Genomic DNA, 56,929 nt, shown 5'->3' with positions numbered 1-56,929 from the left:
TTATACCCGCTTGTGCGCTTTGACGCATTTATGCGCCGAGACTGATAATTGTGCAACCAAAAAATTTCGGTCGTCTTACCAAGGAGACGGCCAAAGAGCGGCCAGCGGCTATCGTCATGCTGGGCGAAGGCCCGGCGTCCACGCCTTGCGGTGCCGCTACCAGAAAAGGCGTGGATGGCGGCCTGGAGCCTGTGCCCGGGCTTGTCCCGGGTAGCCACCATGACGACGGGGCTGTTTGCCACGCCCGGCCATCACCGAGGGGCAACGGAGCTTGCGCCGAACCTGACGGCGATGGAGAGCGGAACGGCATGGCCTGCCACAGGCGGTCGCGGTAGCCCTGCTCATGATGCCGCCCCGCATCATGCCGCCCCACATCATGCCGCCCTGGCCCGCGCCTGCGCGGCCTGGACCAGGGCGATGAACGCGTCCTCCAGCGTCGGTTCCGGCAGCGCCGCGGTGCGCACCCGGGCGCGCAGCCCGGCGGGGGTGCCGGTGGCGATCAGCCGGCCGTCGCTGATGATGCCCAGGCGGTCGCAGTATTCCGCCTCGTCCATGAAGTGGCTGGTCACCAGCACCGCCACGCCGGAATCCGCCAAAGCCCCGATCCGCGCCCAGAAGGCCCGCCGCGTCACCGGATCGACGCCGGATGTCGGCTCGTCCAGGAACAGGATATCCGGCCCGTGCAGCAGGGCCGCCGCCAGCGCCAGGCGCTGCTTGACCCCGAGCGGCAGCGCGCCGGCGACGCTGTCGGCCATCGCCTGCAGCTCGAACCGCTCCAGCGCCTGGGCGATCGCCGCGGCGCATGCCTGGCGGTCCAGGCCATAGACGCGGGCGAAGAAGCGCAGATTCTCCCGCACCGAGAGTTCCGCATACAGCGAGAAGCGTTGCGCCATGTAGCCGATGCGGGACCGCGCGGCGGCGGAGGCCTTCAGCAGATCCTGCCCGGCCACCCGGGCGCTGCCGGCGCTCGGGCGCAACAGCCCGCACAGCATGCGGAAGGTGGTGGACTTGCCGGCGCCGTTGGGGCCCAGCAGGCCGAAGATCTCGCCCTGGGCCACCTCGAAGTTGACCTGGTCGACCGCGACGAAATCGCCGAAGCGGCGCACCAGGGCGCCCACCTCGATCGCCGGGCCGGTCATGGTCCGCGGACGGGTCGCGAGTGCCGGCGGCGCAGGCCGGGGCGGCACGTCCAGGCGCGCGACGAACCCATCCTCGAAACGCGGCGGCAACGGCGACAGCGCCAGGCCGCCCAGGCGCGCCGGGTCGGGTGGTGGCGTGTCCGGCCGCATCACCAGGCGGACGGCGTCGCCCTCGACCACCGCATCCAGCACGCCGGCGTCGGCGGCCGCTTTCGTGGCAACCGCCCGGCGCGTGCCGTCCGGCACCGTCAGGCGGAACACGCGTCCCTGCAACGGCGCGGTCAGGCCGTCCGGCGGCCCGTCGGCCAGCAGCCGGCCCTCGTGCAGCAGCAGCACCCGCCCGCAGCGGGCCGCCTCGTCCAGGTAGGCGGTGGCCCAGACCACGCCCATCCCGTCGGCGCGGCCTTCCGCCAGCATCGCCGTGACGATGGACCAAAGCTCGCGGCGCGAGGCCGGATCGACGCCCACCGACGGTTCGTCCAGCAGCAGCAGGCGGGGCCGCGCCAGCAGCGCGCAGGCCAGGCCGAGCTTCTGCTTCATCCCGCCCGACAACTGCCCGGCCAGCCGCGGCTTGAACCGGGCGAGGCCGGTGAAATGCAGCAGCCGCTCGGTGCGCTCATCGCGCAGCGCCGGCGGCAGCCCGTGCAAGTCGGCGAACAGGTCCAGGTTCTCGGCGACGCTCAGATCTTCGTACAGGCCGAAGCGCTGCGGCATGTAGCCGATGGCGGCATGCGCGCGCGCCGCCTCCGTCGCCATGTCGTGGCCGAGGACGACGATCCGTCCGTCCTGTATCCGCAGCAGGCCGGCCAGCAGGCGCAGCAGCGTGGTCTTGCCGGCGGCGTCGGGGCCGATCAGCCCGGTGACGATTCCTGGCTCGATCGTCGCGGTGATGTCGCGCAGGGCGGGGCGGCCGGCGAAGCCGTGGCTCAGGCCCTCGATCCGCGCCAGGGGCTCGGGCATCAGCCGGGCAGCCGGATGGTGACGGGCTGGCCCTGGCGGATTCCGCTGTCGGGGTCGATGATGCGCACCCGGATGCGGTACACCAGCTGGGTGCGCAGTTCCGGCGTTTCCACCGTCTTCGGGGTGAACTCCGCGGCCGGCGAGACGTAGCCGATGCGGCCGTGATAGGGCTGGTTCGGGCGGCCGTCGGTGAACACCAGCACCGTGGTGCCGGGCGCCACCCGGGAAAGCATCGGCTCGGGGACGAAGGCGCGGACCCAGACCTCGCCGGTGATGGCGACGGAATAGACGGTCGAGCCGGGCAGGACCACGGTGCCCGGCTCGATGACGCGCGTCATGACGATGCCGTCCGAGGGCGCCTTCAGCACCGTACGATCCAGCTGGGTCCGCGCCAGGTCGAGCGCGGCTTCCGATTCCCTCAGTTGGGCGCGGGCGGCGGCGATGTCCTCGACGCGCGGGCCGTTGACCGCCTCGTCCAGTTGCGCCTGGGTCAGCGCCACCTGGGCTTGCGCTGTGTCGAAGGTTCGCCTGGCGTCATCCACCAGTTGCCGGGTGGTGGCGTTCCTGGCGGCAAGCCCCGTCTGGCGGTTGTAGCTTATCTGGGCGTTCACCAGGATCGCCTTGGCGTTGGCGAGGTTGGCGCGGGCCTGGGCGATGTCCTCGGGCCGGGTGCCGTTTCACCAGCTTGTCCAGTTGCGCCTTCGCGCTGTCGCGCCGCGCCGCGGCCACGGCCACGGCGCTGCGGTAGGTCGCGTCGTCGAGCCTGGCGATCGCCTCGCCGGCCTTGACCGGATCCCCCTCCTGCCGGGGCATGGAGGTCACGGTGCCTTCGCTGTTGAAGGCGAGGTCCACCTGGCGGATCTCGACGTTGCCGTACAGGATGCCCGGGGGCGTGCCCGGGAACAGACGCTGAAAGCTGAACCAGCCGCCGGCCAGAACCGCAAGCGCCGCAATGGCGATGGCGAAACGCTTCATGCTGGTAGCCTTTACTCGACCGGAGCGATACGGTCATGGGTTTTTCGATGCCTGGGCGGATGGATGCCAGCAGCCGGGGCAATCCGCCCCATCAGTCGCGTGAACCGCACGCGGTGTTCAACCGTCGAGGCCAGTTGAACCACCCTGTTCGACACCGGGGGAAGCGCACGTCACCACACGGGACAGGTGCCCGAACGGCCTATCATATCATACCGGTATCTATAATATTATGGGCATGGCATGGTTTCTGTTCATCGACGAAAGCGGTCATGATCGCAAAGCGTCCCCGTACGAGGTCCTGGCCGGCGTTGCCATCCAGGATCGGTTCTTGTGGAGCCTGGTGAAAGAGCTCCATACCACTGAACTCGCACTGTTCGGCCGGCGGTACAGCGCCGGAAACGATGAGCTCAAAGGAACCAAGATCCTCAAGAAGAAGGTCTTCCAGCATGCCGGCCTGAACGTTCCGGTGAACGACGACGACATTCCGTTGCTTGCCAGATCGGCGCTCGATGACGGGGCCAACGCAGGGGTCAAGGAACTGAAGGGCCTTGCCTTCGCCAAGCTGCGCTACGTGGAGGCGCTGTTCAGCCTGTGCGAAAAGTACTTTTGCCGGATTTTCGCGAGCGTCGTCGAAATAGATGCGCCTTCAACCGCGAGCGGCGGCCCGCGCAAGGATTACGCCTATCTGTTCGAACGGTTCTTCTACTTCCTGGAGGATTACAACTCTCCCCAGCCATCGGCCGGCCACGCTCCGGCCGAACATGGGATCATTGTCTTCGACGAGCTTGAGAAGACGAAAAGCCATCTGCTGATCGACCAGACACATCGCTATTTCAAGGACACGGCCACCGGACGCCGAAGGGCCAGCCTGGTCGTGCCAGAACCGTTTTTTGTGCACAGCGACCTTACAACCGGCGTGCAGATCGCGGATCTGGCGGCCTACTGCATATCGTGGGGGTTTCGGACGAGCCGCATGATCAAACCGGCCCGCCCGGAGCTAGCCGGATATGCGAAACAGATCGCCCGGCTGCGATACCGTGCCGATCGGCGGGCGCCTGACAAGGAGGGTGCGTTCGCGGTATGGAGCATTGCTCACATTACCGATCTGCGCACCGGCGTCGAGAAGCTCGAGGACATTGATCCGCAATAAAAAAAGGCAATGCAAAGCATTCGCTCCACAAAGCCTCCAACGGCCATGTAGCGTGACCTGAGCCGGAAATCAATGTGAGACGCGCAGAATCGATGATCTGATGCCAGGCGCCAGAATTTCTGGCATCTCGGCACGGTGGCCCACCCGTCATGGCCGACGCAAGCCGGCATGACGATGGAAGGCCGGTGCCAACGTGTCGGAATTTCCGGCGCCTGGTATGAGTGGGCGCCGTTCGCATGGCCCGGCGTCTGGCGTCGCCGCCGGACTTCGATCAATGGTTAAGATCCGAAACCTGTAGAATGGACAGCCAACCATGACCATACGCATCGGCATCGCCGGCATCACCGGCCGGATGGGCCAGCTTCTGGCCGAGGAGGCGCGCGCCGCCGGCGCCGATCTGATCGGCGGGATCGCCCTCGATGCGCCGGAAGGGCTCGGCGTTCCCCTGTTTCCCGACATCGCCGCCATGGCCGCCGCCGCCGACGTGGTGATTGACTTCACCCATGCCTCGACAGCACAGGCGCATGCCGCCGCCATGGCCGCCTGCGGCAAGGCCTGGGTCGTGGGCACCACGGGCCTGTCCGCCGCCGACGAGGCCGCCGTCGCAGCCGCCGCGGCGCGCATCCCGGTGGTCTATGCCTCGAACTTCTCGGCCGGCGTGAACCTGGTGCTGGCGCTGGCCGAGCGCATGGGCGCCACTCTGCCGGCCGAGACCTATGACGCGGAAATCATCGAGATGCACCACCGGCAGAAGGTGGACGCGCCGTCCGGCACGGCCGTGGCCATGGGCCGGGCAGTGGCGAAGGGCCGCGGGGTGCTGCTGGACGACGTCATGGAAAGCGGCCGCCACGGCCATACCGGCGCCCGCAGGACCGGCGCCATCGGCTTCGCCGCGTTACGCGGCGGCCAGGTAGTGGGCGAGCACAGCCTGATCTTCGCATCGGGGACCGAGCACATCGTGCTGACCCATCGCGCCTTCGACCGGCGGACATTTGCCACCGGCGCGGTGCGGGCGGCGCACTGGGTCGTGTCGCAACCGCCTCGTCTTTATACAATGATGGACGTTCTCGGCATGGCATGACGCCGCGCCTTGACCCCAACGGCGGTTTCCGCCACACAGCCTCGGATTATCATTCCATCTGGCATCCTGCCGAAGGCGGCCTTTTGGCTGGCCCCCAACCATCGCGACGCGAGATAGTACCCAATGCGCGACACGGGCGAGTTCCTCTTTACCTCGGAGTCGGTCTCCGAAGGCCATCCGGACAAGGTCGCCGACCGGATCAGCGACACGGTGCTGGACACCTTCCTGGCGGCGGACCCGTATTCCCGAGTCGCCTGCGAAACGCTCGTCACCACCAACCGCGTCGTGCTGGCCGGTGAGACCCGCGGCCCGGGAACGATCACGCCGGAACTGCTGGCGCATAACGCCCGGCTGGCGATCCGCGACATCGGCTATGAGCAGGACGGCTTCCACTGGGCCAACGCCGACATCGCCGTGCACCTGCACTCCCAGTCCGCCGACATCGCCCAGGGCGTGGACAGCGCCGGCAACAAGGACGAAGGCGCCGGCGACCAGGGCATCATGTTCGGCTATGCCTGCCGCGAGACCGAGACGCTGATGCCGGCGCCGCTGTACTACGCGCACGAGATCCTGCGGACGATCCGCGACCTGCGCAAGGCGGCCGACCGCTCGGTGGCCGGGCTGCTGCCGGACGCCAAGAGCCAGGTGACGCTGCGCTATGTCGACGGCAAGCCGATCGGCGCGACCTCGGTGGTGGTCTCCACCCAGCACGAGGCGGGTATGGAGCAGTCGGACATCAAGCGCCTGCTGTGGCCGCTGGTCGAGGCGACCCTGCCGAAGGGCTGGATGTGCCCGGAGGCGGAGTTCCATGTGAACCCCACCGGCAATTTCGTCATCGGCGGACCGGACGGCGACTGCGGCCTGACCGGGCGCAAGATCATCGTCGACACCTACGGCGGCGCGGCCCCGCATGGCGGCGGCGCGTTCAGCGGCAAGGACCCGACGAAGGTTGACCGCTCGGCCGCCTATGCCTGCCGCTACCTGGCGAAGAACGTGGTGGCCGCGGGCCTGGCGGACCGTTGCACGCTGCAGATCAGCTATGCCATTGGCGTGTCGCGTCCGCTGTCGGTCTATGTGGACCTGCAAGGCACCGGCAAGGACGTCGACGAGACGAAGCTGGAGAAGGTGCTGCGCGACGTGATGAATCTGTCGCCACGCGGCATCCGCGAGCATCTGCACCTCAACCGGCCGATCTACGTGCCCACCTCCGCCTATGGCCATTTCGGGCGGGAGCCGGACGAAGAGAAGGGCACGTTCACGTGGGAAAAGACGGACCTGGTGCCGGTGCTGAAGGCCTCGTTCGGCCGGTAACGCCGCGGGTAAAGCCCCTGGCCGAACGGCTTTACGGGCGCAGTCGCGGGCATAAGCTGCGGCTGCGCCAGGAAGTCCTGCTGGCTGTCACCCTGCCCCGGATGCTGTTCCGCGAAGCGGACGCGGCAGAGCCGGGGCGGGCTTTTTCGGGCACCTACGATCAGCTTTGGCTGGAAGTCGGCTTCGGCGGCGGCGAGCACGCGATCGCACAGGCGCGCGCGCACCTGGAAGCGGCGCTGATCGCCTGCGAGGTATTCGAGAACGGCATCTGCTCATTGCTGTCGGCGCTGGTGCCCGAGGGAGAGGAGGCGACGGCGCCGCTGCCGCCGAACCTGCGCCTCTACACCGACGATGCGCGGATCCTGCTGCGGGCGCTGCCGGATGCCAGCCTCGATCGGCTGTTCCTGATGTTTCCCGATCCCTGGCCGAAGGCGCGCCATGCCAAGCGCCGCTTCGTGCATCCCGGCATGCTGCCGCTGCTGGCGCGGGTGCTGAAGCCCGGGGCGGAATGGCGGGTGGCGAGCGATGACCCGACCTACCAGGCCTGGGTGCGCGACGTGATGGCCGCGCAGACGCTGTTCGAGGGCGACGAGCCGGTGGCGACGCGGCTGGAGGGATGGCCGCCGACACGGTATGAGGCGAAGGCGCTGCGGGCGGGGCGGCAGCCGCTGTACTGGACGTTCGTGCGGCGCTGAGCGCCGGCATCCTCGGAACCGCTCTGGCCTGAGGCACGGGCTTTGGGGGTTTGTCCTTGCTCGGCATGGTCCGGCTCGTCCGCGCAGGCGCCGACATGGCGGGTTGACGGCCTGGCCGTTGCCATTGCGCCATGGTCCGGCTTGTGCGGGCCGCCTGTCGCGGCACACGTGCATGAACGGATGGTCCGGATGCGTGCCCGGTCCAAGGGCCTGATGCGGTGTAATACGGTTTCCGAGAAATTTCGGTCGTTTTCCCGCGACTGTCGGTACGGCCCGCGTTGGCCTGCGGAGCGACGGATCCGGCAATCTTCCCCGCGAACCGTATCCATGCCCTCGATCGCGGCAGGCGGCGGCCTGCGAGCCATGAACTTGGCGTCTTGGCGTCTTGGCGTTTTAGCAGTGCAACCAACCCCGCCGGCCACCGGTGTTGCGTACCTATCATCGCCGGGTGCGGCGGCGCCGTTCCCGTTCAACGCCAAGACGCCAAGACGCCAAGATACCGGGGCACCCGTCGCCGTTCAGCCGGGTGGCGGCCTGTCATACGGTTCTCAGGAAATTTGGCCGCTTTCCCGCGACTCCTGGTGCGGCCTGCGTTGGCCTAGGGAGCGACGAAACCGGCAATGCTTCCCGGAAACCGCATAACCGCTCCACTTGTCGCACGGACGGCTCAACCGTTATGGCGGCGGCAGGGCCCGCCATGCACGCCTTTACCGAGACCAGCACCGCAAGGCGTGGATAGTGGACCTGCGCCCACCATGGCGTGGAGCTACGGGATGCACACATCTCGGAAACGGTCCGCCGCTGCGTTTCTCTTTCGTCATGGCCCGGCTTGTCCGGGCCACCTGTCGCGGCACAAGTGCTGGAATAGGTGGCCCGGACAAGCCGGGCCATGACGATGGTGGAACGCTCTTGGCGCCCAGGCAAGCACTTGATTTTACGGTCATTTCCGACTCGTTTCCAGGATGTGTGCATTGCGTAGGGCGTGGAAGGGCCATGCCGACGAGAACGACCGCAAGCCGCGCGTTTCCTGCCGGGATCGACGCGTATCCTCGGGTAGCATCCGGGCCCGCGTGGTTTTCTGCGTGGATTGCGTGCGATTTTCGAATTTTGGCCCTTGATCCGGTCAGGCGGGGTGGGTATACCGCGCGCCTCACCGGTCGGGGCCGTAGCTCAGTTGGGAGAGCGCCTGAATGGCATTCAGGAGGTCAGGGGTTCGATTCCCCTCGGCTCCACCAGCGGTGAGATCCGGCAGTCATGCCTGGCAATCCATCCAGCCTTGATCATATGCCCTGCCAGCCGGGGCCATTCGCGCATCTGCTGATCCCGGCGCTCGACCCCGATTGCCGGCCCTGATCGGGGACACGGGCAAAAATATCCCATTAATCGTTGCTTTTGGTTTCGCACCGGGCCGTGCTGCCGGCGGACACCCGCCTCGGTCGCGGTTCACCGTGTGGCCGCGCGGGCTCGCCTCGGGCGCGGTCGATGCCTGGAGACGCATGCCGAATGCCTGGTGCCCTGATCTGGCGGCTGCCAACATGTCCAATGCTGGGCTTCTAATTTTCTGTGTGGCCAGCAGACATTCAGACTGCAGGCCAAAGGAAATGCGTATATCGAGACGATCGCCCTGAAATATACAGAAAAATAAGCATTTTCGTGGACATTCTGATAATTTCTGACGTAATTTGAGCCGTCAGATATCCAGAACGGATTCGTTACTTAGTACCCGCGTGCCCCGGGCATGTGGGCAAGGATATTCGACGTGCTTCTCCCGCATCCTTGCGAGCCTTTGGCTCCATCGACGACACCGCCGGCGGTCCACGGCCTGTCGCACGGGGTCAGGCATACGCTGCCGCAGATCCATCGGCACGCCCTGCATGACGTTCACCACGGGGTCCGCACAGCGCTCAGGCATCCCAGGCTCATCGTGGGCGCAGCCTGCCGGGCCGCGCCGCTGCTGATCGCCGCCAGCATTCCCGCCGCCCCCCTGCCGCCCTCCCCACCGTTGGCAACGATCCCCCAGCCCGAACTCGCGACGCAACCGGTGCAGACGGATCCTGGCCTTCCGCTGCTGCTGCTTCCGCCGGGTTTCGCCGCGGCTTTCGCGCCGGGGTCCGCCTATGACCCGGTCCAGGACCCGCTGCCGCCGCCTGAGGTCGCCGGACTGACCCTGGCAGCCCCGCTTCCCGACGTTCCGGTTGCCTTCGCCGACCCGGCGGCCCCGACCGTCGTGCAGACGCCCAGCGACCCCGCGCCGGTTCCCGCGCCGTCGCAAAGCGGCCGGAAGCCGGTTCCGGAGCCGTCATCGCTGGCTGTTTTCATGGGTGCCCTGGCGGCTCTCCGGCTCCTGCGCCGACGCCGCCCGGCGCGGTGCTGATACCGGCGGCATAGCCCACTGACGGGTTCCTGCGGCAAATCTCCACCCGTGGAACGGGTGACGTGGCACGACGGCTGCCTGTTCCCACGGCCATCATCTGTGTGCATCCGTGTGCATCTGTGTTTCCCCATCCACGCTCTCTCGGCACGGCATGGAACAACCGCGGGCGCTCGGGCCGGGATGCGGCGCGGTTTGTCCATTCTACGAAATAAGGGGAAACACAGATGCACACAGATGGTCTGTGGTTCCGGCGGCTCGGTCCGGTCACGCCGACCGTGCCGCATGAACCGATCGTGGCGGCGCGAGGCGAGAGGGGTCACCGGTCCAGGCCGCTGGCACAACAGGCTGACAGCGCCCGACAGCTTCCACGCTCGCCGGAAACGCCATGGTTCGCAGGCCGCGAGCGATGCCGGGTTGGATCGCGGCCGAGGCTGGTGTTGCCCTATGTGCCGCAGAAGGTCTGCTGCACACGCTCCTCCTCCCGCGGGGCACGGGCGTAGGCCGCCAGGGCCGGGTCGTCGTGCCAGGGGCGCGACAGCACGCTCAGCAGCGTTTCGAACGGTCCGTAGTCCTGATGCTCCACGGCGGCTGCCAGGGCGGCCTCCACCAGATGGTTGCGGGGGATGAACGCCGGGTTTGCCGCCTGCATCAAGGCCCGTGCCGTCTCTGGCGCCCCGGGCTCTGCGGCCAGCCGTGACCGCCATCGCGCGAGCCAGGCGTCGAGCGCGGCCCTGTCGGCGAACAGTGCCACCAATGCGGCATCGTCCTGCATGGCGTCGGCCAGGGCGCGGAACGCCAGGGTGAAATCGACGCCGTCCTCGGCCAGGCGGGTCAGGAAATCCTGCACCAGCGCCTCGTCGCCCTCCCGCGCCGTGGCCAGGCCGATCTTCCGGCGCAGGCCGGCGAGGTAGGCGTCCTGGAAGCGCGGGGCGAACGCCGTCAGGGAGTCCTTCGCCGCCTCCAGCGCCGCGGCCTCGCCATCGCCCAGCAGCGGCAACAGGGTCTCGGCCAGGCGTGCCAGGTTCCACTGCGCGATGCGCGGCTGGTTGCCGTAGGCGTAGCGCCCGGCATGGTCGATCGAGCTGAACACCGTCGCCGGGTCATAAGCGTCCATGAAGGCGCACGGGCCGTAGTCGATCGTCTCGCCGGTGATCGAGCAGTTGTCGGTGTTCATCACCCCATGGATGAACCCCACCGCCAGCCAGCGCGCCACCAGATCGGCCTGGGCCGCGACGACGGCATCGAGGAACGCCAGATACCGGTTGTCCGCCCGGGCGGCATCCGGGTAGTGCCGGGCGATGGCGTAGTCGGCCAGCATCCGCACCGCCTCGGCGTCGCCGCGCGCGGCGAAATACTGGAAGGTGCCGACGCGGATGTGGCTGGCGGCGACGCGGGTCAGCACCGCGCCGGGCAGCCGTGTCTCCCGCCACACAGACTCCCCCGTCGTCACCGCGGCCAGCGTGCGGGTGGTCCTGATGCCCAGTGCCGCCATGGCCTCGCTGATCAGGTATTCACGCAGCACCGGCCCCAGCGCCGCCCGTCCGTCTCCGGCGCGGGAAAACGGCGTCTGCCCGGAGCCCTTGAGCTGGATGTCGCGGCGGATGCCGTCGCGCCCGACGACCTCGCCCAGCAGGCAGGCGCGGCCATCGCCGAGCTGCGGCACGAAATAGCCGAACTGGTGCCCGGCATAGGCCAGCGCCATCGGCTCGGCGCCCGGCGGCACCTGGCTGCCGGCCAGGACAGCGACGCCATCCGGGCTGGCCAGCTCGTCCGGATCGATGCCCAGTTCCGCGGCGAGGCCGGCGTTCAGCTTCACCAGGCGCGGCGCCTCGACCGGCGTTGGGTCGAGGCGGGCGTAGAAGCGATCCGGCAGGCGGGCGTAGCTGTTGTCGAACGGGATGCGGACGGACATGCGGAAACCTTCGTGCTGGGCGGGTCCTGCCCTATATGGTGCGCATGGTCCCTTTGTCCGTCCTCGATCTTTCGCCCGTTCCCGAAGGCAGCAGCACCGGCCAGGCGTTGCGCAACTCGGTGGACCTTGCCCGTCATGCCGAGGCGCTGGGCTATGCCCGGTTCTGGATGGCCGAGCACCACAACATGCCCGGCATCGCCAGCGCGGCGACGGCGGTGGCGCTGGCGCACGTGGCGGTGGCGACCGAGACGATCCGCATCGGCGCCGGCGGCATCATGCTGCCGAACCATGCGCCGCTGATCATCGCCGAGCAGTTCGGCACGCTGGCGGCGCTGCATCCCGGGCGGATCGACCTCGGCCTGGGCCGCGCCCCCGGCACCGACCAGATCGCCGCCCACGCGATGCGGCGCAACCTGGCGGCGGACGAGAACCAGTTCCCGCGCGATGTGGTGGAACTGATCGAGTATTTCCGGCCCACGGTGGCCGGCCAGCGGCTGCAGGCAGTGCCTGGCGCCGGGGAGGAGGTGGAGATCTGGATCCTCGGCTCCAGCACCTTCGGGGCGCAGCTGGCGGCGATCCTGGGGCTGCCGTATGCGTTCGCCTCGCATTTCGCGCCGGGGATGATGCGGGAGGCAATGGCGCTCTACCGCGAGCGGTTCCGGCCGTCGGAGCGCCTGGCGAAGCCGCATGTCATGCTGGGGGTGAACGTGTTCGCGGCGGACACCGACGCCGAGGCGCGGCGGTTGTTCTCGTCATTGCAGCAGGCGTTCCTGAACCTGCGCCGCGGCCGCCCGGGCAAGCTGCCGGCGCCGGTGGAGGATATGGAGAGCCGGATCGATACCTACGGGCGGGCGCTGCTGGACGATGCGCTGGCGTGCTCGGTGGTGGGATCGCCGGAGACGGTGCGGCCGGGGCTGGCGGCGTTCGCGGCGTCAACCGGGGCGGATGAGCTGATGGTGACGGCGCAGATCTTCGACCACGAGGCGCGGAAGCGGTCGTTCGAGATATTGGCCGAGGTGGCGGGGTTGAGCGCCGGGGCGGCGCCGGCGCCGCGATGACCGGAAGCGGGCGCGGCCCGTTCTCTCACCGTCATGGCCGGGCGTGTCCCGGCCATCTGCGCTTCGACGGCGAGGGGTGGATGGCCGGGACACGCCCGGCCATGACGGTGAGGGAGAAGACCTTGCTCCATCCTGAAAGCCAGGGGATACGCCCGGCCATGACGATAGAGAGACGTCCTCGTTCCGCGCACCCGCGCGCCGATCGGATCAGCGAGCGGAGCGGCGCCCCGGTCCGGTAGGGTAGAGTTTTTCGCCCAATGCTCGCTCTCGTTGAAGCCAGCAATTGCTGCTGTATCTCATTTGAGATACAAGATGCGCGGCGGTTTCACAGGAGGCCCTCATGGCCACGGAGATGCTCCACGTACGGGTGGATGAGGAGATCAAGGCGCGGGCGTCCGCGGCTCTGGAACTGATGGGCCTGTCCGTTTCCGAGGCCGTGCGCCTGTTCCTGCACCGGGTGGCGATCGAGCAGGCGATCCCGTTCGCCATCAAGGTTCCGAACGCGGCGACACGGGCCGCGATGGAGGAGGCCCGCACGCTGGGCCAGGCGCGCTACGAAACCCCGGAGGCGCTGTTCGATGCGCTCTCCAAAGGAGAGTGACGGCAAGCGGGCAAGTCCCCCGCGCGCCTCGGATTACACCGCGGCATTCCTGAAGGACTGGAAGCGGCTGACACATTCGGGCCGATACAACATGCGGCAGCTCAAGGAAGCCATGATGCTGCTGATCGCCAATGATGGCCCACTACCACCCGCATGGCGCGACCACGCACCGACCGGCAACTGGGCGGACCACCGGGAGTGCCACATCGGGCGGCGACTTCCTGTTGATCTACCGGCTCACCGGCGCCGCGATGGTCGTGTTCGTCCGGGCCGGGACACACGCCGATCTGTTCGAGTGATCCGGCGGGGGCAGAGACGACGTCCGGGACACGCCCTGTTCGCCGCCGGTGACGTCGAACAGGGCGTGATCGAGGGAAGCGGTCCTACCCCGCCACCTCCGCCACATGCTCGGCGGTGAAGCCGAAGTACTTCATCAGCGTGCCGCCGGGGGCCGACTCGCCGAAGCGGTCCATGCCGACCACCGCGCCGTCCAGGCCGACGTACTTGTACCAGGACATCGTGCTGCCCGCTTCCACCGCCACCCGGCGGACGCCCGGCGGCAGCACCGAGTCGCGCCACGCCGCATCCTGGCGATCGAACACGGTGGTCGAGGGCATCGACACCACCCGCGCCTTCACGCCCTTCGCCGCCAGCAGGTCGCGCGCCGCGACGGTGATCCCGACCTCGGAGCCGGTGGCGATCAGCACGACATCCGGCTTGCCGTCGCAATCGGCCAGGACGTAGCCGCCCTTCGCGATCTGCGCCGCGCGCTCCAGCCCGCCGCCATACTGCGGCAGATTCTGCCGCGACAGCAGGAATGCGCTGGGGCCGTCCGCGCGCTCGATGGCAACCCGCCAGGCGACCGCGGTCTCCAGGTTGTCGCACGGCCGCCAGACATCCAGGTTCGGGATCAGCCGCAGAGACGCCGCGTGCTCGACCGGCTGGTGCGTCGGCCCGTCCTCGCCCAGGCCGATGCTGTCGTGCGTCAGCACGAAGATCGTCCGCAGGTGCATCAGCGCCGACAGCCGGATGGCGTTGCGGGCGTAGTCGGCGAACACCAGGAAGGTGCCGCCGAACGGCACGAACCCGCCATGCAGCGCGATGCCGTTCATCACCGCCGACATGCCGAACTCGCGCACGCCGTAGTGCAGGTAGTTGCCGGGCTTGCCGTACTCGATGCTGACGCAGCCCTTCCAGTTGGTCAGGTTCGACCCGGTCAGGTCGGCCGAGCCGCCGAGGAATTCCGGCATGAACGGCGCGAACGCGTTGATCGCGTTCTGCGAGGATTTCCGCGTCGCCACCGGATCGGTCACCGCCGCCGCCGCGACCATCGCCGCGTCCGCCCTGGCGGCGAAATCCGCCGGCAGCGTGCCGGCGACGCGACGGCGGAACTCCGCCGCCTCGGCCGGGAACGCCTTGGCATAGGCGGAGAATTCCTCTTCCCACTCGGCTTGGCGCTGGGCGCCGATGGCGCGGGCGTCCCAGGCGGCGCGGACGTCGGACGGAACCTCGAACGGTGGGTTGTTCCAGCCGAGCGCTTCGCGGGTCGCGGCGACTTCGGCCGCGCCGAGCGGGGCGCCGTGCGAGTCGTGCGTGCCGGCCAGCTTGGGCGCGCCCCAGCCGATGACGGTCTTGCACATGATCAGCGTCGGCTTGCCGACGGGGTTCTTCGCCTCGGCCACCGCGGCGGCGACCGCTTCGCTGTCATGGCCGTCGACGCCGGTGATCACCCGCCAGCCGTACGCCTCGAACCGCTTCGCGGTGTCGTCGCGGAACCAGCCCTCGACGTGGCCATCGATGGAAATGCCGTTGTCGTCATAGAAGGCGACCAGCTTCTCCAGCCCCTGCGTGCCGGCGAAGGAGCAGGCCTCGTGCGAGATGCCTTCCATCATGCAGCCGTCGCCCATGAACACATAGGTCCAGTGATCGACGATGGTGTGCCCCGGCCGGTTGAAGGCGTGGGCAAGCTGCTGCTCGGCCAGCGCCATGCCGACGGCGGTGGCGATACCCTGGCCCAGCGGGCCGGTGGTCGTCTCCACGCCCGGCGTCATGCCGTATTCGGGATGGCCCGGCGTCTTCGAATGAAGCTGGCGGAACTGCTTCAACTGGTCCAGCGGCAGGTCGTAGCCGGTGAGGTGCAGCAGCGCATACAGCAGCATGGAGCCGTGGCCGTTCGACAGCACGAACCGGTCGCGGTTCGGCCAGGCCGGATCCGCCGGATTGTGCCGCATATGGCGGCGCCACAGCACCTCGGCGATGTCCGCCATGCCCATCGGCGCGCCGGGGTGTCCCGACTTCGCCTGTTCCACGGCGTCGATCGCCAGAAACCGTAAAGCGTTCGCGAGCAGCCGCGGCGCCGGCAAAACTGACCCTGTGGTCGCATCCATGACCATTTCCCTTCCCGTTCGTAGTGGTTGCGTTGGTGTAACCGGAGATGCAGCCGGTCGCGGTGGAAGATGGGCTTTTAGCACGCGCCGCGGCACACGGAAGAGTCAATGCGCAGGCAACGACGCGTTTGCCGATCGGGCTTCATTAATCAGTACCTTCGCGGTTATAGTTCATGCTCTGTTGCAAGACTCGCAGATATAGGTGCACCGCATTCATGGCCGCGCGATCCCCCACGATGGAACCCCGACGCATCGCCTCCCCCGCCATGAAAGCGTTGATGAGCCAGCGCGCGGCGGAGTTCGGCGGGCTGCTGCTGGGCCTGCTGGGGCTGGCGGTGCTGGTCGCCCTGGCGACCTATGACCCGCGCGACCCGTCGCTGAACACCGCGACCTCGCGCCATGTCCACAACCTGGCCGGACCGGGCGGGGCGATCCTGGCGGACTTCCTGCTGCAGGGGTTCGGCATCGTCGGCGTCCTGCCGGGGCTGGCGATGCTGACCTGGTGCTGGCGCCTCGCCTCCCGGCGGGGCCTGAGCAGCTTCACCCTGCGGCTGATCGCCCTGCTGATCGGCATGCCGCTGCTGGCGGCCGTGCTGGCCACGATCCCGATGCCGCATGGAACCCACTGGCCGGTGATGGCGGGGCTCGGCGGCTCCATCGGGCAGATCGTCGGCGCCGCCGGGCTTCACGCCGGCGACTCGCTGTTCGGTCTGGTCGGCCAAGCCTGTATCTGGCTGCTCGGCACGGCGCTCGCGGTCCTGCTGGGGCTGATGTCGCTGGGGCTGTCCTGGTCGGACTGGCGCGGCGCCGGGCGGGTCATCGGAGTCGCGGCGCGCTATTCGGTCTCCGGCGGGCGCGGCGCGGTGGATGGCATGAGCAGCGCGTCGGGCTGGCTGGTCCATCTGGTCAACCGTGGCCCGGGCCTGGAACCGGAGGACGAACCGGAGGAACCCGAGGAGCCACCCGCGCGGCCGCGCCCCGTGGTGCGCCAGCCCGAGCGCAGCGTCGAACCGCCGCCGCAGCCCCGGGTGGCGCCGCCGGCCGAGCCCGTCCAGATCACCGAATTCGCCATTCCGCCGGTCCGCAGCGTCAAACCGCCGGCGCCGCCGCCGCGCAAGGCGCTGCAGTCCAGCCTGCCGCTGGGCGAGGGCACCTGGCAATTTCCGCCCCTGAGCCTGCTGAAGGAGCCGCCGGCCCGCGCCACCAGCGGTCCGAGCGAGGAGGCGCTGCAGGCCAACGCCCGGCTGCTGGAAACCGTGCTGTCCGACTACGGCGTGCAGGGCGAGATCGTCGAGATCCGCCCCGGCCCGGTGGTCACGCTGTATGAGCTGGTGCCCGCCCCCGGCATCCGCAGCGCCCGCGTCATCGGCCTGGCGGACGACGTGGCGCGCAGCCTGTCGGTCACCGCGGTGCGCATCGCCACCGTCCCGGGCCGCAACGTCATCGGCATCGAGGTGCCGAACAGCAAGCGCGAGACGGTGTTCCTGAGCGAGATCCTCGGCAGCGAGGACTACCAGCGCAACCAGAGCCGCCTGTCCCTGGCGCTGGGCAAGGACATCAGCGGCCGGGCGATCTTCGCCGATCTGGCCCGCATGCCGCACCTGATGATCGCCGGCACCACCGGCTCGGGCAAGTCGGTGGGCGTCAACGCGATGATCCTGTCGCTGCTGTACCGCATGTCGCCCGACCAGTGCCGGCTGATCCTGATCGATCCGAAGATGCTGGAACTGTCCACCTATGAAGGCATCCCGCACTTGATGGCGCCGGTCGTGACCGAGCCGGCCAAGGCGGTAATGGCGCTGAAGTGGGTGGTGCGGGAGATGGAGCGCCGCTACCGCGCCATGAGCCAACTGGGCGTGCGCAACATCGGCGGCTTCAACGAACGGGTCGCCGACGCCCACGCCCGAGGCGAGGTGCTGACCCGCAAGGTGCAGACCGGCTTCGACCCCGACACCGGCCGTCCGACTCACGAGGAGCAGCCGCTGGCGCTGGAGCCGCTGCCGTTCATCGTCGTGGTGGTGGACGAGATGGCCGACCTGATGATGGTCGCCGGCAAGGAGATCGAGCAGGCGGTGCAGCGCCTGGCGCAGATGGCGCGCGCCGCCGGCATCCACGTGATCATGGCGACGCAGCGGCCGTCGGTGGACGTGATCACCGGCACCATCAAGGCCAACTTCCCGACCCGCATCAGCTTCCAGGTGATCAGCAAGTTCGACAGCCGCACTATCCTGGGCGAGCAGGGGGCGGAGCAGCTGCTGGGCATGGGCGACATGCTGTACATGCAGGGCGGTGGCCGCATCACCCGCGTGCACGGGCCGTTCGTCTCGGATGGCGAGGTCGAGAAGGTGGTGGCGTTCCTGCGCGAGCAGGGCGAGCCGGTCTACCTGGACGAGGTGACCGAGGCGCTGGATGGGTCCGGCGACTCCGAGTCGGGCGTGGGCGGCATTTCCGGCGGCGGCGACAGCGACAAGAGCCTGTTCGACCAGGCGGTGGACGTGGTGGCGCGGGAGGGCAAGGCATCGACCTCGTTCATCCAGCGGCACCTGAACATCGGCTACAACAAAGCGGCGAAGCTGATCGAGCAGATGGAGAAGGAAGGCATCGTCGGGCCGGCGAACCATGTCGGCAAGCGGGAGATCCTGGTGCGGCGGGTTCAGGACGAGACGGATTGACGTATCCTCTGCCCCGGCGGCACGGCGAACCGGTGCCCGGCGGCAACAACGGGCGCCGGAGGTGGAACTTTCCTGCCCGGCACGGCGTTGAACGTCTCGCTGCGCGCGGCGGGATGCCAGACCTGGGCGCGGGGGGAGATGGAAAGGAGTCTTGCATGCGGCTCGCGGGCACTGGCCTGATGGCGGTTGCGTTGCTTGGGCTGACCGGCTGCGTCGTCGTGGACTATCATCGGCACCCGCCGCCGCCTCCGCCGCCCGGCTACGATCGCGGACAGCCACCGCCCCCGCCGCCGCAGGGCTACGACTACAGGCCGCCGCCGGGTTACGACAGCGGCTATCATTAGGCGGGGTGGAGGCCGCGGACGCCTGCCCTTATGTGCCTTCTGGAGACGCCGGAGCCGTTCCGCTCGCTGAGATTCGCGATGCTGGCAGTTGGAAGGGCGCCGGCATGCCTGCCGACGCCCCGAGGCTATGCTCTCACCACGGCACGGGATCGGGGTTCACAGGCGCGTCCCGTGACGCCTGAAAAGACTCCTCCCGGAGGCCGGGAGGCAGCGGCTGCGGGTTCAGGCCGCCTGACACTGCGTCCAGTTCAGCCTCGGTCAGCCTGACTCCAGGCTGCACGTCCTTTGATGAGCGAGCGTTCATTTTGCCTCCACGGTTGGTTGCGGCCGGCTGTGGCCGCAGTCGCGTATCCTGAGGCCATGCCCGTGGCGGCGATGTGAATCGGTGCACAGTGGTGGGCGGGCATCCGAAGCGGCGGGGTTTGGATTGGCTACCGCTTTCAACACGGAAACCGCGAAGGACCACTAAAGGGTGTGAACGAGCCAGGCGATGAAACGCCGCCCCGAAAGCAAGGGGAACAGCCCTGCCCTTATGCGTCCCCCGCCCCCTGTCTCGTGCTGAAACGGGCTCCCGCCTTGTGCCTGCCTATGCCAGCGGCCTGATCCATTGACCGGTTCCGGCCGACCAATCGGCGTCAGTGGATCATGCCGCCGGCGACACATCGGCGATCAATGCCTCGCTCCGGCGGCGCCGGCCTGGTGGCACGCCGGGTGTAGTCGCACCGACCTCATCTGTGTGCATCCGTGCTCATCTGTGTTTCCAGAATCCGGCACTCTCAGCGCGGCACGAACCGGGCGCCGGCGTGCCGACCGGGATGCAGCGCGGTTGTCTGTTCTCCGGGATAAGGGGGAAACACAGATGAACACTAATGTTCCTTCTGCGGTTCCGGCAGTTCTGTCCGGTCACGCAGGCTATCCGGTTTGAACCGATCGTGGCCGCACACGGCGGGGGTGGATGGCCGGGACACGCCCCATACGTATCAGGATAAGCTGGCGACTGGAGAAAGGTTCGGCGGCGCGTGCCGTTTCTCCCTCGTCATGGCCCGGCTTGTCCGGGCCACCTGTCGCGGCACACGTGCTGGAATAGGTGGTCCGGACAAGCCGGGCCATGACGATCAGGGAAAGGCCGTTCTCCAGCCACCGCCTTATCCTGATACGCATTGGGACACGCCCGGCCGTTTCAGAAGCCTGGCGACGGGATCTCTCCCGGCCCCGGCGGCGACGCCGGCGGAATGTCAGGCCCTGGCCCGGGCAAAGGCGTGTCCGGCGCCGGCGGCGGGATGTCGGGACCCGGCGGTGTCGTCGGTTCGGGCAGGTCCGGGCCAGGACCACCGGGGATGGTCTGGGCGGCGAACGTTCTCGTGACGCGCACAGTGGCTCTCCGTTACGCTGGCTGCCTGAACTTCGGCAGGACGTGGGAGGCATAGAATTCAATCACCTTCCTCTGGTCCGGTTGGCCGGAGTGGATGTTGACGATGGTGGCACCGCTGTCGAACAGCTCCTTGACGGCGTTGATGTGCACCTCGGGATCGGTGCCGACGGCCCAGGATTTCAGTACCTGTTCGATCGGAACCTGCTGCTCGGCCTGCTGCTGGATCGCGGCCGGGCTGGGCACGTCGAACAGCGAATGCCACGCCTTCGGCCCAAAGCGCCATAGCTCGGCGGCCTGTTTCGCCGCTTCCTGGCCGCCGACGACGGCGTAGTGCTCGATCAGCACCGGCATGTCCGCCGGGTTCTTGCCGGCCTCGCGGGCGCCCGCTTCCCATTCGGACTTCCATTTCTTCCAGCTGACCGGATCGCTGATCAGGCCGTCGCCGTGCTGGCCGGCCAGGCGCATGGACTTCTTCCCGTTCGCCGCCGTCAGCAGCGGAATCGGCTTCGCCGGGGCATCGTACAGCTTCGCGTCGACCGTATAATACTTGCCCTTGAACGAGACGTGCTCGCCGGTCCAGAGCTGCCGGATGACGGCGATCGCCTCGATCAGCCGCTCCCACCGCTCCGGCCATTTCGGCCAGGCGCCGGTCGCAGCCTCTTCGTTCAGCGCCTCGCCGGAGCCGACGCCCAGGAAGATGCGGCCCGGATAGAGCTGGTCGAGCGTGGCGAACGCCTCGGCCACGACGGCGGGATTATAGCGCAGGGTCGGGCAGGTCACGGTCGTGCCCATCCAGCTGTGCGACTGCCCGCCCAGCGCGCCCAGCGTGACCCAGGCCTGGCCGACATGGCCCTCGTTCGCCTGCCACGGTTGGAAATGATCGCTGGTGGACAGCACCTGGAAGCCCGACTTCGAGGCCAGGGCGCCAAGCTGCACCAGTTCCGTGACCGGGAACTGCTCATGCGCCAACATGAAGCTGAACATGCCCTTGCGCAGGCCGCCGATCTCCTGCGGCCCGGAATGCCCGTCCGGCTGCGCCCGTGCCGGGGATGCCCCAAGGCTCGCCGCGCCGGCCATCATCGTCGTCCAGAACAACAGGCTGCGCCGGTCCGGGGATAATGCGGGTTCCGATGACATGGCGTTCTCCAGAAAGGTTCCGCCAGCAACGGGCGAGCCTTGCCCGGGTTCCCATGCCCGGCCCTGTCATCACGAGTTGCAACACACGGTGAACCGACGCTTGTCGCCACGCTTATCCCTTCCGGACACAGCGGGGGATACGTCATGCCTCAACGCGGCCATGATGCCGGGTCGTTCAGCGGATGGCAGGACCAGACCGTTCGCCAGGTGGAGGCCGACGGCACGCCGGTGCTCCTGGTTCGCGAGGGGGACACGGTTCATGCCGTTGCCGCCACCTGCCCGCACGCCGGCGGGCCCCTGGCGCAGGGGGTCTACCATGCCGGCCGGATCATCTGCCCGTGGCACAAGGCCACGTTCTGCGTCCGCACCGGCGCGCTGCTGGAGCCGCCGGCGGTTGACGGCCTGCAGCGCTTCGCCGCGCGGGTCGAAAACGACCGTATTCTGTTGAGTGCTCCCGCACAGGCGCCGGAAGCGCCGGCCGCGGCCGATTCGCGCTGCTTCGCCATCATCGGCGGCGGCGGCGCCGGCGCGCTGGCGGCGCAGACCCTGCGGGAGGAGGGATTTGCCGGCCGGATCGTCATCCTGGACCGCGAGAACCGGGTGCCGTACGACCGCACCCTGCTGAGCAAGTACGTCCTCTCGGGCCAGCAGGGAGGGGAAAAATCGCCGCTGCAGGCGCAGTCGTTCTATCGCCGGCTCGGGATCGAGCGGCTGACGGCCGAGGTCACCCGGCTCGATGCCGCCGAGCGCCGCATCACCTGCGCCGACGGGCGCGTGCTGCGCTACGATGCCGCGTTTGTCGCCACCGGCGGCGCGCCGAAGCGGCCTTCCCTGCCCGGCGCCGACGGGCCGGACGTGTTCCTGCTGCGGAACCGCGCCGACGCCGAGGCGATCCTGGCGCGAGCCGAGCGCAGCGAACGCGCGGTGGTGCTGGGCGCCAGCTTCATCGGCATGGAGGTGGCGGCCAGCCTGCGGGAACGCGGCCTGGACATCACCGTGGTGGCGCAGCAGCAGGCGCCGTTCGAAAAGCAACTGGGCGCGCGCATCGGCGGCGTCTTCACCAGGCTGCACGAGAGGCACGGCGTCGCGTTCCGGTTCGGACAGGAAGCGGCGGCGATCGAGGACGGCGGGACCGTCGTCCTGGCCTCCGGCGAACGGCTGGAGGCGGATTTCGTCGTCATCGGCTTCGGCATACGGCCGGTGACGGATTTCCTGCACGGGGTCGATCGCAACCAGGACGGCAGCCTGACCGTCGACGCCTCCCTGCGCGTCGCCGACGGGCTGTTCGCCGGGGGTGACGTTGCCCGCTTCCCGCTGCGCGGCGACGGCCCGCCGATACGCGTCGAACACTGGCGCGTCGCCGAGCAGCACGGCCGCGTGGCGGCACTCGCCATGCTGGGCCGCGCCGTGCGGTACGAGGCCGTGCCGGTGTTCTGGACGATCCAGTACCTGAAGCGGCTGGACACCATTGGCCATGCCGAGGACTGGGACGACGTCGTCGTGCACGGCGACCTGGAGAAGCCGGAATTCATCGCCTACTACGTCAAGGACGGGCACGTCGCCGCGGCCGTCGCGCTGGACCGCGACCAGGATGCGGCCGCGCTGGTCGCGCTGTTCACGATGCGCCAAGCCTGGACGCCGGAGGCGCTGGGGTCTCGTCCGGCATCGGTGCTGGGCGCAATCCGGGACTACAGCAGGCCGCAGGTCGCTTGAGACAGGGCGACGGCGCTCCCTCATCGTCATGGCCCGGCTCGTCCGGGCCACCTGTTCCAGCACATGTGCCGCGATAGGTGGCCCGGACGAGCCGGGCCATGACGATGAGGACAGGGGGCCTCAGTGTCCCAACCGACCTGCGGTCTGCTGTAGGCGCGGAGTCTGACAGCCCTGGGCCCCACTCTATTAATGTGTGCGGGACGTGGCCAGGCGGCCGCCAAGGTAGACGCGGCGTGCCAGCCGCTGGACATCCGCCAATGTCGGCCAGATCGATCCATCCAGGTCGTCCAGCTTCATGTCGGTAGCGATGAAGCGATAGCCCTTGTCCAGCCGTACGGCGGCGCCGACGAAAGCGCCATCAACGTCGATGACATGAGACTGCAGCATGAGCTGATTCTTTCGGATTTGAAGGTCAGGAAAACCGGTGTGGGCGTGATAAGAGGATATTTTTGCCCAAATGCGCAATAGCTGAATTGAAATAAGAATAACTTTCTTCACACGGCATCTGGTATAAACTTGTTTTCTGTTTTCCAAGCCGCCCCGGCAACCCCGGCTCCCACCGGCTTGCCGATTCGCGCGTCCGCTGCTCCTATCGGCACAGCAGAAAACGGGAGCGGAGCGTTGAGCCAGGACAGCCGACATGTCGTCATCGCCGGGGCGGGACACGCTGGCGGGTCCGCCGCCGCCATGCTGCGCCAGCTTGGCTGGCAGGGCGCGATCACCCTGGTCGGGGAGGAGCCGATCCCGCCCTACCAGCGGCCGCCGCTGTCGAAGGCGTGGCTGAAAGGCGAGGCCACGACGGAAAGCCTGCTGCTGCGCCCGGCGCACTTCTATCCGGACGCCGGCATCGACCTGAGGCCTGGCACGCGGGTGACTGCGATCGATCGCGCGGCGAAGGCGGTCACGCTGTCGGATGGCGCGGCCCTGTCGTACGACTTCCTGATCCTGGCGCTCGGCGCCCGTGCCCGGCGCCTGCCCCTGCCCGGCCGCGACCTGGGCCGCGTGCTGGAACTGCGGACGGTCGCCGACGCGGATCAATTGAAGGCCGTGCTGCATCCGGACGCGCGCCTGGCGGTCATCGGCGGCGGCTATATCGGGCTGGAAGCGGCGGCCTCGGCGCGCGCGCTGGGCGCGGAGGTGGTCGTCATCGAGCGGGAGAGCCGCGTGCTGGCCCGCGTCGCCGGCCCGATCCTGTCGAACTTCTTCCAGGACTACCACCGCGGCCAGGGCGTCGCGATCGAAACCGACGCGCAGGTGATCGAACTGGACGCGGCGGACGGCACCGTGGCCGGCGTGCGCCTGGGCGACGGGCGCGTGATCCCGTGCGACGCCACCCTGATCGGCGTGGGCGTGGTGGCGAACGAGGCTCTGGCGCGGGATGCGGGCCTCGGCTGCGACAACGGCATCATTGTGGACCTTGCCGCCCGCACAGACGATCCGGCGATCTTCGCCGTCGGCGATTGCACCAACCGCCCGCTGCCGCTCTATGGTCGCATGGCGCGCCTGGAAAGCGTGCCGAACGCACTGGAGCAGGCCAGGCAAGCGGCCAGCCAGATCTGCGGCAAGCCGCCGCCGGCGCCGGAGGTGCCGTGGTTCTGGTCCGACCAGTACGACCTGCGCCTGCAGATCGCCGGCCTGCCGTTCGACGCCACCGAGACCGTGGTGCGCGGCGACATCCCGGGCGCGAAATTCGCGCTGTTCCACCTGGCGGCGGACGGCACGGTGCGGGCGGTCGAGGCGGTGAATGCCTCGACCGAGTTCATGGGCGGGCGGCGCATCATCGCGCGCGGCAAGCGCCTCAGCCGCAGGCGCATAGAGGATATGTCAGTTTCGATGCAGGAACTCGCCGCTTAGACTGGTGGCGGCCAGGAAGGGAAACGCCATGCCAAGCATAACGTACGTTGAACATAATGGAACCGAGCACGTGGTTGAGGTTCCGGTTGGCAAGTCGGTGATGCAGGGAGCCGTCGAGAACAACATTCCCGGGATCGACGCCGACTGCGGCGGTGAATGCGCCTGCGCCACCTGCCATGTCTACGTCGATGCCGCCTGGCTCGACAAAACCGGCCTGCCGCCGGTTGGCTCGCAGGAGGCCAGCATGCTGAGTTTCGCCGCGGTGACCCAGCCGGATTCGCGGCTGTCCTGCCAGATCAAGGTGACCGAGGCGCTGGATGGCCTGGTCGTGCGGATGCCGGAGGGTCAGCACTAGAGGGTCTGCATTGGCGCCCGCATGGCCTGCGCGAACGCGTCGGGGCAAGCGCGGGCGCATCGGACGCACTGGACGCGGCGGCAGGCGCCCGGTGTGCGCCTGTGCATTCTGGCCCGGCGTCAGGGGCCGCTGCGGAATTTCGCCGCCCTGGATTGATCGCCATGAATTCATTACGCTATGACGCGCGCCGCCGATAACGAAGCCGTCATGCGGTTTTTCTTCCCTTGATTGTGATGAAGGGTCGGTCCAGTCATGGAATCGTCTCATTCCTCATCGAAACTGCCGGCAGGATCATCCGTCCGGCGCGCGCAGGTCATGTTGTTGCACCCTTGATTGCCGGCTGGAATGTGCGCGTCACTTTGTGGAACGAAACCGCGAGGCGCTTGTCTGTGATCGAACTGATGAGCAAGTCGAGGCGTATATAGCCAGACGTTACCACGGCACCGGCCAATTGAGGCATCGACCAATCGAGGCACCAGCCGACCAAGCCATCTGCCAATTGAGGCATCAGCCAACTGAGAGCGCGAACCCGGCATGATTGCGCCACTGGACGCCGGCCTGCTTCCGGCGGGCATGAGATCCCGCTTCATACAGAACGTGAACGGCCTGACCATGCACGTGCTCGAGGCCGGCATGGATCGGCCCGGGCAGCGGTGCGTGCTGCTGCTGCACGGATTTCCGGAACTCGCCTACTCGTGGCGCAAAGTGATGCCGGCCCTGGCACAGGCCGGCTATTACGTGGTGGCCCCGGACCAGCGCGGTTATGGCCGCACCAGCGGCTGGGACCCGGACTATGACGGGGACCTGGCATCGTTTCGTATCTTCAATCTTGTCCGCGACATGGTCGGGCTGGTCGCGGCCCTTGGCCGCACCTCCGTCGCAGCCGTCGTGGGACATGATTTCGGCGCCGCGGTTGCCGCCTGGTGCGCGCTGCTGCGCCCGGATATCTTCCGCAGCGTCACACTCATGAGCGCGCCGTTTCCCGGGCCGCCCGGCCTCGATTCGCCTCAACCCGGTACCGAGACGATCCACCAGGCCCTGGCGGCACTCGACCGTCCGCGCAAGCATTACCAATGGTACTATTCGACACGGCTGGCCAACGACGACATGATGCGCTGCCGGCAGGGCGTGCATGCCTTTCTGCGGGCCTACTACCATTACAAGAGTGCCGACTGGCCCGGCAACCGGCCGATCCGGCTGGCAGCATGGACCGCATCTGAACTGGCGCGCATGCCCACTTATTACATCATGGACCTTGAACAGGACATGGCGCAGACCGTGGCGGCCGAGATGCCACCTGCGGAGGCGGCCTGTACCTGGCTGCCGGATCACGAGTTGCGTGTTTACAGTGATGAATACAACCGTACCGGCTTTCAGGGCGGTTTACAGTGGTACCGATGCCGCACTCAGGGTATTGGCCATCAGGAGTTGCAGGTTTTTCATGGTCGTACCATCGACATCCCCTTAATGTTCATTGCGGGTGTTTGTGACTGGGGCGTTTATCAGGCGCCTGGCGCAATCGAGCGGATGCAGAACCGTGCCGGCAGGGACGTGCGTGGCTGTCATTTGTTGGATGGGGCGGGGCACTGGGTTCAGCAGGAACAGCACGGCCGGGTCATTGATCTGTTGCTGACATTCCTTAGCGGCCAGGACGGCGGCGGCCAGGACGGTGGTGGAACCAAGGCGTGATTGTATCGGCTATAGCGGAGCCTGGAACAGAACGGGGACCGGACTAATTGCGGCCGACATCGATTTGTTTTGGTGTCGTTTGGAGATTACGCCGGCATTTTCGTGCTTGCGCAGCGCGGCGGAGTTGCGCAAAAGACAGCCGGATTCGGTAACGAGCGGCAATTTCTTCCGCAGAAGCTTTAATTGCCGCCACTGTTTCGCCACATTCCGCCGGATTCTGATCGATGGCGGACAGCAGATCGAAAGTGTCTCGGAACATTCCACCCTGATGTCGTACACGCAGAGTTTGGTTTCGCTCCCCGTTCAAGCCGGGTTAATTTGCCGGCGTCGATTGGGCTGCCCGTCCGGCCGAGCCGCAGGGTACTGTCCTTGGCCAGGTTTCAGACGCTTCTCAACTGCGTGATCCTATAAAAAATTTAAGCCGCGGCACGACGCCGCCGGCCCGTTAAACTATGCGGGCTCGTAATGGCTATCACGAGTCAACAGCAACAGGAACAGGCTGATGCCAGGTGTGGCCGAACCGGATATGGCTTTGGATATCGCCGCCCCGACTGAGCCTCTGCCTGGCGCCACCGACGAACCGGGACATCTGTTCCCACCCCGTCCCCGGCTTGCGGTCCGCGCATTGGCCCTGATCCTGCAAGACGCCATCGTCACGGTGTGCATGGCTGCGTTTTGCTACGGGCTCTTCAATCCGTTGCACGGCGTGCGCGTCCCATCGGCCATTGTGGCAATGGCCTGCCTGATCTTGTGCACGATCCTGAGCTTCTTCGAGCGGGGCCTCTACACCGCCGAGGCGGTCATGAGCCGCCAACTGCACGCGCGCAAGCTGGTTCTGGCCTGGGTGCAGGCGGTCGCGACCGGCACGTTGCTGACGTTCTGCCTGGCCTCGGCGGCAAACGACGTCGGCCTGCCGGCTCTGAGCGGCATGATCGCCATGCTGGCCGGCCCGTTCGTGCCGACATTGCTGGCAGCGGGGATCTTCCCGCTGCTGGCAGCCCGCCTCCTGCGCATCCGGGCCCACGGCGGCCCGGCAACGCTGAACCGGACGGTGATCATCGGCGAGCATGACTGCGTCCATGATCTGCTGATGCGCATCGGCACCGGTCACCAACGCGCCTTCGACATCATCGGCGTGGTCGAGCACGGCGCTGCCGGCACCCAGGCGTGCAAGGCGCGGCGCAGCTTCCGCGGCCTGCCGGCGTTCAGCGGCATCGACGCGCTGGAGCGGATGATCCGCCAGGATGCGGTCGACACGGTCCTGGTCGCGCTGCCGTGGGCGGCCGGCGACACCGCGCAGGCAATCGTCCGGCGCATCTCCCTGGCGCCGATCGACGTCTATATCTATGCCGGCATGAAGTCGCTGGACATGCCGCTGCACCGGACCGGCGCGCCGTTCGACCTGCCGCTGCTGATGGCGTGCAACCGGCCGATCAACGGCTGGCGCGGCAGCCTCAAGCGGGCCGAGGACATCGTGCTGTCCCTCGGGCTTCTGACCTTCATTTCGCCGGTCATGCTGGCGATCGCCATCGGAGTGAAATCGACCTCGAAAGGACCGGTGTTCTTCCGGCAGCGGCGTGTCGGCTATAACAACCATGTCATCGAGGTCTTGAAGTTCCGCTCGATGTACACGCATCTGTCGGATGCGGATGCCAGGCAGCAGGCATTCCGAGGCGACAAGCGAGTGACTCCCCTGGGCGCATGGCTGCGGCGGACCAGCCTTGATGAACTGCCTCAATTGATCAATGTGCTGAAGGGCGACATGTCGCTGGTCGGACCGCGTCCGCATGCGCTGGCGACCACGGCGGGCGGCCTGGCTCTGGAAGAGGCAGTACCGATCTATTCCTCACGTCACCGTGTAAAGCCTGGAATAACCGGTTGGGCACAGGTCAATGGGCACCGCGGCGCATTGGACAGCGTCGAGAAGATCGTTCATCGCGTCAACCATGACTTGTACTATATCGAGAACTGGTCGCTTGGTCTTGACATCAAGATTTTGTGGCAGACCGTCAGGCTGGTTTTTGCCGATGACAATGCGTTTTGATTTCGCCAATTGTGCAATACCCCATACTTTGGCGGCCCTAACCACCGGCAAAATGTCATGTCTGGCGGCGGTCATTTCGATTGAAGCCGGGTCTGTGATTTTGGAGATGCCCTCGTGAACAGGCTATCGACCCCCGAGCTGACGATCCTTCGTAAAGCGGCGCCCGCGACCGGATCGAACGACGAGCAGGCGCTCGCGCCGGTGCGGATCGGCATCGGCGCGATATCCCGGCATCACCCGTCCTTCGTGCAGCTTTATTACGCCATCGAGGCGAGACGGACCAGCGCCATGCCGCTGGTCGTGCAGTTCACTTCACCGACGTCGGAAACCGGGGCAAGCACCGTGGCGTCGGGCTATGCCCGCGTCGCGGCGGACGACTGCGCGCAGCCCGTGCTGTACGTCGACTGCAACGGCGTGCCTATGAAATCCCGTGGGCACGGGCCGAACGCGGACCGGCCGACACTGTTCGATGCCCTGCGCCGGGGCCTCCCGCTGGCCGACGCCATCGTGCCCGCGCGCGACGCCAAGAACCTGATGTGGGCGAAGCTGGGCCCCGGCGAGCGTCCGTTGCTGGCGCTGGGCGGCGACCGTCTGCAATCGATGCTCGATATGCTGCGCGCCAGCCATCCGGTCATCGTCCTGGATACGCCGCCGACCGAGGCACCGGAGGCGGCGGCGGTCTCGCGCTATTGCGACGGTTCCGTCCTGGTCGTCGCCGCCGGGCGCACCAGGCAGTGGGAAATCGAAAATGCCAAGGCGCTGCTGGAACGTCTCGGCGGACAAACAGTGGGCGTCGTGCTGAACCGGGAGAGAACCATCCTGCCGCGTTGGCTCGGCCGGAGTTGAAATGAAAATTGTCCCCGCCATGCCCAGGCGTTGAGCCAACGTGACCCTCCTGCCCCAGATGCGCAGATCACCCATGGTCGTCGTCCTCGCCGGTATTGATACATCCGAAATCGTCGATGCCGCGTTGACGGACACGGCCCTGTGTGAGGCGGTGGTACTGCGGCTGGAGCCCGGTTGTTCCGCGCCGTGCGATGCGTTGCTGTGGCGCCTGGAAACGGCAAATGGCGACAGTCTCGACCACGCGGCCTTGCTGCACCGGTACTGGCATCGGCGTCCCTATGCCCTGACGGTGCGGCTGGTCCAGTACGCATCCGGCAGCGCGACGCCCGACGTTCTTGATGAAGGCACCATCGGTACCCGCGGATCGCGTGCGGCGTTCCTTGCCGCGGTCGATCGCCTGGCGATGCGCTTCGTCCGCGACGCCGCACTGGGACGCGCGCGCGGGCCGGCCTGTGTCCCGCCGGTGCCGCGCGCCCACGGCCTGCCCGGTTGGCTGGATCATTTGGGCCAGCGCTGGCACAGCCGGTTCATGACGGAGTGGTGGAGCCTCGGCAGCACGTCCGTTCCGATGCAGGCCGTATTCGACGGCAGCGGCCTGAAAGATATCCGGTGGTATGCGCCGGCCCCGGGCCGCAGCTACCTCGCGGACCCGTTCCCGTGGCCGGGAACCAACCGCATCCTGTGCGAGGACATGCCGACATCCGAAGGGGTTGGCCGGATCATTGCTGTTTCGCAATCTGGCGTCGGGCTGTCGGAGCAAGCCGTCATTCTGGATGACGGGCATCACCATTCCTATCCGTGCACTTTCCTTGAAGGCGACACGGTGTATTGCGTCCCCGAAGCGCCGCAGCGCGGCGCCACCCGCATCCACCGCCTGGCTGACGACGGCAGCCTGGCCCCGGTTTGTGACGTGGCACCGCATTCCCGGCTTGCCGATCCCACCTTGTTCCGTTGGAACGGCCGCTACTGGCTTGGCTGCACCGACCTTGACCTGGGCGAGCACGATAATCTGTGCCTGCTGCACGCCGAGGCGCTGACCGGCCCCTGGGTGCCGCACGCCCGCTGGCCGGTGAAGATCGACGTGCGTGGCGCACGCTGCGCCGGCATGCTGTTCGACGTCAACGGCAGGTTGTTTCGGCCAGGCCAGGATTGTGCCGCCACCTATGGCGCGGCCGTCGCCGTACACGAGATCCTGGCGTTGAGCGAAACGGAATTCCAGGAGGCGCTGGTAACGGTTCTGCGGCCGGACAAGGCCGGCCCATTCCCGCACGGACTGCATACGCTGACCCACGATGGGGAGCAGTTCTGGGTGGATGGGAAGCGCTACGTGCTGGATCGTGGCGCGCTGCTGCACAAGCTTGCCGCCCGGGCGTCCCGGTTGTTGTTCAGAGCAAGGTTAGGTTGACCATGTCCGGATGGGTTCTGACTTCAGCCGACAAGACTCTTGCGGGCATCAGTCCGGTCGTGCCGGGCGCGCCGCGCGCAATCTCCGTCGCGATCTACATGCACGACCTCTCGGGTGGTGGGGTCGAGCGGCAAAGCCTGATTATTGCGGAGGAATTCCGCCAGCGTGGCGCCGACATCACGCTGGTGGTGCATCGCCTGCGCGGCCCGTTGCTGTGCCAACTGCCTGCCGGCCTGCGGGTGATCGATCTCGCGAGCCCGCGAACCCTGCACGACGTGCCGCGGCTGGCGCGTTTCCTGCGGGCCGAGCAGCCCGACATTCTGCTCGCCAACGTCGATCTGAACAATGTCGCCGCGCTGCTGGCCAAGGCGTTCGCCTTCTCCAGGACCAGGATCGTCATCTGCCAGCACAACCCGATCGCCGCAGGGCCGTTCCTCGGGACAGACTGGACGTACCGCTACGTTGGGACGGCTTATCGGCTGCTTCGGCCACTGATCGAACGGGCTGTTGCGGTCTCGGCCGGTGTGGCGAATGACCTGGTGACCGTCGGCGCCATCCCGCGCGAGCGTGTGGTAACCATCAACAATCCGGTGATCGGGCCTGATTTTCGGGCGCGCTGCGAGGAGCCGCTCGAGCATCGCTGGTTCGGCCAGCCCGGCCATCCGGTCTTCGTGACCGCCGGACGCCTGGTTGCCCTGAAGGACCACGAAACCATGCTGCAGGCCCTGGCGATCCATCGCCGGAGCTGTGACAGCCGTCTGATCATCCTCGGCACCGGCCCGATGGAGACGGCGCTGAAGTGCCTTGTGGATCGGCTTGGCCTGGGCGCCGTGGTCGATTTCCAGGGCTTCCACGGCAATGTCCTGCCCTTCTTCCGCCAGGCCGACGCGTTCCTCCTGAGCTCCCTTTACGAAGGGTTCGGCAATGTCATCGTCGAGGCGCTGGGATGCGGGACACCCGTCATATCCACGCGCTGCGAACATGGCCCGGCCGAAATCCTGGATGATGGACGCTTCGGCGTCCTGGTGGAACCACACAATCCGGAGACCATGGCCGCAGCGATGAATCAGGTTGCCACATTGCGCGAACGTTTTCCTGCCGAATTTCTGCGGCAGCGTGCCTTTGACTACAGCTATGCCGCCTGCGCATCCCGTTACGTGGCGCTGTTCAGCGCGCTGGCACCCAACCGGGCCTGGGCGGCGTAAGCATGGCCTTCCGCAAGCGCCCCTTCGGCCTGACCCTCAGCACGGACTCGGCGCGGGAAATCGTCCACGCGGCGATTTGCGATCGGCGCCAGCCGGCGCATGGCGTGGCGCTGGTGGTCACGCCGAACATCGACCATATCGCGATTATCCGGCGGTCGACCGCGATGGCCAGGGCTTACCGCAACGCCGCCCGCATTGTCTGCGACGGCTGGCCGGTGCAGCTTTATGCGCGGCTGTGCGGGGAGCGTCGTGCCCGCGTCACCGGCTGCGAGATCACTGCCGAGTTGATGCGGCTGGCGCCCTACCCGTCGTGGCAGCGGTTCTTCTTTGTCGTTGACACCGAAACGACCGCACGGGCGGTGCGCGCATGGGCGGCCAGCAACGGGCTGGCGGATGCCTGCGAAACCACGATCCCGCCGTTCGGCTTCGAACGTGACGCCGCCGCTTGCGCCGCCATGGCGCGCGCGATCGCGGCGCATGGCACGACCGTCCTGGTGATGGCCGTTGGCGCGCCGCGCAGCGAAATATTCGTCGACACCAATCGGGCGCTGCTGCCCCCCTGCTGGGCGTTCTGCGTCGGCCAGGCGGTGAAGATCGAACTCGGCCTGGTGCAGCGCGCGTCGTCGCGTTGGCAGTCCGCCGGCCTGGAATGGCTTTGGCGCGTGCGGCAGGAACCCGCGCGGTTGACGAAACGTTATGCCAAAGCGACGATCGGCTTTGGCGCCGCGGTGATCGAGGACCAGATGCGCGGCGGCCTGCGCAACTTCGGAAGCGGCCAATGATTCGGACCTTGCGCACGCTGGCGCCGGTGCGGTTGACCGACGTCCGCTCCGCCGCCGGTAATGCGCGGATCCGCAATGCGGCGTTCAACATCGCCCTGTTCTCGGTGATCCTGCATCTGCTCGTGTCCGGGCGCTCGCTGGATGTGATGGGCATTCCCTATGCCACCGTCGGCGGCAACCCGGTGTTCAAGCTGCATCCCGCAACCTACCTCGTCGGGATCGCGTGCTGCATGATGCTGTTCCTGACGCGCCCGGCCGGCAGCGGCCTCGTACGGCTGTTCCGGACCAAGCCGGCGTTGGCGACCTATGCCGTGCTGATTCTGTTCTGTGCATTCTACTCGATTCTCAATGTCGGCTTCAGCGGTGCGGCAGTCTATGTGGAGAGCTATCTTTCCGCCGCCATGCTATGCGTCGCCATGGAAGACGCCAGTGATCGTCAGAAGCGCATACTGGCCTGGTGGATCATTGCCTTGTGCCTCGTCAGCATCGTCATTTCGGTTGGCGAGACGATCACACAAACGCACCTCATTCCGCATGAGGTCAGCGATGACGCGGAAGCCGCCGCGCAGCAAGTTATCGATGACGCCTCGGATTTCCGAGGCGCCGGTCTGTTCGGCCACCCGCTGGGTGGGGCGCTTATGACGTCGATGGCGACATTCCTGCTGCTGCGCATGCGCATGAATGGGCTGCTGAAGGCCGCCCTGTTCACGAGCATGCTGATTGGCCTGCTGAGCTTCAGCGGCCGCGCGGCGCTGGTGACGACGGTAATCCTCGTCACTATGGTCGCTGTCGTGCAGTTGGTGCGCGGCCTGGCGCGCCGTGATCTGAGCCTGGGGTTTCTCGGGGCATTGTTCGCCGGGATCGTGATCTTGCTGCCGTTGCTGATCGTGCTGGTCAGCAGCACCGACATCGGTGAACGTGCTCTGACGCATATGTATATGGATGACAGCGCCGAAGTCCGAAACATGCAGTGGCTGGTGCTGAACCATCTGAACCTGAAAGACGTGCTGTTTGGCGTATCGCCCGTCCGTGAGGAAGTACTGAAATATCAGATCGGACTCGCAGCGAAGAACACCGATATCGAGAATTTCTGGCTGCTGATGTTCCTCAATCTCGGCATCATCGGCTTTGCCGTCTTTCTGGTCGCGTTCGGGTTGTTCATCATCCACCTGGGACGGAGAGCGAACCATCCGCTGGGCTGGCTTCTGCTGCTTGCGGCTATCCTGATCGACTCGACCGCTAATTCGCTTGGCCGCAAAGGCTCCGATCTGTTCTTAATGACGGCCTGCATGATCGCCCTGACCGGTTACCCGAGAACTGCGCCAGCTACCCAGCCTGCTCCGCGGCCACCGCCGCTGGGCCGAAGCCGAACGGCCGAACATGCCGGCCTGCGACCGTCACCTGTTAAACTAGCCGGATTCAAACCATGAACGAATCTCTTGCCCTGCCACCACGCCTGGTGATGCGCGACCTGCTGCTGACCGTATTCACGCAGAAGGGCCGGATCTTCCTGATTTTCTTCTGCGTCACGGCACTGAGCATTGCGATCGCGCTGATGGTAACGCCCGACTACAAGGCGAAGTCCAGCCTGCTGGTGCTTCTGGGATCGGAACATACCTTCCGCTCCACCGCCGGCCAGCAGATGCTGAACACCGGCGGCGTCGATGTGGAGCAGGTGCTGCGCACGGAAGCCAGCATCATTGGCAGCGACGACCTGCACCGGACCGTCATCCGGGAAATCGGCCTCGCGAAGCTGTATCCAAAACTGGTGCAGAAGCCGACCGCGTTCGAGAAGTGGAAGACGGACGTCAAGCAGTTCATCACGGATACGCTGGGCCTCACCGACAAATCCACCGAGGGGGGCGCGATCGACCCGATGGTGCGGGCCGTCGAGCAGTTCGCCCGCAACCTGACCGTCACGGTGGACAAGAAGTCCAGCGTCATCGGGCTGGATTTCACCAACCCGAACAAGGTCCTGTCGGCCGAGGCGCTGCGCGTGCTCGAGGTTCAGTACCTCGAGCTCCGGAAGAAGCTGTACGGCGACGTGCAGGCGCCGATTGTCCAGGTGCAGCATGACGCCATCGGCAAGCAGCTCGACGCCGCGGACGCCGCGTTGCAGGCGTTCAAGCAGCAGCACGACATCAGCAATTTCGGCGAGCGCAGGCAGATCCTGCTGAAGCAACAGGGCGAGCTCGAGATCGCGCTGGCGAAGTCGGAGAGCATGGTTGCCGAGCAGACGGCGCGGCTGACGCAGCTCAACCAGCAGCTTGACACCGTCGCCGGCGGCAAGAAGGGCCGGGCGAACGCGGCGGCGGCGCTGCAAAGCATGGTGCGGGCCTATCACCAGCGTGAGGAGGATGCCGCGACGCATTACCGCGGCTCGCCCGCGGTCGACGAGGCCCGCCGCCAGATGCTGGAGCGGGAAACCGACATCGCCCGCATGCAGGCCACCCAGGCGTACGGCGTGCAGGCGGACCGCAACAAGACCATGGCGGACCTGCGGGCCAGCCTGGCCGGGCATGATGCGATCGCGGCCCAGTTGGCGGCGCTGAACAAGCAGGTCGCCGGCCTGGACGCGGACGAAATGAAACTGCATGAGCTGGAGCGCAACCGCGCGATCCTGGAGGATAATTACCGCGCTGTCTCGAAGATCCTCGACGAGCGGCAGGTGGTCGAGACTGTCGAAGCCAACCAGCAATCCTCGATCCGGGTGATCGAGCCACCGCGCGTGCCGGCGCTGCCGCAGCCGACGCGGCGGCTGATCCTGCTCGCCGGGCTTGTCGTCAGCATGCTGCTGTCCATCGGCTCGGTCCTTGCCTCGCATTTCTTCCGCGCCATCTACCTGCGGCCGGAAGCTCTGGAGATGGATACCGGCCTGACCGTGCTGGCGTCGGTGCCGGAGATGCGGGCGCTTGGGAAATCGTCGGGTTCCGTGCTGGTGGTTCCGGCGTGAGCCCAGCCCAATGGGCAACCCCGGGGCCATGCCAGGCGGGCGTATCCCGTCTGGATCTTCGCGAACGATCGGATCATCCCGATCGTTCCGCTCCACGGGTTCCTGTGCGCCCGATCGATCGCTTTTGATGCCGCTGGTGCGGTGGTGACGATTATACTGTGCCGGTTCTTTAGCGGGATTGTTGGCCGGATTTTTCATTCTGCCATCGAATAGCCTTGACTTCTCCGCCTTCGCTTCAGGCGCCCTGTTTCCACGCTTCCAGCACCTGGATAATCCATGGCCGATTCGCTCGACTCCTCCCGGAAGCCGGTGCTCGTTCCCGGAGCATCGGGCTTTATCGGAGCACGCCTTGACGCTGCCTTGTCCGCCGCCACCACCTGTCGGCCAGTTGCCGCATGCCGCCGTCCCGGCGCGAACGGCATCGCCTGGAATGCGATCGATCCGACCGCGTTGCGGGCAGCCTTGCGCGACCTCGATCATGTGGTGACCGGCACGGCCGGCAGCGACAGGACCATGGTCCAGGCGCCGGCGATGCCGCGGAGGCGGCCGGATGCGATGATCGCGGCCGCGGCGCGCTGGCTGCGCGGCGGCGCCCGATCCCAGCCGCATGCGGAGTTCAGCCTGGCATGAGCAACCGCCGGACAGTCTTCCTTGTCTGCCCCTATGGCCAGATTGGCGGCGGCATGGGCAGCATCATGGACTATCTCGCCTCGCAGCAACACGATCCGCTGGATCGTTTCGACCTCAAGCGGCTGGAGTCGCGCGGCGGCGGCCATATCGCCTTCTCGCCGCTGTTCCTGGCCGCCGCGGTCGGGCGCATTGTCCTGGAGGCCATGCGCGGACGCCTGGCGGTCGTGCATCTGAACCTGGCCGAACGCGGCAGCGTCTATCGCAAGGCCGTGCTGCTGGCGGTAGCCAAACTTTCCGGCGGGCGCGTGCTGCTGCACCTGCATGCGGCGCAGATCGTGCAGTTCCACGCCTCGGTGGGACCGGCAAGAAGAATGCTGATGCGCTGGATGTTCCACGCGGCGGATCATTGCGTTGTCCTGGGAGAGGTCTGGCGCCGCTGGGTGGCGGATACCTTCGATATCAGGGCGAACCGCATCAGCGTGATCTACAATGGCGTCCCGGCCACGGCGCCGCGGCCGCGAACGGTGCCAAGGGATGGGCGGTTCCGCCTGCTGTTCGTCGGCAACCTGCTGGAACGGAAGGGCGTGAAGGACCTGCTGCAGGCGTTCGCCACGCCGTCGCTTCGGTCCCGCAACATCGAGCTGACGATGGCCGGCGGCGGCCCCGTCGAGCAGTGCCGCGCCCTCGCGCAGCAACTCGGCATCGCCGATCGGCTTCGGTTCACCGGCTGGGTCAGCCAGGAGGCAGCCCGCGACCTGATGGTCAATGCCGACGCGCTGATCCTGCCGGCCTATGACGAGGGCCTGCCGCTGGTCATCCTGGAGGCGCTGGCCTCCGCCACGCCGGTGATCTGCACGCCCGTCGGCTCGATTCCGGAAGTGCTGGCCGATCACGAAACCGCGCTGTTCGTTTCGCCCGGTGACGTCAGCGGCATTGCCGCGGCGATCGTGGAATTGATCGACCAGCCCGCCACCGGCCGCCGCATCGCCGCTGCGGGCTCCGCTTTGTATGAGCGGCTTTTCACCATGGAGGCGTTCGCGCGCTCGATCGGATCGCTGTATGCGACGCTGGCGCCGCGGGATGCCAGCCCGGGCGCGCCGGCCTGGCCGCCCGTCCGGGAGGCACGCGATAATCGACAGCGCTGACGACGTCGCTCAGAGCGCCGCGCTGCGGGCGGACGTCCGCATCGCCGGCGGCGGGCCGGCATGAGCCTCGCGCTGCGACTGGCACGCTGCGGCAGGAGCATCCGGTCGCTCGAACCCGGCGGCCCGGAACCCGACGACGCGGTGCAGGCGCTGAACCAGGGCGAGGTCGTCAATCCTGCCCTGCACAGCCCGCCGGATACCGATCGGCCCCGCGTGTCAGGCGGCGGCACGGGCTGAACGCGGCCGCCTGGCCGAGCGCGGGACGGCAAGCCTGGTGCTGGCACCAAACCAGATCGGCATCGAGGCGGTGGTGCGGCGGGACGGCGCCTATGGCGGGCACCGCATCGGCCGGCGTGTCGCCTTCCGCTAATTCACGTCGGCGTGATCATTAAGCTGACAGGCTGCCAGCAGTGCGGATTTGTGCTCAAGACCGCACAGCTACGCAGGTTGTGATATGCGCCGACCATCAGGTTTGATGACAGCCGCGCCGAAGGCGGCAGCCCCGCCCACCGATGCGGCTGCGCCGGCGAGCTATCTCGACCTGTATGGACTGTCGAAGCCGCCCTTCGGCAAGGACGCCGACGCCGCCAATTATATCCTGTTCGCGTCCCACCGGCGCTGCTTCGAGTTGCTGGTCGACCATATGATGAACGGCAGCGGCCTTATCCTGCTGCTTGGCGCGGAGGGCGTCGGCAAGACCGAGACGCTGCGTGCCGCCGGCGACGTCGCCGCCGAATCGGGCATGCCGGTGATCCGGGTCATGCGCCCGCCAAACGGCCGGGTGACGCTTGCGGCTTTCACCGCGGCGCTGCCCGGCGGGGCCGATCCGGAGGCGACAGCCGTCGAGCCGGTTCACGCCATCCTGTCACCGCCGCGCAAGGCTTTGCTGCTCGACGACGTCGACCTGCTGCCGCCGGACGCCCTGCAATTGCTGCTGCGGCTGCTGCAGCCCTCCACCGAGGCAAGCGGCATTGCCGTCGTCGCGACCAGCACGGCCGACATTGCCGCGGCGCCGCCGCGGCCGGAGTTCGGCGAACTTGCCGGCCTCGCACGGACCTCGGTGCGGCTGTCGCCGATCGGCTTGTCGGAGTCCCGGCAGTATATCGAGCGGCTGCTGTGGATGTCCGGTGGGACGACCCGTCGGCTGATCGCGCCAGATGCGTTGCGGCAGATCATCGCCCGGTCAGGTGGCCTGCCCGGCGCCATCAATCGCCAGATGGAGGCGGCGTTCACCGCCGGCTTCGTGCGCGGCGATGTCCGCATCACCGCCAGGACCGTTGCCGCCACCGCCAGGCCCATTGGCCACCAGCCCAGGCCAGCGGCGGCGGTCCAGGCCAGCCTCGCAGCGCGTATCCTGTCTGCCGTCGCCATCGCGCTGCTTGCCGTCGGCATGGCGACGTTCCTGTTCAAGGCCCTGTCCGACCGCCACGGTCAGCCGGCGGCGACGCCCTCACCGGCGCAGGTGCAGCCACCGGCGTCGCCCGGCACGCATGCGTCGGCAGCGGCGCCTCCGCCGCGGGCCAGGACGCCGGAAACCCTGCCGCCCGACGTGATGGCGGCCCTGCTGAAACGCGGCGAGGAGTTCGTCGCGCTAGGCGACCTCGCCGCCGCGCGGCTACTGTTCCAGCGCGCCGCCGAGGCAGGCAGCGCACGCGCCGCGCTGGCGATGGGACGGACCTACGATCCCGAATACCTCTCGCTCGGCGCGGCGCAGGGCGTAAGGCCCGATCTGGCCCGGGCAATGGCGTGGTACCAGAAGTCTGCGGTGCTTGGCGACGCGCAAGCCGAGGCGCTGACCAGGCGCGCCGAGAGGCGAGGTGCGGACAAGGACCGCTAGCGGGTCACCTGGCTTGGACTGTGCCAGCCTGGTTGAGGCAATTGATGTCCCGGCGGCAACTGCGGGAAGCGAGCAGCCGGGCACAGTATGGCTTGTTCCGAGCCAAGTGACCCACCAGTATCGGTCGCCGGGATTGCCGCTGCTATTGGACGTGGGGAAAGGCCTTCTGTCTTTCGGGGCGCCGCGGTTGGCATGGGCTGGGGGATGGGGGCTGTCTGCGGCGTGTGGACCGACGCCACCCGGCACCGTCCGTGCCTGTTCGTCCTTCCGTAATTTTTAACACGGAGAAAGCGGAGGGCCACAAAGGACCACGGAGACCGGACCTTGCTGGCATCCCGGGACATGACCAGCCGCGTCATTGGGCTGGCGATTGATGTTCATCGCACCATCGGCCTGGGCCTGCTCGGATCTGCGTATGCCGCCCGCCTGTGCGATGAACTGGCGCAAGCCGGCATTCCGTTCCAGCGGGAGGCCGGGCTGCCTGTGATGTATCAAGGCCAGCCGCTGTCGCTCGGCTTCCGCGCCGGCATCCTGGTAGCGGACGCCGGTGTTCGTTCTCAGGGCATTGGGCTTCATTGAAGCACGCCTTAGCGCTGCCTTGTCCGCCGCCACGCTGCTGCCGGCGCACGACGCCCGGGTCCTGACTTACCTGCGCATGAGCTACATCCGCATTGGGCTGCTGATGGATTTCAACGCTACCCGCCCGCAGGACGGCCTGCGGCGTTTCATCTCCTGACTCGTTCACACCCTTCGTGGCCCTCGGCGGTCCTTCGTTCACTCCGTGCTAAAGCCGGTAGCCAATCCACACGCCGCCGTCGCCTTGACCCGCCTTGCACTGCTTTCAACCCAGCCACCGCTCGCTGGCAGACGCGACCCCACCAGACCGTTACGCAGCGTCCTTTGCCTTTCGGCCTGCCAAGATTCGCAATGGCTGGGGGGAACGGAGGCTGAATCTCTGATGGGCAGTTCTAGCCCGCCGACGGGATCGGGATCCAGGCGCCAAGCACCTGATCCGGATGATAACCCGTGCCGAAGCGCCGCATCCGGGCCTCCATCGCCTCGGCCGTGGCGCCCTGCCGTTCCAGCCAGTCGGCGGCAACGCTGACGGCCTCATCATTGCCGGTCTGCATCATGGCCGCCACCTCCGGCCGCAGCGACGGGCTCTGGCGCAGGATCGCTGCCGCGCGATCGCGCTCCGCCCGCAGCGTGGCGATCCAATCGGCGCGCGGCTCCCACGCCGGGCTGAACTCAAGCCGGACGAGGTGCTCGACGACGACGCCCAGGCCATGCGCCAGGTCCTGGCGCTGCCTGTGGGCGAGGCCTTCGATCTCGGCCGCCAGATGGTCCCAGTCGATCGCGCGCAGCAGGTCGGTCGAGCGCTCCTCGCGGTTCAGCGTCACGCCGCGCATCGCCCGCAGCGCCTGGGCCTGGCTCATGGCCCAGGTGATGAAGTCCCGCTTGTACTGGCCCGAATCCGGATCGTCTGGCATGACCTGAACAGATACCACAGGCGCGGCGATCACTCGATGACAATCCGCGGCCCGCTGCGCACCGCCGCGCCGGACACTTTGTCCCACACCCGCCTGGCCAGCGCGTCATAGGCTTTCGCCGCCTCGCTGTCCGGCGCCGCGGCGGCGATCGGCTGGCCGGCGTCGGCGGCCGTGCGGATATCCAGCAGCAGGGGGATCTCGCCCAGGAACTCGGTGCCCAGCCGCGCCGCCTCGGCCTTCGCCCCGCCGTGGCCGAAGATGTCGGAGCGGTGGCCGCAGTTCGGGCAGCAGAAGAAGCTCATGTTCTCCACCAGGCCCAGCACCGGCACCTGGGTCTTCTCGAACATCCGCACGCCGCGGCGGGCGTCGATCAGGGCGATGTCCTGCGGCGTGGAGACGATCACCGCGCCGGTCAGCGCCACCCGCTGCGCCATGGTCAGCTGCGCGTCGCCGGTGCCGGGCGGCATGTCCACCACCAGGATGTCCAGCTTTCCCCAGGCCACCTGCCCCATCATCTGCTCCAGCGCGCCCATCACCATCGGGCCGCGCCAGATCATCGGCGTCTCCTCGTCCACCAGGAAGCCGATGGACATGCAGGACAGGCCCCAGGCCTGCAGCGGGATCATCCGGTCGCCGCGCACCTCCGGCTTGCGGTTCAGACCGAGCATCCGCGGCAGGCTGGGACCGTAGATGTCGGCGTCGAGCAAGCCGACGGTGTGGCCCTGGCGGGCCAGCGACACCGCCAGGTTCACCGCAACGGTGGATTTGCCGACGCCGCCCTTGCCCGATGCCACGGCGACGATCGCCTTCACCTCCGGCAGCAGCGCCGGCTTCGCGGCAGGCGCATGTTTCGCCGCCGGCGCGGCAGGACCACGACCCGCGGCGGGCGCCGCCGGTTGCGGCCGGTGCGCGGTCAGGATCACGGTGGCGTTGGTCACGCCCGGCTGGCCACACAGCACGGCCTCGGCTTCACGCCGCACCGGCTCCATGGCCGCGGCGTGGGCGCGATCGGTCAGCAGGGTCGCCTGTACCAGGCTGTCCCGCACCTCGATGCTCTCCAGCAGGCCGGCGGACACGATGTCCTGTCCGGAGGCCGGGTCCTTGACCGCGCACAATGCCGCGCGCAGGGCTTCCTGTGAAATCTCGGCCATGGTTGAACAAACCCTTTATCTTGCAAAGATGACACGGCCAGCGGATAAGCACCACGTCGCGAGCGCCTGTCCAGACGGATATGGCGCATAACACCGCTTCCGCCAACGGCTCGCGCGCCGGGCGGTTTTACAGGAGCCTTCGTTCAGCATGCCTTGGAATAGCGGCGGTTCCGGTCCATGGGGCAATCCGCCAGGGTCTTCAGGCGGCGACGGCGACAACAAGCCATCCGGCAAGCCAATCCCGGGTCCCTGGGGCAGCGGCGATGATCGCGGGTCGCGCAGGCCAGGCGAGCAATCAGGCGGGCAATCGGGCGGCTCATCGGACGGCGGGCCCGAGCGCGACCAGCGGCCAGGCAGCCAAGTAGGCAGCCAAGGAGGCGGCGGCCAAGGGGGCGGCGGCCAGGGCGGCGGCGGGCCGTTCGGTGGCGGACCGTTCGGCGGCGGCCCCTTCGGCAGTGGTCCCGGCGGCCCGTTCGGCGGCGGGCCCGGCGGCGGACCCGACCTCGACAAGCTGATCGACCAGGCGCAGGCATTCATCCGTGGCATCCTGGGCGGCGGGTTCGGCGGCGGCCGCGGCGGCTCCCCGGGTGGCGGGCCCGGCGGACTGTTCGGGTACTTCGTCAGCGGACGCGGCATCGGCCTGATCCTGCTGCTGCTCGCCGCCCTTTGGGTGGGCAGCGGCTTCTATCTCGTGCAGCCCGACGAGGAAGGCGTGGTAATGCGCTTCGGCGCCTACAGCTACTGGACGCCCCCCGGCCTGCACTGGCACCTGCCCTGGCCGATCGAAACCGTGTCCCAGCCCACCGTCACCCGTATCAACCGCACCGAGATCGGCTTCCGCTCCGGCACTGCGCTCGAACCCGGCGGCGACGTGCTGGCCGAAAGCCAGATGCTGACCGGCGACGAGAACATCATCGACATCGACCTGACCGTGTTCTGGCGGATCAGCGACGCGGCCGCCTTCCTGTTCAATACCGCCAACCCCGAGGGCCTGGTCCGCGCCATCGCCGAAAGCTCGATCCGCGAGGTCATCGGCCGCACCCCGATCCAGCCGGCGCTGACCCAGTTGCGCGCCCAGATCGAATCCGACGTCCGGAAGCAGACGCAGGAGATCCTCGACCGCTACAAGGCCGGCGTGGAGATCACCCAGGTGCAGTTGCAGAAGGTCGATCCGCCGGCGGCGGTCATCGAGAGCTTCCGCGACGTGCAGCGGGCCAACACCGACGCCGAGCGCATGCGCAACGAGGCCGAGGCCTACCGCAACGACATCGTCCCGCGCGCCCGCGGCGACGCCGCGCGCGTCGTCGCCGAAGGCCAGGCCGCCAAGGCCGCCACGGTGGCGCAGGCCACCGGCGAGACGCAGCGCTTCAACAGCGTGCTGAAAGCCTACGAGACGGCGAAGGACGTGACGCTGCGGCGCATGTACCTGGACACGATGAAGGATGTCCTGAGTCACAGCCAGACCCTGGTGGTGGATGACAAGCTGAAGGGCCTGGTGCCCTTCCTGCCGCTGAGCATTCCGCCCCCGCTCAAGGCCACGCCCAGGGCAACACCCGGCGCAGCGCCGGCACCCGCCGCGGCCGCCAGCGCGGGAGGCATTCAATGAACCGCGTCATCATCCCCGGCATTGCCGCCCTGGTGATCGTGATCATCCTCGCCGCCGGCAGCCTGTTCACGGTGTCGCAGACCGAGCAGGTGCTGGTGGTGCAGTTCGGCGAGGTGGTGCGCCCGATTGAGCAGCCCGGCCTGCACGTCAAGCTGCCCATCATCCAGGACATCATTCCCTTCGACCGTCGCCTGCAGGCCGTCGAGCTACCCGGCGAGGAGGTGATCCTGGGCGACCAGCGGCGCCTGATCGTCGATGCCGTCACGGTGTTCCGCATCAGCGACCCGCTGCGTTTCTACCAGGCCATCGGCCCGGTTTCGGAGAATATCCGCGGGCGGCTGAACTCGGTCGTCACCGGCAGCCTGCGGCGCGTCATGGGCAACCACAAGCTGCTCGACGTGCTGTCGGCGGACCGCGAGCGGATCATGGCGGCGATCCGCGGGCAGGTGAACACCGAGATGCAGAACTTCGGCGTTTCCATCATCGACGTGCGCATCCGGCGGGCCGATTTGCCGAAGGAGAACACGGACGCGATCCTGTCGCGGATGCAGTCGGAGCGTCAGCGCATCGCCGCCCAGGCCCGCGCCGAGGGCGCCGAAGCCTCCCTGCGCATCCGTGCCGACGCCGAGCGCGACCGCACCGTGCTGCTGGCCGACGCCCGCGCGACGGCCGACAACCTGCGTGGCGAGGGCGAGGCGGAGGCGACCCGCATCTATGCCCAGTCGTTCGGCCAGGACCCCGGATTTTTCTCGATCTGGCGCACCTTACAGGGATATCATGATATCTTTGCTACCGGTTCAGCCAGACTCGTGGTGACGCCGGACAATGACTATCTGCACTACCTGCAAGCGCCCCCGGCAGCCGCGCCCAAGTAGCGTCTGTCGCGCAGGGGCCGCGCAGGCCGTGCGGTCCCTGACGCCGCCCGACAGGAATCGCAGATTTGCAGTTCATGACTTTTGCAAGAGAAGTTGCCGTCCCGGACCTTCCGGACCATATGCGGCCCATACGCCAGGAAACCTGATCATGCGCCTGTTCCGCTCGACCGTTGCCCGTGCTGCCTTGCTGGGTGTCTCCTTCGCGATGGTGACCCCGCTGCCGTTCCTGCCGCTGGTGCCCGCCGCCGCGGCCCGTCCGGCGCCCGACAGCTTCGCCGACCTGGCCGCCAGGCTGCTGCCGGCGGTGGTCAACGTCTCCTCGAGCCAGACCATTGTCGCCAGGAACGGCGGCCCCGGCGCCGGCCCGGAAATCCCGATGTTCCCGCCCGGCTCGCCGTTCGAGCAGTTCTTCAAGGACTTCCTCAACCGCAACCACCAGGGCCAGGGCGGCCCCGGGGGCGGCAACGACCAGCCGCGGCCCGAGCGGCGGGCGCAGAGCCTCGGATCGGGCTTCATCATTGATCCGTCCGGCTACATCGTCACCAACAACCACGTCATCGAAGGCGCCGACGAGGTTTCCGTCACGCTGCAGGACAACACCACCCTGAAGGCCACGATCGTGGGGCGCGACGAAAGCGGCGACATCGCCCTGCTGAAGGTGAAGTCCGACAAGCCGCTGCCGACGGTGGCGTTCGGTGACTCCTCGCAGTCGCGCGTCGGCGACTGGGTGCTGGCCATCGGCAATCCGTTCGGCCTGGGCGGCACGGTGACGGCGGGCATCGTCTCGGCCCGCGGACGCGACATCCACCAGGGCCAGTACGACGACTTCATCCAGACCGACGCGGCGATCAACCGCGGCAACTCCGGTGGGCCGCTGTTCAACATGGACGGGCAGGTCATCGGCATCAACACGGCGATCTTCTCGCCGTCCGGCGGGTCGATCGGCATTGGCTTCTCGATCCCGTCGAACATGGCGAAGATCATCGTCATGCAGTTGAAGGAGTACGGGCACCCGCGGCGCGGCTGGCTGGGGGTGAAGATCCAGCAGGTGACGCCGGATATCGCCGAAAGCCTGGGGCTGAAGGATGCCGAAGGGGCGATGGTCGCCGGCGTCACCGATGGCGGCCCGGCCGACAAGGCGAAGATCCACGCCGGCGACATCATCCTGAAGTTCGGCGGCCAGGACGTGAAGGAGATGCACAATCTGCCGCGCATCGTCGCCGATTCCGAAGTCGGCAAGCAGGTTCCGGTGGTGCTGTGGCGCGACGGCAAGCAGATCACGCTGGACGCGACGCTGGCCGAGCGGCCGGCGGACACGCAGCTTGCCGCAGTTGACTCGGGCGCCAAGCCGGATGCGACGCAGACGACGGACATCAGCGGCCTCGGGCTGAAGGTCGCGCCGCTGAACCAGGACCTGCGGGACAAGTTCCAGCTTAATTCGGACCAGAAGGGCGTGGTGATCACCGACGTCGCCCCGAACACCGCGGCGGCGGATCGGGGCCTGCGGCCGGGCGACGTGATCATGGAGGTGCAGCAGGGTGACGTGTCCAGCCCGGCCGACATCCAGAAGCAGGTCGATGCCGCGCGCAAGGCGGACCGCAAGTTCGTGCTGATGCTGATCCAGCGGGAGGGCAGCACGCAGTACGTGCCGCTGTCGCTGTCGAAGACCAAGCAGCCGGGTTAACGAAGGACGGAACCGGCCTTCAGGCGTCAAGGCATCGGCGGGTGGAGCGAGATTCCCGCCCCCTCGTCATGGGCGGGCATGTCCCCATGCGTATCAGGATAGGACGACCGCTGGAGAAGGATTTGGCGCCGCGGCCGTTCTCTCACCGTCATGGCCGGGCGCGTCCCGGCCATCTACCCCCGCCGTTAAAGCGCAGATGGCCGAGACACCCCGTGACGGAGGAGCAATGACCTGGTCCGCCCGGCAATACACGCAGTTCGAGGCAGAACGCACCCGTCCCGTCCGCGACCTGCTGCATGCGGTGGACCCGGCGCAGTGCGGACGCATGGTGGACCTGGGGTGCGGCCCGGGCAATTCCACCGAGGTGCTGGCCGCCCGCTTTCCGGGTGCCGCAATCGCCGGCCTGGACAGCTCGCCCGACATGATCGAGGCCGCGCGCAAGCGGCTGCCGGATCTGCGGTTCGATCTGGCCGACATCAGCACGTGGAATGATCCCGGTCCGTACGACCTGATCCTGGCCAACGCGGTCCTGCAGTGGGTTCCAGGCCACAGCACGCTGATGCCAAGGCTGATCGGCAAGCTGGGAGCCGGCGGCTGTTTGGCCGTGCAGATGCCGGACAACCTTGACGAGCCGGCGCACTGCCTGATGCGGAAGGTCGCGGCGCGTGGTCCCTGGGCGGAGAAGCTGGCCGGTGCAGCCGCCTCGCGCACGCCCCGGCTCGGCGCCGCTTACTACTATGCGCTGCTGAAGCCACAGGCCGAACGGGTGGATGTGTGGCTGACCACTTATCATCATGTGCTCGCCGACGGCCCGGATGCGGTGGTCGAGTGGTTCAAGGGCAGCGGGCTGCGGCCATTCCTGGCCCCGCTCGACACCGCCGAAGCCGCCGCTTTCCTGGCGGAGTACCGGGACGCGATCGCCCTGGCCTATCCGCCGCAGGCAGACGGTTCGGTCCTGCTGCCCTTCCCCCGGCTGTTCATCGTCGCGACGCGCTGAGGCCGCCTGTCACGCAGGTGGCGCATCCCCCTGCCGATTGGCCTCAACCGGTGACGAAGATCGAGGCCGGATAGCCCTGGGCGAACAGCAGCGCGCGCAAGTCGGCGTGGTCCACCCTCGTCCGCGCCGCCTGCGCGACAATCGGCTTGGCATGGAACGCCACGCCGAGGCCGGCGTCGCGGATCATGTCCAGGTCGTTGGCGCCATCGCCGACCGCCAGGGTCGCCGACAGCTTCAGTCCCCGTTGCGCGGCCAGTTCGTGCAGCGCCGACAGCTTGGCGTCGCGGTCCAGGATCGGCTCCCGCACCGTGCCGATCAGCGCCGCGCCGTCGTCCAGCAGAACGTTCGAGCGGTGCACCTCGAAGCCAAGCTGTGCCGCCACCTTGCCGGTGAAGAAGGAGAAGCCGCCGGACACCAGGGCGGTCAGGGCGCCCCTCGCCCGCATCGTCGCCACCAGTTCCCGCGCGCCGGGGGTGACGTGAATGCGCTCCCAGGCTTTTTCCAGGGCGTCGATTTTCAGCCCCTTCAGCATTGAGACGCGTTCCCGCAGCGCCTCCTTGAAGTCCAGCTCGCCGTTCATGGCGCGGCGGGTGATGGCGGCGATCTGCGCGCCGAGGCCGGCGAAATCCGCGAGTTCGTCCAGCGTCTCGCCGGTGACGATGGTGCTGTCCATGTCGGCGAGCAGCAGCGCCTTCTGCCGCGCGCGGGTCTTGACCGTGATCGCGTCGATCGGCCTGCCCTCCAGCGCCGCCTCCAGCTGTTCGGGCCCGGGCGGCGTGGAGAGCGGGATGTCCACGGCCTCCCCCGGCGACAGGATCACCGGCGGCGCGCCACGCAGAGTGTTGCGGATGTGATTGATGATGGCGGGCGTCAGGGTGATAGCGTCGCGCCGGGCGACGATGGTCGTTACGTAGTTCATGGCGGGGCGGAACCTGACAGCGGGGGGCTGCACATGCAAGCAAATGCGTGAGCGGGCGCTGCGGGATATGAGGAAAATTGCCTCATATATTGGTTGCTATTGGCCTCATGATGTAGTATTTTGCTTTGGCAGCCGGGATTCCGCCGTGCCGTTAACCGCTTGTTCAGCCTCCTGCTCTAAGCCGCCGGCTTCTGCTGGAGCAAGCTGCGATGTGGGATACGCCACGGACACGATCCCGGACGTCGGAACCCCGGTTCCGGCCACGCATCGGCCGGGACTTCGAGCTTGAGGAAGCCCATGTCATCGACGCCCGGACCCGCGGCTTCCTGTCCCGTGCCATCGCCATCGGTGCGGGCTGTGCGGTTGCGGTGACCGGAACCTACGGCCTGGCGACCGGCAGCTATCTTGCGGTCGAGGTCGTGTGGGCGGTGGCGGGACCGATGCTTGGGGTGACGGTGTCGCATTACTTTGGTTCAGCGGGAAAGGATACACGATGGCCTCTCTGACACTCCCCGCCGCCGTGGCCGCGCAGGCGGAGGACCGGCCGGATGCCCGGCCGAAAGTGCCGAAGAACCGCGTGCAGTTCGACCTGCCGCCGCGGTCGGTGGAACGGCTCAACGCGCTGAAGCTGAAGACGGAAGCGTCGTCCTACGCCGAGGTCGTCAAGAACGCCCTGCGGCTGTACGAAGCGCTGATTGAAGAAACCGAAAGCGGCAAGCAGTTCTTCGTCCGCGACGAGAACGGCGCGATGATTCCGTATCGCCTGTTCCTCTGATCGTCTGGCGGCCATGGCTGACCGGCCGCGGGGGCTGCCAAGGGCGCTGATCGTCGCCGGCCCGACGGCGAGCGGAAAATCCGCGCTGGCGCTGGCGATCGCGCAGCTTGTGGGCGGGACGATCATCAATACCGATTCCATGCAGGTGTATAGCGAGCTGCGCGTCCTGACGGCCCGCCCGACGCCAGAGGAAGAAGCTCTCGTTCCGCACCGTCTCTACGGCATTCGCCCGGCCGCCGAGGCCGGCAGCGTCGCCTGGTGGCGGGAAACCGCCCTGGCGGCGATGGCGGAAGCCCGCGCGGCCGGTCGCCTGCCGATCCTGACCGGCGGGTCGGGGATGTATTTCGCGGCGTTGACCGATGGGCTGGCCGAAATCCCCGATCCCGGTCCCGACGCCCGTGCCGAGGCCCGGCGCCTGCTGGCGGAGCAGGGGCCCGCGGCGCTGCATGCCAGCCTCGCCAGGGTCGATCCCGCGACCGCTGCACGTTTGAACCCCGAGGACAGCCAGCGCATCGCCCGCGCCTGGGAGGTCTGGCGCGGCACGGGACGGGGCCTCGCCGCCTGGCAGGCCGAGCGTTCGCCGCCGGCGCCGTGGCGGTTCGCCGCCGTCCTGCTCGACCCGCCGCGCGATGCCCTGCGCGCCGCCATCGCCACCCGGTTCGACGCCATGATCCGGCAGGGCGCGGTGGATGAGGTGCGGGCGTTGCTGGCGCTTGGCCTCGATCCCGCGCTGCCGGCGATGCGGGCGCATGGCGTGCCGGAACTGTCGGGCTATCTGCGCGGCGAATTGTCGCTACAGGAAGCCGGACGCCGCACCGAACTGGTCACTGGCCAGTACACCAAGCGCCAGGCAACGTGGTTCCGTCATCACGTGCTTGCACCCCAGACCCGCACGAGCAAGATTAATGCACGATTTGTCAATTTGGCGCAATTTTCGGAAAGAGAACGCCCCAGTTTGTTGACATTTATTGAAAACGAGGCTTGACCTGGACGTACAGACAGCATAACCGTCCGCCCTCTTTCAGTAACGGGAGCCAGGTATGGCGGCGGAATGGACTCAAACGGGAGCAGAAATCCTTCTACGCGCACTCAAGGACCAGGGCGTAGAGGTTATTTTCGGCTATCCCGGCGGGGCCGTACTCCCGATCTATGACGCGCTGTTCCAGCAGAACGCCATCCGCCACATCCTGGTCCGGCATGAGCAGGCGGCGGTGCATGCCGCCGAGGGCTATGCCCGCTCCACCGGCCGCGTCGGCTGCGTGCTGGTGACCTCCGGCCCCGGCGCCACCAATGCGGTGACCGGGTTGCTCGACGCGCTGATGGACAGCGTCCCGCTGGTCTGCCTGACCGGCCAGGTGCCGACGCACCTCATCGGCAACGACGCGTTCCAGGAGGCCGACACCACCGGCATCACCCGGCCGGCGACCAAGCACAACTACCTAGTCAAGCGCTCGGAAGACCTGGCGCGCATCGTCCACGAGGCGTTCTACGTCGCCAGCCACGGCCGTCCCGGCCCGGTGGTGATCGACCTGCCGAAGGACATCGTGATCAACAAGGCGCCGTACACCGAGCCGACGGTGCAGCACGTCAGCTACCGTCCGCGTACCGAGCCGGATGCCGGCGCAATCGCCCAGGCGGTGGCGATGCTGAAGCAGGCGAAGCGGCCGATCATCTACGCCGGCGGCGGCGTGGTGAACGCCGGGCCGGAGGCGTCGGAGGCGCTGGCCGCGTTCGCCCGCGCCACCGGCTTCCCGATCACCAACACGCTGATGGGGCTGGGCACCTTCCCGGCCAGCGACCCGCAGTTCCTCGGCATGCTGGGCATGCATGGGACGTATGAGGCCAACCTGGCGATGCATGGCTGCGACGTCATGCTGGCCGTCGGCGCGCGGTTTGACGACCGCGTCACTGGGCGGCTGAATGCGTTCAGCCAGGGCTCGAAGAAGATCCACATCGACATCGACGGCTCCTCGATCAACAAGAACGTCCCGGTGGACGTGCCGATCGTCGCGGATGCCGGCAAGGCGCTGAACGCGCTGCTGGCGGCGTGGCAGGCGAGCGATGCCCCGGCGGACAAGGCGGCGCTGACGACGTGGTGGCGGCAGATCGATGTCTGGCGGGGCAAGGACAGCCTGAAGTTCAACCAGGACATGCGGCCCGGCGGCATCATCAAGCCGCAATACGCGATCAAGCGCCTGTATGAGATCACCAAGGCCCGCGGCAAGGAGACCTTCATCACCACCGAGGTCGGCCAGCACCAGATGTGGGCGGCGCAGCACTTCGGCTTCGAGAAGCCGAACCGCTGGATGACCTCCGGCGGCCTGGGCACCATGGGCTATGGCCTGCCGGCGGCGATGGGCGTGCAACTGGCGCATCCCGACGCGCTGGTAATCGACATCGCCGGCGAGGCATCCATCCTGATGAACATCCAGGAGATGGGCACGCTGGCGCAGTACCGCCTGCCGGTGAAGGTGTTCATCCTGAACAACCAGTACATGGGCATGGTGCGGCAGTGGCAGGAATTGCTGCATGGCAGCCGGTATTCCGAGACCTACTCCAACGCGCTGCCGGATTTCATCAAGCTGGCGGAGTCGTTCCATGCCACCGGCATGCGGGCGACCTCGGTGGATGAACTGGATGGCGTGATCAATGCCATGCTCGACTGCCCGACCGCGGTCATCGCCGACATTGCCGTGGATCAGGCGGAGAACTGCTTCCCGATGATCCCCAGCGGCGCCGCGCACAACGAGATGCTGCTGGGTCCGGACCATGAGCCGTCCGGCGCCGGCGTGACCGACGCGGGCATGGTCCTGGTCTGATCGCACCTTATCGCTTGCACCACCGGGCGTGGCGGGGCATGACCCCGCGCGCCCGGCATTCCCGTTTTCTCTTGCTGTTCCGGTTCTTCCCATGCCCAGCCTCACCGACACGACCCAACGCAGCGCGACCATCTCGGTCCTGGTGGACAATGAATCCGGCGTCCTGGCGCGGGTCATCGGCCTGTTCTCCGGCCGTGGCTACAACATCGACAGCCTGACCGTGGCCCCGGTGGATGCCGCGGGGCGGCACAGCCGCATCAACATCGTGACGTCCGGCACGTCCATGGTGATCGAGCAGATCAAGGCGCAGCTCGACCGCCTGGTGCCGGTGCACTGCGTGTCGGACCTGACCATGGAAGGCCCGCACGTGGCGCGGGAGCTGGCCCTGGTGAAGGTCGTCGGCACCGGCGAGCAGCGGGTCGAGGCGATGCGCATCGCCGACAGTTTCCGCGCCCGGGTGGTGGACACCACGCTGGGCAGCTACGTGTTCGAGCTGACCGGCGCTACCGACAAGATCGACGCGTTCATCGAGCTGATGCGTGATCTCGGCCTGTCGGAAGTGTCGCGCAGCGGCATCGCGGCGCTGGCCCGCGGCACGCGGGTGATACAGGCTTCCCCGTCACTCGGCCGCTAGGACGGGCTGGAGGAAAGGAGCGGGCGTGGCGCTGATCGAGGGTTTCCGGGTTCAGAACTACCGCTCGCTTCGGGACGTCACGCTTGGCCGCCTCCTGCCCGCAGGCGAAGGCGATCCTCTGTCGCCTTTGACCGCTGTTATCGGGAAGAATGGATCGGGAAAGAGCACGCTGTTCGATGCGTTCGGCTTTCTCGCCGATTGCCTGACGATTGGGGTCGAGGCTGCCTGCGACAAAGAGCAGCGTGGCGGTTTCGAACGCATGCGGTCTCAGGGCGTGCAGGAGCCGATCCGCTTTGAGGTTTGCTATCGGGAAGCCGCCGGCGCGCGGCCGATTTCCTATAACCTCGCAATTGATATCGACTCAACAGGCCGTCCCTTCGTGGAGTCCGAGGTTTTCTGGCAGCCAGGATTGGCAGAGGACGGTAAGGAGTATCTCCCTCTCATGCGGCTAATTCGCGGCGAGGGTGTGGTTTTGCCGGGGTTCAACCCGTCCGGACTGGAAGCCAGATTACTCACGGTCCAACTTACCGACACGCGCCAGCTCGGTGTCGCGACTCTCGGCGCTCTGCGCGACCATCCACACATCGCCCGCTTTCGCGCCTTTCTGAAAGGTTGGTATCTTTCCTACTTCACGCCGGATGCCGCGCGCGGCCTGCCTGTCGCTGGACCGCAACGCCACCTGAATATGCGCGGCGACAACATCGGGAACGTGGTCCAGTTCATGGAACGCGACAACAAGGCGCGCTTCCAGTCGGTTCTGCGCCGTATCGCAAACCGCATTCCCGGGATCGAAAAGATCGCATCGGTGGTTACCGAGGACAATCGCGTTCTGTTGCGCTTCAACGACCGAGGATTCGTCGATCCGTTCTTCGCGCAACAAATGTCCGACGGCACCCTGAAGCTGTTCGCCTACATGCTGCTGCTGGAAGATCCCGAGCCACCGCCGCTGATCTGCATTGAGGAACCCGAGAACGGCCTGTATCCAAAGCTGCTGGAAACCCTTGCGCAGGAATTCCGGGCGCACGCCACGGGCGCCGAGAATGCTCCGCAGATCATCGTCACCACGCACCAGCCATACTTCGTAGACGCCTTGTCGCCCGAGGAAGTCTGGATCCTGGAGAAGGGCGCCGACGGATTCTCCACGATCCGCCGCGCCTCGGACAGCGAACTCGTTCGCAACATGGTCGCCGAGGGCCTGCCGCTGGGCGGGCTTTGGTTCAGCGATTACCTCGATCCGAGATAGCGATGCACATCGAGGTTATCACCGAGGACAGCTCCGGCAAGGCGCTGCTGGAACATCTGCTGCCGAAGCTCATCGGAGGGAATGGCGAACCTCACACCTGGCAGATCACCGACTGCCGTTGCGTCGGCCACATTCCCCGAGGCATGAAAGATGGTGACCCGGCCAAGCGTACCCTGCTGAACAAGCTTCCGGGTATGTTGCGCGCCCACGCCAAAACGGCGTCGATCGACGCAGTGGTCGTTGTGCTGGACGCCGACGATCGCGACTGCGCCACCTTCCTGGCAGAGCTGCGTGCTGTTGCCGCATCCCGCGGTGCCGACGCGAAGACCCTGTTCCGGCTGGCTATCGAGGAAACCGAAGCCTGGTATTTCGGGGACCCTGAAGCTTTGCAGGCCGCCTACCCGAGAGCCAAAAAGGCCGTTCTCAAGCGCTACGAACAGGATGCGGTCTGCGGCACCTGGGAGATGCTCGCCGATGCGCTCCACCCGGGCGGACTGGCCGCCGTTCGCAAACCTGGAGGCCGCCGGCCTGGCGATCTGAAGCACGAATGGGCCAACCGCATCGGCCCGCTGATGAATCCGGATATCAACCGGTCTCCAAGCTTCGGCAAGCTGCGCGACGGCCTGCGCCGCCTGATCGCCGCCGCGGCGGACACTCCGGCACCTGCAATGCAGCCCGGACAAACGCCGGCTGGATAAACCGCGCGGCTTCGGTCATAAGCCGCGAACTTTTTTGTCACATCGCGAAAGGACAACGGAATGCGCGTCTACTACGATCGCGATGCCGACGTGAACCTGATCAAGGGGAAGAACGTCGCCATCATCGGTTACGGCAGCCAGGGCCACGCCCATGCGCTGAACCTGAAGGACAGCGGCGTCAAGCAGCTTGCCATCGGCCTGCGCCCGGGCTCGGCCGGCGTCGCCAAGGCGGAAGGCGCCGGCCTGAAGGTCATGGACCCGGCGGACGCCGCCAAGTGGGCCGACGTCGTCATGGTGCTGACCCCCGACGAGGGCCAGGGCGACCTGTACCGCGAGAAGCTCGGCCCGAACATGAAGCCCGGCGCGGCGCTGGCCTTCGCGCACGGCCTGAACGTGCACTTCAACCTGATCGACCCGCGCCCGGACATCGACGTGTTCATGATCGCGCCGAAAGGCCCCGGCCACACCGTGCGCAGCGAATACCAGCGCGGCGGCGGCGTGCCCTGCCTGGTGGCGGTGGCGCAGAACGCCTCGGGCAACGCGCATGAGGTCGCGCTGTCCTACGCCTCGGCCATCGGCGGCGGCCGCGCCGGCGTGATCGAGACCACCTTCAAGGAAGAGTGCGAAACCGACCTGTTCGGCGAGCAGGTGGTGCTGTGCGGCGGCCTGGTCGAGCTGATCAAGGGCGGCTACGAGACCCTGGTCGAAGCCGGCTACGCCCCCGAGATGGCCTATTTCGAGTGCCTGCACGAAGTGAAGCTGATCGTCGACCTGATTTATGAAGGCGGCATCGCCAACATGAACTACTCGATCAGCAACACCGCGGAATACGGCGAGTATGTCAGCGGCCCGCGCATCATCACCGCAGAAACCAAGCAGGAGATGAAGCGCGTCCTGGCCGACATCCAGTCCGGCCGCTTCACCCGCGACTGGATGCTGGAGAACAAGGTCAACCAGACCAGCTTCAAGGCCACCCGCCACCGCCTGTCCGAGCATCCGATCGAGAAAGTCGGCGAGAAGCTGCGCGCCATGATGCCCTGGATCAGCAAGAACGCGCTGGTCGACAAGGCGAAGAACTGAGTAACGCGCCGCCCCCGGCCCTCATCCGGCCGGGGATGGCCTTTTCACCCGGAATTCGTGAATCTCCGGTTGCCGCGCGCCAGCCGGAGGATGATTTGCGATGCTGAACGTATTCCTGTGCACCGACGACCAGTTGCATCGCGCGCCGGATGCCGTTTCGCCCGACGGGCTGCGCGACGCGGTCTGGATCGACCTGGTCTCCGCCACACCCGACATCATCGCCCGCGTGGAGCAGGCGACCGGCCTGCGAATTCCCACCGAGGCCGATATCAGCGAGATCGAAACCTCCAGCCGCCTGGCGATGCGGGACGGCGTGCTGTATCTCAGCATGCCCCTGGTCAGCGTCAGCGGCGACAGGCCGCGCAGTGTGTCGGTCGGGTCCATCCTGGCCCCGCAGCGACTGATCACCGTCCGCTTCGCCGAAAGCCGCATCATCGACGCCTACGCCTTGCACCCCTCGCGCGGCCCGAACCATCACACCGCCAGCGCCCATATCTTCGTTGGCCTGATGGAAGCGATCGTCGACCGCCAGGCCGACGTGCTGGAACAGGTCCGCGGCGAGCTCGACACCATCTCCCACGCCGTCTTCGGCATGGGCACGCGACCGGTCAGCGGCCGCAAGAACGAGGACGCCATGCTGCGGCGGACCCTGGGCGAGCTCGGCCGCATCGGCGACATGATTTCCCACGTGCGCGAAACCCAGGTCGGCGCTGCCCGGATCGTGCCCTATGTGCTGGCGATGATCAGGGACTGGCTGCCCAAGGAGCTGACGCCGCGGCTGAAGACGCTGCGGCAGGACATCGTGTCGGTCAGCGACTTCGATACCCATCTGAACGAGAAGCTGCAGTTCCTGCTGGATGCGACGCTGGGCTTCATCAACATCGCCCAGAACAACGTGATGAAAGTCATGGCGGTCGCCTCGGTGGTCGGCATTCCGCCGGTGCTGATCGCCGGCGTCTACGGCATGAACTTCAAGTCGATGCCGGAGCTGGACTGGGCCTACGGCTATGCCTGGGGATGGGGGCTGATCATCCTCACCACGCTGATCCCGCTGGTGCTGTTCCGCTGGCGGAAATGGATCTGAAGCCCGGCTGGAACAGGATAGAGCAATATCGGCCTGACTGGAAATCGCGGAGCGATTTCAGGCCGATGAAATTGCTCGTGAAATTATGAGCTGGAGCGTTTCCAGTCAGGCTGAAAACGCTCTAGTACACCTCGCCGGAAGAACGAACCCCATTTCGACGGCCGCTCACGCAGCGAGCGGCTTGCCGGTCATGGTCCACTTGAACGGCTTGGCGAGGGTGCGGTTGAAGTAGGCGATGAAGGCCTCGA

General features: G+C 67.2%; 51 protein-coding genes and 1 tRNA gene. 41 read left to right on the top strand and 11 right to left on the bottom strand.

The genetic code is table 11. From position 1 onward, the window contains the following. Nucleotides 1–374 precede the first annotated feature (374 nt). The 3 genes from CCS01_RS32285 to CCS01_RS32275 are packed head-to-tail and all read right to left on the bottom strand — an operon-like array spanning nt 375 to nt 3,074. Nucleotides 375–2,099 carry an ATP-binding cassette domain-containing protein gene (locus tag CCS01_RS32285; protein WP_104523395.1) on the bottom strand — a complete coding sequence of 575 codons (1,725 nt, stop codon included), beginning with the start codon at nt 2,097–2,099 and terminating at the stop codon, nt 375–377. Then, nucleotides 2,099–2,710 (bottom strand): efflux RND transporter periplasmic adaptor subunit, encoded by a 612-nt coding sequence (locus CCS01_RS32280; RefSeq protein WP_158258731.1) that lies wholly within the window; start codon nt 2,708–2,710, stop codon nt 2,099–2,101. The genes CCS01_RS32285 and CCS01_RS32280 overlap by 1 nt, the downstream gene beginning before the upstream one ends. Further along, nucleotides 2,634–3,074: an HlyD family secretion protein gene (locus CCS01_RS32275; RefSeq protein ID WP_104523391.1), complete on the bottom strand. Its 441-nt coding sequence runs from the start codon at nt 3,072–3,074 to the stop codon at nt 2,634–2,636. The genes CCS01_RS32280 and CCS01_RS32275 overlap by 77 nt, the downstream gene beginning before the upstream one ends. 235 nt (nt 3,075–3,309) lie before the next feature. Here CCS01_RS32275 and CCS01_RS32270 point away from each other — a divergent pair, with 235 nt between their 5' ends. The 6 genes from CCS01_RS32270 (at nt 3,310) to CCS01_RS32245 (ending at nt 9,685) form a co-directional block, all read left to right on the top strand. Further along, nucleotides 3,310–4,224, top strand: coding sequence for a DUF3800 domain-containing protein (locus tag CCS01_RS32270; RefSeq protein ID WP_104523434.1), 915 nt, complete (start codon nt 3,310–3,312; stop codon nt 4,222–4,224). 319 nt (nt 4,225–4,543) lie between these two features. Beyond that, entirely contained in the window at nt 4,544–5,305 is a 762-nt protein-coding gene (gene dapB / locus CCS01_RS32265) for a 4-hydroxy-tetrahydrodipicolinate reductase (RefSeq protein ID WP_104523432.1), read from the top strand. A 123-nt stretch (nt 5,306–5,428) separates the two neighbouring features. Beyond that, on the top strand, nt 5,429–6,616 hold the full coding sequence (gene metK / locus CCS01_RS32260; protein WP_104523389.1) for a methionine adenosyltransferase: 1,188 nt from the start codon (nt 5,429–5,431) through the stop codon (nt 6,614–6,616). Then, nucleotides 6,565–7,311 (top strand): tRNA (guanine(46)-N(7))-methyltransferase TrmB, encoded by a 747-nt coding sequence (gene trmB, locus CCS01_RS32255; protein WP_104523387.1) that lies wholly within the window; start codon nt 6,565–6,567, stop codon nt 7,309–7,311. Before metK ends, trmB begins: the two co-directional genes overlap by 52 nt. Nucleotides 7,312–8,470: 1,159 nt before the next feature. Then, nucleotides 8,471–8,546, top strand: a tRNA-Ala gene (locus CCS01_RS32250). 689 nt (nt 8,547–9,235) lie between these two features. After that, the gene (locus CCS01_RS32245) at nt 9,236–9,685 is read left to right on the top strand and encodes a PEP-CTERM sorting domain-containing protein (RefSeq protein WP_158258730.1); all 450 of its coding nucleotides are present in this window, start codon (nt 9,236–9,238) and stop codon (nt 9,683–9,685) included. Nucleotides 9,686–10,127: 442 nt separating this feature from the next. Here the strand turns inward: CCS01_RS32245 and CCS01_RS32240 are convergent, their stop codons facing one another. After that, complete coding sequence (locus CCS01_RS32240; RefSeq protein WP_104523383.1) at nt 10,128–11,597, bottom strand: protein adenylyltransferase SelO; 1,470 nt, start codon at nt 11,595–11,597, stop codon at nt 10,128–10,130. Between the two features lie 44 nt (nt 11,598–11,641). On the opposite strand from CCS01_RS32240, the gene CCS01_RS32235 reads away from it, so the two are divergent. The 3 genes from CCS01_RS32235 (at nt 11,642) to CCS01_RS36290 (ending at nt 13,674) form a co-directional block, all read left to right on the top strand. Beyond that, nucleotides 11,642–12,655 carry an LLM class flavin-dependent oxidoreductase gene (locus tag CCS01_RS32235; RefSeq protein ID WP_104523430.1) on the top strand — a complete coding sequence of 338 codons (1,014 nt, stop codon included), beginning with the start codon at nt 11,642–11,644 and terminating at the stop codon, nt 12,653–12,655. A 340-nt stretch (nt 12,656–12,995) separates the two neighbouring features. Continuing rightward, complete coding sequence (locus CCS01_RS32230) at nt 12,996–13,256, top strand: type II toxin-antitoxin system RelB/DinJ family antitoxin (protein WP_204848501.1); 261 nt, start codon at nt 12,996–12,998, stop codon at nt 13,254–13,256. Beyond that, nucleotides 13,234–13,674, top strand: a complete 441-nt coding sequence (locus CCS01_RS36290) for a type II toxin-antitoxin system YafQ family toxin (RefSeq protein WP_204848500.1) — start codon at nt 13,234–13,236, stop codon at nt 13,672–13,674. Before CCS01_RS32230 ends, CCS01_RS36290 begins: the two co-directional genes overlap by 23 nt. Here CCS01_RS36290 and tkt read toward each other — a convergent pair. Continuing rightward, nucleotides 13,640–15,643: a transketolase gene (tkt, locus tag CCS01_RS32220; RefSeq protein WP_146102070.1), complete on the bottom strand. Its 2,004-nt coding sequence runs from the start codon at nt 15,641–15,643 to the stop codon at nt 13,640–13,642. The genes CCS01_RS36290 and tkt overlap by 35 nt on opposite strands. A gap of 278 nt (nt 15,644–15,921) precedes the next feature. Between tkt and CCS01_RS32215 the strand changes: the two genes are divergently transcribed. Both CCS01_RS32215 and CCS01_RS32210 read left to right on the top strand, forming a co-directional pair. Beyond that, nucleotides 15,922–18,315 (top strand): DNA translocase FtsK, encoded by a 2,394-nt coding sequence (locus tag CCS01_RS32215; RefSeq protein WP_239992480.1) that lies wholly within the window; start codon nt 15,922–15,924, stop codon nt 18,313–18,315. Nucleotides 18,316–18,470: 155 nt separating this feature from the next. After that, nucleotides 18,471–18,659: a hypothetical protein gene (locus CCS01_RS32210; protein ID WP_104523377.1), complete on the top strand. Its 189-nt coding sequence runs from the start codon at nt 18,471–18,473 to the stop codon at nt 18,657–18,659. Between the two features lie 1,384 nt (nt 18,660–20,043). On the opposite strand, the gene CCS01_RS32200 is transcribed toward CCS01_RS32210, so the two are convergent. After that, nucleotides 20,044–21,168, bottom strand: coding sequence for a TIGR03557 family F420-dependent LLM class oxidoreductase (locus tag CCS01_RS32200; protein WP_104523375.1), 1,125 nt, complete (start codon nt 21,166–21,168; stop codon nt 20,044–20,046). Nucleotides 21,169–21,312: 144 nt separating this feature from the next. Here CCS01_RS32200 and CCS01_RS32195 point away from each other — a divergent pair, with 144 nt between their 5' ends. Beyond that, the gene (locus CCS01_RS32195; RefSeq protein ID WP_104523373.1) at nt 21,313–22,881 is read left to right on the top strand and encodes an FAD-dependent oxidoreductase; all 1,569 of its coding nucleotides are present in this window, start codon (nt 21,313–21,315) and stop codon (nt 22,879–22,881) included. Nucleotides 22,882–23,067: 186 nt separating this feature from the next. On the opposite strand, the gene CCS01_RS32190 is transcribed toward CCS01_RS32195, so the two are convergent. Next, complete coding sequence (locus CCS01_RS32190) at nt 23,068–23,268, bottom strand: hypothetical protein (protein WP_104523371.1); 201 nt, start codon at nt 23,266–23,268, stop codon at nt 23,068–23,070. 234 nt (nt 23,269–23,502) lie between these two features. On the opposite strand from CCS01_RS32190, the gene CCS01_RS32185 reads away from it, so the two are divergent. The 3 genes from CCS01_RS32185 (at nt 23,503) to CCS01_RS32175 (ending at nt 26,779) form a co-directional block, all read left to right on the top strand. Then, nucleotides 23,503–24,735, top strand: coding sequence for an NAD(P)/FAD-dependent oxidoreductase (locus CCS01_RS32185; RefSeq protein WP_104523369.1), 1,233 nt, complete (start codon nt 23,503–23,505; stop codon nt 24,733–24,735). A gap of 28 nt (nt 24,736–24,763) precedes the next feature. Continuing rightward, the gene (locus tag CCS01_RS32180; RefSeq protein WP_104523367.1) at nt 24,764–25,090 is read left to right on the top strand and encodes a 2Fe-2S iron-sulfur cluster-binding protein; all 327 of its coding nucleotides are present in this window, start codon (nt 24,764–24,766) and stop codon (nt 25,088–25,090) included. Nucleotides 25,091–25,624: 534 nt separating this feature from the next. Then, nucleotides 25,625–26,779, top strand: a complete 1,155-nt coding sequence (locus CCS01_RS32175; RefSeq protein ID WP_104523365.1) for an alpha/beta fold hydrolase — start codon at nt 25,625–25,627, stop codon at nt 26,777–26,779. A gap of 43 nt (nt 26,780–26,822) precedes the next feature. Here the strand turns inward: CCS01_RS32175 and CCS01_RS33385 are convergent, their stop codons facing one another. After that, complete coding sequence (locus tag CCS01_RS33385; protein ID WP_146102069.1) at nt 26,823–27,038, bottom strand: hypothetical protein; 216 nt, start codon at nt 27,036–27,038, stop codon at nt 26,823–26,825. Nucleotides 27,039–27,281: 243 nt separating this feature from the next. On the opposite strand from CCS01_RS33385, the gene CCS01_RS32170 reads away from it, so the two are divergent. From CCS01_RS32170 to CCS01_RS35850, 13 genes are all read left to right on the top strand, one after another. Then, nucleotides 27,282–28,823, top strand: coding sequence for an exopolysaccharide biosynthesis polyprenyl glycosylphosphotransferase (locus tag CCS01_RS32170; protein ID WP_104523363.1), 1,542 nt, complete (start codon nt 27,282–27,284; stop codon nt 28,821–28,823). Nucleotides 28,824–28,937: 114 nt separating this feature from the next. After that, a complete protein-coding gene (locus CCS01_RS32165; RefSeq protein ID WP_104523361.1) occupies nt 28,938–29,669 on the top strand; it encodes a P-loop NTPase family protein in 732 nt (243 codons plus the stop codon). Nucleotides 29,670–29,742: 73 nt separating this feature from the next. Continuing rightward, a complete protein-coding gene (locus CCS01_RS32160; protein WP_104523359.1) occupies nt 29,743–31,074 on the top strand; it encodes a glucosamine inositolphosphorylceramide transferase family protein in 1,332 nt (443 codons plus the stop codon). A gap of 2 nt (nt 31,075–31,076) precedes the next feature. Continuing rightward, nucleotides 31,077–32,279, top strand: coding sequence for a glycosyltransferase (locus CCS01_RS32155; protein WP_104523357.1), 1,203 nt, complete (start codon nt 31,077–31,079; stop codon nt 32,277–32,279). 2 nt (nt 32,280–32,281) lie between these two features. Beyond that, nucleotides 32,282–33,061 (top strand): WecB/TagA/CpsF family glycosyltransferase, encoded by a 780-nt coding sequence (locus tag CCS01_RS32150; protein WP_104523355.1) that lies wholly within the window; start codon nt 32,282–32,284, stop codon nt 33,059–33,061. Next, a complete protein-coding gene (locus CCS01_RS32145) occupies nt 33,058–34,491 on the top strand; it encodes a VpsF family polysaccharide biosynthesis protein (RefSeq protein WP_104523353.1) in 1,434 nt (477 codons plus the stop codon). Before CCS01_RS32150 ends, CCS01_RS32145 begins: the two co-directional genes overlap by 4 nt. After that, entirely contained in the window at nt 34,488–36,014 is a 1,527-nt protein-coding gene (locus tag CCS01_RS32140; RefSeq protein WP_104523351.1) for a GumC family protein, read from the top strand. Before CCS01_RS32145 ends, CCS01_RS32140 begins: the two co-directional genes overlap by 4 nt. 276 nt (nt 36,015–36,290) lie before the next feature. Beyond that, nucleotides 36,291–36,644, top strand: coding sequence for a hypothetical protein (locus tag CCS01_RS34115; RefSeq protein WP_158258729.1), 354 nt, complete (start codon nt 36,291–36,293; stop codon nt 36,642–36,644). Continuing rightward, complete coding sequence (locus tag CCS01_RS32135; protein WP_158258728.1) at nt 36,641–37,789, top strand: glycosyltransferase family 4 protein; 1,149 nt, start codon at nt 36,641–36,643, stop codon at nt 37,787–37,789. Before CCS01_RS34115 ends, CCS01_RS32135 begins: the two co-directional genes overlap by 4 nt. A gap of 60 nt (nt 37,790–37,849) precedes the next feature. Then, nucleotides 37,850–38,026: a hypothetical protein gene (locus CCS01_RS34110; protein ID WP_158258727.1), complete on the top strand. Its 177-nt coding sequence runs from the start codon at nt 37,850–37,852 to the stop codon at nt 38,024–38,026. Between the two features lie 238 nt (nt 38,027–38,264). Beyond that, a complete protein-coding gene (locus CCS01_RS32130) occupies nt 38,265–39,626 on the top strand; it encodes a hypothetical protein (protein WP_104523347.1) in 1,362 nt (453 codons plus the stop codon). Between the two features lie 324 nt (nt 39,627–39,950). Further along, nucleotides 39,951–40,205 (top strand): GxxExxY protein, encoded by a 255-nt coding sequence (locus tag CCS01_RS35855; RefSeq protein ID WP_146102068.1) that lies wholly within the window; start codon nt 39,951–39,953, stop codon nt 40,203–40,205. Nucleotides 40,206–40,224: 19 nt separating this feature from the next. Next, on the top strand, nt 40,225–40,362 hold the full coding sequence (locus CCS01_RS35850; protein ID WP_158258726.1) for a GxxExxY protein: 138 nt from the start codon (nt 40,225–40,227) through the stop codon (nt 40,360–40,362). 232 nt (nt 40,363–40,594) lie between these two features. Here the strand turns inward: CCS01_RS35850 and CCS01_RS32115 are convergent, their stop codons facing one another. Both CCS01_RS32115 and CCS01_RS32110 read right to left on the bottom strand, forming a co-directional pair. After that, entirely contained in the window at nt 40,595–41,116 is a 522-nt protein-coding gene (locus CCS01_RS32115; RefSeq protein WP_146102067.1) for a DUF29 family protein, read from the bottom strand. A 29-nt stretch (nt 41,117–41,145) separates the two neighbouring features. After that, nucleotides 41,146–42,267: an Mrp/NBP35 family ATP-binding protein gene (locus CCS01_RS32110; RefSeq protein WP_104523339.1), complete on the bottom strand. Its 1,122-nt coding sequence runs from the start codon at nt 42,265–42,267 to the stop codon at nt 41,146–41,148. Between the two features lie 148 nt (nt 42,268–42,415). Between CCS01_RS32110 and hflK the strand changes: the two genes are divergently transcribed. The 4 genes from hflK (at nt 42,416) to tam (ending at nt 47,429) form a co-directional block, all read left to right on the top strand. Next, a complete protein-coding gene (gene hflK, locus CCS01_RS32105; RefSeq protein ID WP_104523337.1) occupies nt 42,416–43,873 on the top strand; it encodes an FtsH protease activity modulator HflK in 1,458 nt (485 codons plus the stop codon). Then, a complete protein-coding gene (hflC, locus tag CCS01_RS32100) occupies nt 43,870–44,748 on the top strand; it encodes a protease modulator HflC (protein ID WP_104523335.1) in 879 nt (292 codons plus the stop codon). Before hflK ends, hflC begins: the two co-directional genes overlap by 4 nt. A 148-nt stretch (nt 44,749–44,896) precedes the next feature. Further along, entirely contained in the window at nt 44,897–46,432 is a 1,536-nt protein-coding gene (locus tag CCS01_RS32095; RefSeq protein ID WP_104523333.1) for a DegQ family serine endoprotease, read from the top strand. Nucleotides 46,433–46,658: 226 nt separating this feature from the next. Then, nucleotides 46,659–47,429, top strand: coding sequence for a trans-aconitate 2-methyltransferase (gene tam, locus CCS01_RS32090; RefSeq protein ID WP_104523331.1), 771 nt, complete (start codon nt 46,659–46,661; stop codon nt 47,427–47,429). Between the two features lie 43 nt (nt 47,430–47,472). On the opposite strand, the gene serB is transcribed toward tam, so the two are convergent. Further along, the gene (serB, locus tag CCS01_RS32085; RefSeq protein ID WP_104523329.1) at nt 47,473–48,348 is read right to left on the bottom strand and encodes a phosphoserine phosphatase SerB; all 876 of its coding nucleotides are present in this window, start codon (nt 48,346–48,348) and stop codon (nt 47,473–47,475) included. 209 nt (nt 48,349–48,557) lie between these two features. On the opposite strand from serB, the gene CCS01_RS32080 reads away from it, so the two are divergent. The 9 genes from CCS01_RS32080 to CCS01_RS32040 all read left to right on the top strand — a co-directional run bounded on the left by CCS01_RS32080 (nt 48,558) and on the right by CCS01_RS32040 (nt 56,681). Beyond that, complete coding sequence (locus tag CCS01_RS32080; protein WP_104523327.1) at nt 48,558–48,854, top strand: hypothetical protein; 297 nt, start codon at nt 48,558–48,560, stop codon at nt 48,852–48,854. Next, nucleotides 48,842–49,123: a hypothetical protein gene (locus CCS01_RS32075; protein ID WP_204848499.1), complete on the top strand. Its 282-nt coding sequence runs from the start codon at nt 48,842–48,844 to the stop codon at nt 49,121–49,123. Before CCS01_RS32080 ends, CCS01_RS32075 begins: the two co-directional genes overlap by 13 nt. Before the next feature lie 13 nt (nt 49,124–49,136). After that, complete coding sequence (gene miaA, locus CCS01_RS32070) at nt 49,137–50,108, top strand: tRNA (adenosine(37)-N6)-dimethylallyltransferase MiaA (protein WP_104523325.1); 972 nt, start codon at nt 49,137–49,139, stop codon at nt 50,106–50,108. A gap of 55 nt (nt 50,109–50,163) precedes the next feature. Continuing rightward, the gene (locus tag CCS01_RS32065) at nt 50,164–51,942 is read left to right on the top strand and encodes an acetolactate synthase 3 large subunit (protein ID WP_104523323.1); all 1,779 of its coding nucleotides are present in this window, start codon (nt 50,164–50,166) and stop codon (nt 51,940–51,942) included. Nucleotides 51,943–52,033: 91 nt separating this feature from the next. Beyond that, nucleotides 52,034–52,576, top strand: a complete 543-nt coding sequence (ilvN, locus tag CCS01_RS32060; protein ID WP_104523321.1) for an acetolactate synthase small subunit — start codon at nt 52,034–52,036, stop codon at nt 52,574–52,576. 25 nt (nt 52,577–52,601) lie between these two features. Beyond that, complete coding sequence (locus CCS01_RS32055) at nt 52,602–53,819, top strand: AAA family ATPase (RefSeq protein ID WP_104523319.1); 1,218 nt, start codon at nt 52,602–52,604, stop codon at nt 53,817–53,819. A gap of 2 nt (nt 53,820–53,821) precedes the next feature. Continuing rightward, entirely contained in the window at nt 53,822–54,517 is a 696-nt protein-coding gene (locus CCS01_RS32050) for a DUF4276 family protein (RefSeq protein ID WP_104523317.1), read from the top strand. Nucleotides 54,518–54,577: 60 nt separating this feature from the next. Beyond that, nucleotides 54,578–55,597, top strand: a complete 1,020-nt coding sequence (ilvC, locus tag CCS01_RS32045; RefSeq protein WP_104523315.1) for a ketol-acid reductoisomerase — start codon at nt 54,578–54,580, stop codon at nt 55,595–55,597. A 100-nt stretch (nt 55,598–55,697) separates the two neighbouring features. After that, nucleotides 55,698–56,681: a magnesium transporter CorA family protein gene (locus CCS01_RS32040; protein ID WP_104523313.1), complete on the top strand. Its 984-nt coding sequence runs from the start codon at nt 55,698–55,700 to the stop codon at nt 56,679–56,681. Nucleotides 56,682–56,929: the final 248 nt, after the last annotated feature.

The sequence above is a fragment of the Rhodopila globiformis genome, assembly GCF_002937115.1.
Classification (GTDB): Bacteria; Pseudomonadota; Alphaproteobacteria; order Acetobacterales; family Acetobacteraceae; genus Rhodopila; species Rhodopila globiformis.
This window is presented reverse-complemented; position numbering and strand designations above follow the sequence as displayed.

Excerpts from the sequence above, each read along its gene's own strand:
- CCS01_RS32285 (WP_104523395.1), bottom strand. The coding sequence starts at position 2,099 with ATGCCCGAGCCCCTGGCGCGGATCGAGGGCCTGAGCCACGGCTTCGCC.
- CCS01_RS32275 (WP_104523391.1), bottom strand. The coding sequence starts at position 3,074 with ATGAAGCGTTTCGCCATCGCCATTGCGGCGCTTGCGGTTCTGGCCGGC.
- CCS01_RS32270 (WP_104523434.1), top strand. The coding sequence starts at position 3,310 with ATGGCATGGTTTCTGTTCATCGACGAAAGCGGTCATGATCGCAAAGCG.
- metK (WP_104523389.1), top strand. The coding sequence starts at position 5,429 with ATGCGCGACACGGGCGAGTTCCTCTTTACCTCGGAGTCGGTCTCCGAA.
- CCS01_RS32240 (WP_104523383.1), bottom strand. The coding sequence starts at position 11,597 with ATGTCCGTCCGCATCCCGTTCGACAACAGCTACGCCCGCCTGCCGGAT.
- CCS01_RS32235 (WP_104523430.1), top strand. The coding sequence starts at position 11,642 with ATGGTCCCTTTGTCCGTCCTCGATCTTTCGCCCGTTCCCGAAGGCAGC.
- CCS01_RS32230 (WP_204848501.1), top strand. The coding sequence starts at position 12,996 with ATGGCCACGGAGATGCTCCACGTACGGGTGGATGAGGAGATCAAGGCG.
- CCS01_RS36290 (WP_204848500.1), top strand. The coding sequence starts at position 13,234 with ATGCGCTCTCCAAAGGAGAGTGACGGCAAGCGGGCAAGTCCCCCGCGC.
- tkt (WP_146102070.1), bottom strand. The coding sequence starts at position 15,643 with ATGGATGCGACCACAGGGTCAGTTTTGCCGGCGCCGCGGCTGCTCGCG.
- CCS01_RS32215 (WP_239992480.1), top strand. The coding sequence starts at position 15,922 with ATGAGCCAGCGCGCGGCGGAGTTCGGCGGGCTGCTGCTGGGCCTGCTG.
- CCS01_RS32210 (WP_104523377.1), top strand. The coding sequence starts at position 18,471 with ATGCGGCTCGCGGGCACTGGCCTGATGGCGGTTGCGTTGCTTGGGCTG.
- CCS01_RS32200 (WP_104523375.1), bottom strand. The coding sequence starts at position 21,168 with ATGTCATCGGAACCCGCATTATCCCCGGACCGGCGCAGCCTGTTGTTC.
- CCS01_RS32195 (WP_104523373.1), top strand. The coding sequence starts at position 21,313 with ATGCCTCAACGCGGCCATGATGCCGGGTCGTTCAGCGGATGGCAGGAC.
- CCS01_RS32190 (WP_104523371.1), bottom strand. The coding sequence starts at position 23,268 with ATGCTGCAGTCTCATGTCATCGACGTTGATGGCGCTTTCGTCGGCGCC.
- CCS01_RS32180 (WP_104523367.1), top strand. The coding sequence starts at position 24,764 with ATGCCAAGCATAACGTACGTTGAACATAATGGAACCGAGCACGTGGTT.
- CCS01_RS32175 (WP_104523365.1), top strand. The coding sequence starts at position 25,625 with ATGATTGCGCCACTGGACGCCGGCCTGCTTCCGGCGGGCATGAGATCC.
- CCS01_RS33385 (WP_146102069.1), bottom strand. The coding sequence starts at position 27,038 with ATGTTCCGAGACACTTTCGATCTGCTGTCCGCCATCGATCAGAATCCG.
- CCS01_RS32170 (WP_104523363.1), top strand. The coding sequence starts at position 27,282 with ATGCCAGGTGTGGCCGAACCGGATATGGCTTTGGATATCGCCGCCCCG.
- CCS01_RS32160 (WP_104523359.1), top strand. The coding sequence starts at position 29,743 with ATGGTCGTCGTCCTCGCCGGTATTGATACATCCGAAATCGTCGATGCC.
- CCS01_RS32155 (WP_104523357.1), top strand. The coding sequence starts at position 31,077 with ATGTCCGGATGGGTTCTGACTTCAGCCGACAAGACTCTTGCGGGCATC.
- CCS01_RS32150 (WP_104523355.1), top strand. The coding sequence starts at position 32,282 with ATGGCCTTCCGCAAGCGCCCCTTCGGCCTGACCCTCAGCACGGACTCG.
- CCS01_RS32145 (WP_104523353.1), top strand. The coding sequence starts at position 33,058 with ATGATTCGGACCTTGCGCACGCTGGCGCCGGTGCGGTTGACCGACGTC.
- CCS01_RS32140 (WP_104523351.1), top strand. The coding sequence starts at position 34,488 with ATGAACGAATCTCTTGCCCTGCCACCACGCCTGGTGATGCGCGACCTG.
- CCS01_RS34115 (WP_158258729.1), top strand. The coding sequence starts at position 36,291 with ATGGCCGATTCGCTCGACTCCTCCCGGAAGCCGGTGCTCGTTCCCGGA.
- CCS01_RS32135 (WP_158258728.1), top strand. The coding sequence starts at position 36,641 with ATGAGCAACCGCCGGACAGTCTTCCTTGTCTGCCCCTATGGCCAGATT.
- CCS01_RS34110 (WP_158258727.1), top strand. The coding sequence starts at position 37,850 with ATGAGCCTCGCGCTGCGACTGGCACGCTGCGGCAGGAGCATCCGGTCG.
- CCS01_RS32130 (WP_104523347.1), top strand. The coding sequence starts at position 38,265 with ATGACAGCCGCGCCGAAGGCGGCAGCCCCGCCCACCGATGCGGCTGCG.
- CCS01_RS32115 (WP_146102067.1), bottom strand. The coding sequence starts at position 41,116 with ATGCCAGACGATCCGGATTCGGGCCAGTACAAGCGGGACTTCATCACC.
- CCS01_RS32110 (WP_104523339.1), bottom strand. The coding sequence starts at position 42,267 with ATGGCCGAGATTTCACAGGAAGCCCTGCGCGCGGCATTGTGCGCGGTC.
- hflK (WP_104523337.1), top strand. The coding sequence starts at position 42,416 with ATGCCTTGGAATAGCGGCGGTTCCGGTCCATGGGGCAATCCGCCAGGG.
- hflC (WP_104523335.1), top strand. The coding sequence starts at position 43,870 with ATGAACCGCGTCATCATCCCCGGCATTGCCGCCCTGGTGATCGTGATC.
- CCS01_RS32095 (WP_104523333.1), top strand. The coding sequence starts at position 44,897 with ATGCGCCTGTTCCGCTCGACCGTTGCCCGTGCTGCCTTGCTGGGTGTC.
- tam (WP_104523331.1), top strand. The coding sequence starts at position 46,659 with ATGACCTGGTCCGCCCGGCAATACACGCAGTTCGAGGCAGAACGCACC.
- serB (WP_104523329.1), bottom strand. The coding sequence starts at position 48,348 with ATGAACTACGTAACGACCATCGTCGCCCGGCGCGACGCTATCACCCTG.
- CCS01_RS32080 (WP_104523327.1), top strand. The coding sequence starts at position 48,558 with ATGTGGGATACGCCACGGACACGATCCCGGACGTCGGAACCCCGGTTC.
- CCS01_RS32075 (WP_204848499.1), top strand. The coding sequence starts at position 48,842 with ATGGCCTCTCTGACACTCCCCGCCGCCGTGGCCGCGCAGGCGGAGGAC.
- miaA (WP_104523325.1), top strand. The coding sequence starts at position 49,137 with ATGGCTGACCGGCCGCGGGGGCTGCCAAGGGCGCTGATCGTCGCCGGC.
- CCS01_RS32065 (WP_104523323.1), top strand. The coding sequence starts at position 50,164 with ATGGCGGCGGAATGGACTCAAACGGGAGCAGAAATCCTTCTACGCGCA.
- ilvN (WP_104523321.1), top strand. The coding sequence starts at position 52,034 with ATGCCCAGCCTCACCGACACGACCCAACGCAGCGCGACCATCTCGGTC.
- CCS01_RS32050 (WP_104523317.1), top strand. The coding sequence starts at position 53,822 with ATGCACATCGAGGTTATCACCGAGGACAGCTCCGGCAAGGCGCTGCTG.
- ilvC (WP_104523315.1), top strand. The coding sequence starts at position 54,578 with ATGCGCGTCTACTACGATCGCGATGCCGACGTGAACCTGATCAAGGGG.
- CCS01_RS32040 (WP_104523313.1), top strand. The coding sequence starts at position 55,698 with ATGCTGAACGTATTCCTGTGCACCGACGACCAGTTGCATCGCGCGCCG.